The sequence below is a fragment of the Alloalcanivorax mobilis genome, assembly GCF_002864685.1.
GTDB lineage: Bacteria > Pseudomonadota > Gammaproteobacteria > Pseudomonadales > Alcanivoracaceae > Alloalcanivorax > Alloalcanivorax mobilis.
On sequence record NZ_NMQZ01000030.1, the window covers coordinates 1 to 57,671 of the forward strand.

Here is a 57,671-nt window from a genome sequence, read left to right on the forward strand (position 1 = left end):
GCGAGGACCAGCCTGGCAGAACCCTTTCACGGTCGAGGACCGCTCCCACCTCAGCGCCGCGCCAAGCGCGCAAGCGCGCGCCCCCCGTTTCATGCTAGCCTCAAACGCCGAGCGCGCAATCGGACACGACGCCATGCAAACCATCGCCTTTTACAACCTGAAAGGAGGGGTGGGCAAAACCGCCACGGCCGTCAATATGGCCTGGCACGCGGCCCGCTGGAAATATCGCACCCTGCTGTGGGATCTGGACCCACAGGGCGCGGCAAGCTTTTACCTGGGCGCCGACGACAGCCCCGGCTACAAAGCCGGCAGTCTGCTCAAGGGGCGCCAAACCCTGGCCAGCCTCAAGCAACAGACGCGCTGGCCCAACCTGGAAGTGATCCCCGCCGATCTGAGCATGCGCAATGCGGACATCAAACTGGCCGAGGACGGCGGCGGCAAAGCGCGGCTTAAGGAGCTGGTGGCGCCGTTCGGCGAGAGCTACCCGCTGGTGATGCTGGATTGCCCGCCCACGCTCAGCCCGGTGGCGGAAAGCATTTTCGCCGCCGCCGACTGGCTGATCGTGCCGGTGATCCCCACCCACCTTTCCCTGCGCGCCTTCGAGCAAGTGCTGGAATGGCTCGACGGCAAGAAATTCAAGCACCTCAAGGTGGTGCCCTTCTTCAATATGGTGGACCGCCGCCGGGACCTGCACGTGGAAATGCTGGTCAAGCGCCCAGCGGCCATGAAAAACGGCCTGAAAACCTGGATTCCCTACTCCACCCACGTCGAACAAATGGGCGACCACCGCGCCCCGGTCGGCGAGTTCGCCCCCTACACCCCCGCCGCCCAGGCCTACCGGGCGATGTGGTTTGAGTTGGCGGAGCGGTTGAAGCTTTGATAGAACAAAAGGCGAGTTGAAAGTTAAAGGTTAAAAGTTAAAACGCGGGTGGGGCCAAGCGAGCCGGCCAGGCCGTGCCCGCGTTCTATGGGCTACAAGCTGCAAGCCTTAAACCAGGCCGGCCGCAGGCCGCGGCAGGGTCCCTCCGCCACGACCTTTCAACTTTTCACTTTTAACTTTGAACTGACCCTTTCCTGGCTTATAGCTTGCAGCTTGCCGCCCTCAAACCTCCAGCGGATTCGCCCGCCGTACCAACCCATCCACATCCACGCCGCGCGGCAGGCTGCCGTAGTTGCGGGCGTGGCCGCTGTCCAGGCGGGCGGTGATGAAGGCGTCGCTGACGGCGCTGTTGCCGGCTTTCACCAGTTGCGCGGCCTGCATGGTGAGCGCCATGCGATCCACCAGATCGCGGGCCCGGTAGGGCATGGCGTCGGAGTCCGCCAGTTCCTTTTTGAGCGCATTGATGGCTTTGTCGAGCACCGCGTTGCCGCCCTGGGCGCCGGCCAGCTCGGCGAACCAGGCGTCCAGCACTTTCGGGCTCTTGCCCATGGCGCGCAGCAGATCCAGCGCCTGGACATTGCCGGAGCCTTCCCAGATGGCGTTGATCGGCGCATCCCGGTACAGCCGCGCGAGGATAAAGTTTTCGGTGACGCCGTTGCCGCCCAGGCACTCCATGCTTTCGTAGGCGTGGTGCGGGGTGCGTTTGCAGATCCAGTATTTGCCGACGGCGGCGCCCAGGCGCGCGAACAGTTTTTCGTGTTCGTCGTCCTGATGGTCCAGGGCCCGGGCCATGCGCCAGGTCATCGCCACCGAGCCTTCCACTTCCAGTTGCAGGTCGGCGATCACGTTGCGCATCAGCGGCTGGTCCAGCAGGGTTTCGCCGAAGGCGGCGCGGTGCGCCACGTGGTGCACCGCCTGGGCCATCACCTGGCGCTGCCCGGACGACGAGCCGATCATGCAATCAAAGCGGGTCATCGCCACCATCTCGATGATCGCAGGCACGCCACGACCCTCTTCGCCCACCATCCAGCCGTGGGCGCCGCGCAGCTCCACCTCGGAAGAGGCGTTGGAGACATTGCCCACCTTGTTCTTCAGGCGTTGCACCTGCAGCGGGTTCTTGCTGCCGTCCTCGCGCCAGCGCGGCACCAGGAAGCAGCTCAGGCCGCCGGGAGTCTGCGCCAGCATCAGGAAGGCATCGCACATGGGCGCCGACATGAACCACTTGTGACCGACCAGCTCATAGAGCTCACCGGGGCCCTCGGCGCCCACCGGGTAGGCGCGCGTGGTGTTGGCGCGCACATCCGAGCCGCCCTGCTTTTCGGTCATGCCCATGCCGATGGTCAGAGCCGGCTTGTCGTTATGGCTGACGTTGCGCGAATCGTAATCGCGGGCGGTGACCTTGGGCAGCCAGCGCTCGGCGATGGCCGGGGTCAGTTTGAGGCTGGGCACGGCGGCGAAGGTCATGGTGATCGGGCAGCAGTGGCCGCCCTCCACCTGGGAGTGCAAAAAGTACTTGGCGGCCCGCGCCACCTGAGCGCCCGGGCCCGGGTCGGTCCAGGGCGAGGAGTGCAGCCCCTCGCGCAGGGCCATGTCCATCAGGTGGTGGTAGGCCGGGTGGTAGTTGACCCGATCCACACGGTGCCCATAGCGATCGTGGGATTCGAACTCGGGCTTATTGGCGTTGGCCTGGAAGCCCCACTCGATCACCTCCGGGCGGGTGGTTTCACGGCCATAACGGCTCAGCTCGTCGAGCGCCCAATCACCGCCTTCGCGGACCACCGCTTCCTTGAGCGCGGTGTCGCCGGTGAAGGCGTCGTAATTTTCCAGCGGCGTGGCCTGGTTGAACACCTCGTGGGTGCTGGCCAGGGGCTCCAGATTCAGGTCGTCGTGCTTGGCGTTCATGGTGCGCTCCTCCCCGAAGCGGGTGTGTGGTGGTCGCGTTTCTTACGGACGTACAGGGTTTTGCTCACCTCGGCCACGGTGTTACCGGCGCCATCACGCACCGTCACCGGCCAGGTGGGCAGGTACTTGTCGCCGCCAGCGGTGGCGGCTCTCACCTCGTTGAGCATCGCGTCGGTGAGTTCGAATTCGGCGAACACCCGGCCCTTGCCGGGGCTCACGAAATCAATGCGGGCGCTCTGGTCCCAGACGATGTAATCGCCGCCCAGGTTGTTGATCAGCATCAGCATATAAAAGGGGTCGGTCATGCTGTACAGGCTGCCGCCGAAGTGGGTGCCCACATAGTTGCGGTTGTACCAGTGCATGCCCATGGAGACCCGCACGTAGCGGAAATCCTTGCTGAGCGTGTCGACGCGCACGCCGGCGCCCAGGAAAGGGCCGTACAACAACAGACCACGGCGCAGACCGGCGGCGCCGGAAAACAGTTTCCTCAGTGGATTGCCCATCACAGCGTCTCCTTGAGCGTCGCCGGCGCGCCCACCGCGCGCAGGCCAAAAGCCACCAGATGATCGGCCAGCCGGGCATCCGCCAGCGGTGCCGCCAGCGGCCCCACCAGCGCCTCGGCCACCGCGCCCACCAGGGCGGCGGCGCCCAGAGCGGTGGACTGGGGCGGCAGCTCGCCCGCCGCCACGCCCTGTTCCAGCACCCGCTTATACAGATCCCCGTAAGCGGCGCGATAACGCAGCCGCTCGGCGTCCACTTCCGGCTCCACCGGCTCGGCGATCAGCGCCCAGGCCAGCCGCGGTGCCGCCAGCGCGCGCCGGGCGAACAGCCGCAGCGCCGCTTCCAGCCGCGCGGCGCTGCCGCCGGGGCCGCTCAGGGCATCGGCCACCGCCGCCACCTCACGTTCGGTGGCCCGCTGAAACACCGCCGCCGCCAGCGTCGCTTTGTTGTCGAAGTATCGGTACAGCGTGCCCACGCCCACTCCAGCGCGCGCCGCCACCGCCTGCATGGTCATGGCGGCGAAGCCACCTTCACGCACCAGGATTTCGGCGGTGGCCAGCAGGCTTTCACGCTGGGCGGCCTTGCGGGCTTTGATCTGCGCGGTTTCCCGGTATGCCATGGTATGAACTCTGGTTCCATTCTTTAAAGAATTGAACCATGGTTCCGATCTTCAGGCAACCGCCGCCGCGCCCGTCCGGCGTCGGGAGCGGACGAGCCGGCGTAACCGGCAACCGGCGTTCAGCCAGGCAGGGAGGTCGGCGATCCGGGTGGGTTGTCGGCGGCCAGCACCAGGGCGGCCATCGCCTCGCCGCCGGCATTGATGTGCGCGCGCATGGCGTCACCGGCGGCGGCCCCGTCGCCATCACAAATCGCACGCACGATCGCCGCGTGTTCATCGGCGGACACCGCCAGCCGGCCCGGTCGGTCAAAACCTCGCGCGCGATAGGCCGCCAGTTTGCGCCGTATGCGCCGCACCTGTTCCACCAGCACCGGATTGCCGCTGGCATCGTAGATCAGTTCGTGCAGTTCCGCATTGGCGGTTCGATAGCCCTTCGAGTCGTTGGCATCCGCCAGCCGGCCGGTCTTGCGGCACGCTTTTTTCATCGCTTCGCACTGCTCGACACTGGCACGCTGGGCGGCCAGCCGGGCCAGCGCCGCTTCCAATTCGCAGAGCGCCTCCAGGGTGGACACCAGCTCGGCGGCGCCGGCTTTATGAACGAAAATTCCGGCGCGCGGCACAATCCTCACCAGCCCCTGCCCGGCCAGCAGCAACAAGGCTTCGCGCACCGGCGTGCGCGACGCGTCGAAGGCCTGGGCCAGGGCCTTTTCATCGATGGCGCTGCCCGGCGGCCGGGCACCGGAAACAATTTCCCCTTCCACGGCGCGGCGGATGCGCTCTTGCAGGCTGGCGGCGCCCGGGCCGGGCTGGCGTGACAGAATCGAATCCATAATTTAGTATATTAAATCGCTTTTCTGATATATCAATTGTCGGGATCGTTCCTGAAAGCTTCTCCGTGCCACCCTGGAAAAGCAATCAAAAAACAACCATGCCGCCGGCTTAACGCCGCCTTCAAGAGGTGACCCCGCGTGTCCACCCTGCACCGTACCCTGATCCGTTTCGACCAGCATGGCGATCCTTCCGTGCTGAGCCTTCACCACGATGAGCTGGCCGCCCCCGGCGCCGGCGAGTTGCGCATCGTGCAGCACGCCATCGGCCTGAATTACGCCGACGTCTATCAGCGCCAGGGCGCCGCCGGGCCTCATCAGGACACCGCGTTTCCGGTGATTCCCGGCTCCCAGGGGGCTGGCCTGGTGGAAGCGGTGGGCGCCGGCGTGACCGACTTTAAAGTCGGCCAGGCGGTCACCTATTTGTATCCCGGCGCCTACGCCAGCGCCCGTCTGGTGCCGGCGCAGCGGGCCCTGCCGATTCCCGAAGGGCTGACCATGGAAACCGCCGCCGCTCTGTTGCTGCGCGGCATGACCGCGGAATACCTGCTGCATCGTTTGTACCCGGTGCAGCCCGGTGATCGGCTGCTGGTGCACGCCGCCGCCGGCGGCATGGGCCAGTTACTGGCGGCCTGGGGGCGGGCGCTGGGTGCCGAGGTGATCGGCACCGTCGGTTCGCCGGAGAAAGCGGAGATCGCCCGCCAGTGCGGCTGCCACCATGTGATCGACTACCGCCGCGAGGATTTCGTCGCCCGGGTCCAGCAGATCACCGCCGGCGAAGGAGTGCATGTAGTCTACGACGCGGTCGGCAAGGACGTTTTCGTGCCCTCGCTGGATTGCCTGCGCCCGCGCGGCATGGCGATCAATTACGGCACCGCCTCCGGCGACGTCCAGGGCTTTGATCTGCAACGCCTGCACGCGCGCTCGTTGACCGTGTGCCGACCGACGCTGCGCACCTTTGTCGATACGCCGGAAGCACTGCGGCGCTCGGCGGAAATGTTCGCCGCCGCGGTGCGACGCGGCGATGTGCCGGCGCGCATCGCCCGGCGTTATCCGCTGGCCCAGGCACGCCAGGCCCACGAAGATCTGGAAAGCCGCCGCACCACCGGCGCCGCGGTGCTGCTGCCCTGAGCGCGGACACCGCTGGGGGCGATCTGAAAATTTAACGCCCGCTAAAGCGCGGGGGGCGTTTTTCCAACCACGCCGCCTGTCCCTCGCGCAGATCCTCGGACTGAAACGCGCGTTGCACATCCTGTTGCAGCGCCTGTGCATCCAGCGTGCCCCGGGCGATGTGGTTGAGGTGATTTTTCATTCCCAACAGCGCCATCGGCGCCTGCCCGGCCAGGGTATCGCACAGTTGATCCGCGCGGCTTTCCAGGGCGTCACCGGCACACAGCTCGGTCAAAAAACCGATGCGCAGCAGCGCCTCCGCGCCCAGCCGGTCGGCGGTCAGGAACAGGCGCTTGGCGTTATCCAGACCCAGCCGGGTCACGTAGCGCTCCAGGCCGCCGCGATAAAAGTGCAGCCCCAACCGCACCGCCGGCATGAACATATCGGTGGCCTGCCCTCCCAACCGGAAATCACAGGCCAAGGCCAGGTCAGTGGCACCGCCGTAAACGCCGCCCTGCAACACCGCCACGGTCACCGGCCGCGCCTGCTCCAGGGCATTGGCGACCTGCTCGAAATCGACCCGGCGCGCGCCACCGATGGCGCCAATGTTGTAGCCGCTGCAAAAGTACTTGCCGGTCGCCCGCAAGCACAGCACCAGTATGGTCGGATCAGCGTTGACGGTATCCAGATGCGCCAGCAGGGTTTCCAGATCCTCGGGTTCCAGCCGGTTGGCCTGCTCCGGGCGGCGCAGGGTGATCGTCGCGACCGCGCTCTCCACACTCAACTCCGGTGTGCTCATCTCATTCCCCTTTGAATCGCGGCGTGCGTTTTTCCATAAAGGCGCGCCGGCCTTCGCGATAGTCGTTGCTGTCAAAACAGCGGTCCACCAGCGTGGCGATATCGGCGGCGCCGGCCTGGTCGGTGTAACGTTCAAACATTTTCAACGCGGCCTTGGCGGTGGCCACCGTCAGCGGCGCATTCTCGGCAACGCCTTCCACATACTCACGGGTGGTGGCCTCGATCGCGGTGGGCTCAACAATGCGATTGATCAAACCGATGCGCAGCGCCTCTTCGGCGTCCAACTGACGGGCGCTGAACAGCATGTCCTTGGCGCAGGACGGGCCGACCAGGCGCGCCAGCGCGGCCACGCCCGGATAATCATAGCCCAGCCCGAGGCGGGCGGCGGGAATGCCGAAGCGGGCGTCCGGGGTGGCGAAACGCAGATCCGCGGTGAGCGCGATGGCCAGCCCGCCGCCGATACAATAACCACGAATCATCGCCACCAGCGGCTTGTCCAGCGCCGCCAGCGCTTTGTGGCCCCGAGCAGCGATCTCGCCATAGCGTCTTTTCTGGTCGGCGTTGGCGCGCTGCTGTTCGAACTCGGAAATATCCGCGCCGGCCGCGAACGATTGCTCGCCGGCCCCCTGGATCACCACCGCGCGTACCGTCGAGTCGTTCTGAAACACGGCGCAGGCGTCCGCCAGCCCCTGCCACATTTCCAGCGATACGGCGTTACGTCTGGCCGGCTGATTGATGGTCAGCCAGCCGACGCCCTGGTCGATGCCGGCGATCATTTTTTCCGTGCCCAGAGGCACCGCTGTCATGGTCATACCACCACCTCTTGATTGATCAATTCCCGTACCGTTGATTCGTCGTAGCCCAGTTCACGCAACAAGTCGGCACTGTGCTCACCGGGATCGGGGCCGGCGTGATGAAACCGGGCCGGATGGGGAAACGCGGACAGGTTAATCGGCGAGCGCAACAGATCCAGCTCGCCGAGCACCGGATGGTGCGCCGGCCGGGTCATGCGCAGGTGCCGGGTTTGTACATCCTCGAAGGCTTCACCGATATTGTAGATCGGCCCACAGGGCACGCCGACCTTGTTCAATCGCGCCACCAACTCGTCACAGGTAAACCCGGCCGTGAACGCATTGACCTGCGCATCAAGTTGATAGCGGTGGCTGATCCGCGAACCGACACTGGCGTAATCCGGGTTGGCAAGCAGCGCCTCGGCACCGAGCACGGCGCACAGGTTTTGCCACATGCGCTCGGTGCTGGCGGCCAGGTTCACCTGGCCGTCGCGGGCCTGAAAGGTGCCCATCGGCACCAGGGTCGGGTGGCTGTTGCCCTGGGCGCTGGCCACTTCGTTATCAACGGTGTAGCGGGCGGCCTGGAAATCCAGCTTGGCGAGCATGCCCTCCAGCAACGAGGTGTGTACCCACTGGCCCTCGCCGGTACGCTCCCGGTGCAGCAGCGCCAGCAGGATACCCTGGCCGAGGAACATGCCCGCCGTGGTGTCGGAAATGGCGATGCCGGCCCGCGTCGGGCCACCGCCGCGTTCGCCGGTCACCGACATCAGGCCGCTCATGCCCTGCATGATCTGATCCACCCCGGGGCGGTCGCTGTAAGGGCCGTCCTGCCCGAAGCCGGAAATACTGGCGAGAATAATGCCCGGGTGAAGTGCCTTGAGCTGGCCGTAATCGAGACCCAGCCGCTGCTTCACATCGGCGCGAAAATTCTCCACCACCACATCGCAGCGCGTCACCAGACGCGCCAGCAGTTCGCGGCCACGTTCCGATTTCAGATCCACACACAAGCTGCGCTTATTGCGATGCATATTCTGTTCATCCGAGCCGCGCCGGCGGCCGGTCACCGACCCCCGATCACGCGGCGGCGGCGGCTCGATACGAATCACGTTGGCGCCCCAATCCGCCAGCAACCGCACCGCCGTTGGGCCGGCCCGCGCAATAGTGAAATCCAGCACGGTGCAATGGGAAAGAGGCAGGGAGGATGACGGTTCGGACATGGTGGCACTCTCAACTCTCGGATCAGACATGAAGGGATCAGTCGCTGCGGTACGTAACACTGGAACCGGGCACGAAACGCCGGTACCCGGCCATCAGGGCCAGGGTTGCCCCGGCCGGGTCGTTTTCCATCCGCGACCCGCCGCCGTCCGGGGCATCCAACACCATGGTTTGCCGCTCTCCGGCACTGAACGGCGTCCAGGCGGGTAACCCCGGGCCGTTGGGATCACCGCCGCGGGCAAAGCGCACCCAGGCGTCCATGATGCCAACACTGAATGCCCGCGCCTGCGGATCGCCGCCAGTGAATTCACCGGCCAGTTCGGTGTGGCCAAACACAAAGGGAATCTCGGCGGTGTGCGGGGCGCGCAGAAAACCGTTCATGGCCTGGCTGTGCCAGGCAAACCGGTACATATACACCGGCGCACCCTGGCTGGCAGCCCGTTCGGCCCCTTCCACGGCGGTCAGGCGGTACATGTGATCGGTGGCGATGTGCACCAGCAAATCGGCGGGCGCGGCACCGGGATGATGATGCGCGTACCCGCGCAGCAGTGTTTGCGCATCGGTCTCATCGATTTTCATGAAGCGCGCGACCCGGCGCAGAACCTGGGCCGGGGACAACCGTTCCCGTTGCGGGTCCAGGGCAAGAAAGAAACTGGCTTCGGTGGCGGTATAGCCCACCATCATCGGAATCCCGGCGGCGCTGTCCGGCGCTTGCGGATGAAACGGGTGAGCCCGCAGCGAGCGGCCATCGATCACCGGCCGGAACGCGTCGTCACCGCCATGCGCGGCGTTCACCGCGCGCATGCCGTCAAGCAGGGCCGGCGCCGGTACTCGCTGCAACGCCGCCCGCTCCGTTTCCCGGAGATCGAAATGGCTCAGCAACTCACGGGTATACGCCGCGCCGCTGCCCTGCTCCTGCACCCGGAACCCGGACGAAGGGCTCTGCACGATGGCCCGGTGCACCAATCCCCGTGCCGCCTCCATCGCCAGCAGAATGGCCACCTTGGCGCCGCCGCCGGATTGGCCAAACAGGGTCACGCAATCCGGATCGCCGCCGAACGCGGCAATGTTATCGCGCACCCAACGCAGCGCGGCGACCAGATCCAGCATGCCGGCGTTGCCGCTGTCGGCGAACTCGCCGTCGTCGTTATCCAGGGGCGGCAGGTAACCAAACACATTGAGACGATGATTTACCGTCACCACCACCACATCGCCGTGGGCGGAAAGCGGGCCGCCGTCCAACACCGGCACGTCGGCGGAGCCAAACGCGAAAGCGCCACCGTGTAACCACACCATCACCGGCCGCCGCCCTTCCAGGGAAGGGGTATAGACATTCAGAACCAGACAGTTCTCGGCGCTATCCTGACGCGAAAACAGCCAGTCAAACACCGGTGGGCGGGCCACATCGAATTGTGGCGCGCGCGGCCCGAACGCCCTCGCCTCACGCACGCCAGACCAGGGCACCACCGGTGCCGGCGGCAGGAAGCGACCAGCCCCACCGGTATCCGCCCCGTAGGGTAGCCCCCGGAACGCCAGACCAGAGGCTCCGCGCTCGCCACGCACACGACCATCACGGATTGTAGCGATCACACTCCCCTCCATCGCGATATGCTCCCATGGCCACCAAATCAGATATATCAATTAATATAATTAATATTTAATGCAGGTACAACTGACCCATCCGAAAGCGGTTAACGGCGACTCGCGGATGCCAGAGAGGGGGGTTTGTGGTGCTGTTAGAAGGGGCTCTGGCATCCTGCCGGGAGCTTCGCCCCCTTTCGCGGGCGGGGCCCGCCCGCACAAACCCGCTTCGTAGCGCCGCTCCGCGGCGGGCTCCCAAGGGAGGTCGGGCTACCGACCCACAGCGATCGCTAGTACAACACCAGGCCAAGAATGGCCATCGCCATCACCAGGGCAAGCAGCGGCACCCGCCCCGACCGCAACGCCGCGAACCCCAGCACCACCAGGGCCAGATCCCGGGGCCCAGCCACCGCCGACAGGAACACTGGCTGATACAGCGCCGCCAGCAGCAACCCCACCACTGCCGCGTTGATGCCGGCCACCGCCCCGGCCATGGCGGGCCGCGTCGCCAGGGTGCGCCAAGCGTCGCTGAAGGCCAGCACCAGCAGAAAGCCGGGCGAGAAGATCGCCAAAATAGCCACGCCAGCGCCCAGCCAAGGCGTGGCCGGAGCCAGCTGCGCGCCCAAATAGGCGGCCAGGGAGAACATCGGCCCGGGCACCGCCTGGGCGGTGGCGTAACCGGTCAGGAACGGGTCCTGCCCGATGGCACCACCGACAAAACCTTCCAGCAACGGCAGCACCACATGGCCACCGCCGAACACCAGCGCCCCGGCGCTGTAAAAGTCCCGGGCCAGCCCGCCCATCACGCCGCCGTCGACCAGCCACAACAGAATCCAGGTGGCGGCGAACAGGCCGACCGGCAGCCAGCCGACCCGGCCGCCGCCGGCGTCCGCCTCGGTCGGCGGCGCCGACGGTTTCAGCCAGCGCCGGCCGATCAGTGCCGCCACCACCATCGCCAGCAGTTGCACGCCGATGCCGGGGAACAGCCACAGAGCCAGTGCCGTCGCCAGGGCCAGCCCGCGGGTGAAGCGGCCACGGCAGAACTTGCCGCCCAGGGTGCACACCGCATCGGCCACCACCACCACCGCTAGCCATTTCAGCCCGGTGACCAGGCCGTTCAGCCAGGTGTCCGGCAGCCGGGTGGCGTACAGGGCCACCATCACCATGATCAGGAAGGACGGAAGAGTGAATCCCAGGAAGGCCGCCACGCCCCCGGCCAGCCCGCTCCGGTGCCGGCCGATGGCGAATCCGAGCTGGCTGGAGGCCGGCCCGGGCAGGAATTGGGTGAGCGCCAGCAGTCGGGCAAAAGCGGCCTCATCCAACCAGCCCATCCGCACCACGAAGCGTCGATGAAAATAGCCCACATGGGCGGCGGGGCCGCCGAAGCTGACGCAGCCCAGCCACAGGAATTCCCAGAACACCTTCCAAAATCCCATCGCGGTACTCTTAAACGCACGTGAGCCGGGTCTTAAAAACGGCGACAATGACGGAAAACGGTGTCAGCCGGATGTCAGTGTCGGCGGTGGGCGGGTATACTCGCCGCCATGCAACGCGACGCCCTTTCTGTTTTACAGCACGTCTTCGGTTATCACGACTTTCGTGGCGAGCAACGCGCCATTATCGACCGCCTGATCGACGGCGACGACGCCCTGGTGCTGATGCCCACCGGCGGCGGCAAATCCCTGTGCTATCAGATCCCATCGCTGGTACGCGAAGGCGTGGGCGTGGTGGTCAGCCCGTTGATCGCCCTGATGCAGGATCAGGTCAGCGCACTCAATGCGTTGGGGGTGCGTGCCGCCTTTCTCAATTCCACGCTCAGCGCCGAACAAAGCCAGGCGCTGCAGCAGCAGGTGCGCAGCGGCGAGCTGGATCTGCTCTATGTGGCGCCAGAGCGGCTGATTCAGCCGCGCACCCTGGAGCTGTTGCATCAGTCGCCGCTGGCGCTGTTCGCCATTGATGAGGCCCACTGCGTATCGCAATGGGGGCACGATTTCCGCAGTGATTATCTGCAGCTCTCGCTGCTGCACCGCGAATTCCCCGAGGTGCCGCGCATCGCGCTGACCGCCACCGCGGACCCGCGCACCCGCACGGAAATCGCCGAACGCCTGGACCTCACCGGCGCGCGCCACTATGTGTCCAGCTTCGATCGCCCCAACATCCAATACCGCATCGAACGCAAGGACGGCGCCCGCAAGCAACTGCTGCGGCTGCTGCGCACCGAACACCAGGGCGAGGCCGGCATCGTCTATTGTTTGTCACGCAACAAGGTGGAACAGACCGCCGAATGGCTGACCCGCGAGGGCATCCCGGCGCTGCCCTACCACGCCGGCCTACCCGCCGGGACCCGGCTTAAGCACCAACAACGCTTCCTGCGCGAAGACGGCCTTACCATTGTCGCCACGGTGGCGTTTGGCATGGGCATCGACAAGCCGGATGTGCGCTTTGTCGCGCACCTGGATCTGCCCAAGAGCATCGAGGCCTATTACCAGGAAACCGGCCGCGCCGGCCGCGACGGCGAGCCCGCCACCGCGTGGATGGCCTATGGCCTGGAAGACGCCATCCGCCATAAACAGATGCTTGCGCAATCGGAAGGCAACGAGCAATTCAAGCGCCATGAACAGCAGCGCCTGGAAGCCATGCTCGGCCTGTGCGAGGTCACCCACTGCCGCCGCCAGGCGTTGCTGCACTATTTTGGCGAAACCCTGGAACAGCCCTGCGGCAACTGCGACACCTGCCTCAACCCGCCGCAGACCTTCGACGCCACCCAGGCGGCGCAAAAGGCCCTGAGTTGTGTGTTCCGCACCGGCCAGCGCTATGGGGTCAGTCATCTGGTGGACGTGATCACCGGCAACCGCAGCGACAAAGTCGCCTCCGCCGGCCACGACCACGTCTCCACCTGGAACATCGGCGGCGAGTTTTCCGCCACCCAGTGGCGCGCCATCTACCGGCAACTGGTGGCGCGCGGCCTGCTCGCCGTGGACGCCGACGGCTACGGCGCCCTGAAACTCACCGAAACCTGCCGCCCCTACCTGCGCGGCGAAATCCCCCTGCATCTGCGCAAGGACGCCGCCAGCGCCACCGACCGCTCACGCCGCCGTGGCAGTGCCGCCGCCGGCAAAGCGGCGGAACTGGCCCAGGGCGACCGGGCCCTCTGGGAAGCGCTGCGCGCCTGCCGAAAACGGCTGGCCGAGGAAGAAGGCGTGCCGCCCTACGTGATTTTCCACGACGCCACCCTGATGGACATGATCAGCCTGCACCCGCGCAACCATCGCGAAATGGCCGCCGTCAGCGGCGTCGGCGACCGCAAACTGGCCGCCTACGGCGACGCTTTCCTGGCGGTGTTCGCCGAACACGGCGGCGAACAGACCGCCGAGCCCACCACCACCGACTCGGGCGAGCGCAACGAACTGATCGCCCTGGCCCGCGCCGGCATGGCCCCGGACGCCATCGCCCGCCAGCGCGGCATCGGCGAACCGGAGATCTACCGGGGGCTGGCGGAACTGGTGGTGGAACGGGAACTGACCCTGGAACAGGCTCTGGCCTTGCCGGAAGCGGAGCTGGCGATCATCCAGGATGCGCTGCTCTCGCAACCCAATCTCGCCGAAGACACCTTCAGCTACCGCCAGGTGCGCGAGTTTCTCAGCGACGATTATCCCACCGGCGTATTGCACTGCGTGCGCCAGGCGATTCTGGCCAGCGTGTCCTGATCGGCTCCCCCGCCAAGCGCGATGAAGCGAACATTTTTCAGAGGCTCCCTAGCCGGCCTCGGCACGAAACCGCAAAGCCAGACCTTTTAGAAACTGGCGCAGCAGCTGATCACCACAGGCGCGGTAATTGCTGCTGCTTTCTTTTCTGAATAGCGCGCTGAGCTCCGGCCTGGCCACCCTGGATTCCACCGATGCGAAAATGTCGATCAGATCGGCCTCATGCAGGTTAAAGGCCACCCGCAGTTTCTTTAACACGGTGTTGTTGGTCAGCGGCAAGGCGGTGGCGGGCGCGGGCCCCGGGGCCGGCCCTCGGCGGAGAACGATCAGATTATCCAGGAAGCCGGCCAACAGCTCATCGTTCATGGGCACGAAGAACGCATCGTCTTCGCCGGCCAGATAACCGCGCAAGGTCGCCAGATCCAGTTCCGGCGCCACGTCGCGCAGCAGCGCCAGCAGAGCGTTGTCACTCATATTCAGTGTATAGCGAACACTGCGCAGTACGTCGTTATTAAGCATGCATTTTTTCCGGTTAACGGCCTGATGTGAAAAGACGATCAGAATTTCTGCGTGGCGGCGAGATAACGCCATTGACCCGGGGGCAATTTACCCATGGACACCGCACCGATACGCAGGCGTTTCATGGACAACACTTCAAGGTCAATGCTCGCGCATAAACGCTCGACAACACCCGGCGGCGGCCCTTTCAGTACCATGCGAAGATGCCGCTCGCTTTGCAGGCTGGCTTTGCAGCCGGGTAAGGCCAGGCCATCGAGCGTTTGCGCGTGCTCAAGGGACTTCAATTTGTGGGCGTTGATTGCGCCAGCGACTTGCACCACATACTCCTGCTCCAGGCGCGCCCGGGCATCGGTCAGCTTACGCAGAATGCGCCAGTCCTGTGTAAACACCTGCAACCCCGTGGCCTTGTCCTGCAAGGGCAGCTCACTGCTCAAGCGGGCAAAGTGGCCTTTAAGATGCACCAGAGGGCTCGGGTCTTCCGGCCAACGGGTCTCCACGCGCAGTAGTGCCCGTTGTGGCTCGAGCGTGGCATTGTCCATCAGCGGCTGGTTGAGCAACAGCGTGACCGGCGGCAAGGGTTGCGCAACGGCATTGGCGCGCAACTCAACCCGCTGGCCGGTGATCGGGAACTGTGGCGCATCGACGACGGCGCCATCCACCAGCACCCAGCCGCCTTCAATATAGAGCTGTGCTTCACGGCGCGAACAGCCGGTAAGGTCGATGACGCGTTTGGAAAGCCGAACGGAATCGGTCATGGGAAAAGGCCAGCAGAGAAGAGCGCAGTATACCGCACTCGTGATCATTAAAGGATCGGACCGGCGGCTTTGAGAGAAACCGACCATACAGTAAACTGCCGGGTCGTTATGAATCGATATAGGCATTGGCCGTGAATGAGATGATCGAGGTTGCCCGAAACAGTGTCCAGACCTGGGAAATCGACCAGATGGGGCATATGAATGTTCAGTTCTATCTGGACCGGGCCATGGATGGGCTGGCCGCCCTGGGAATACACCTCGGCATCGGCCGTGAGTACGTACACCGCCACGGCCAGTATCTGGCCGCGCTTGAATCGCACATCCGCTTTCTGCGTGAGCGGCGCAGCGGATCGCCGTTTTTTCTGCGCGCCGGCGTTCTCGATGTTGGCGAGAAAACACTGAAGGTCTACCAGGAAATGGTGGAGACGACCTCCGGCGACGTGGCGGCCACCTTCACGGTGGATCTGGCGCTGCGCGAGACGGCGACACACACCACCGCCGTGTTGCCACCGGCGGTACGGGAGAAGGCACTGGCGCGGGTTATCGAGCAGCCCGAGCATGGGCGGCCAAGAGGGCTTGATATGGCGCCGCCGCGCCCGGCCTTGACGCTTGCCGAAGCCGAATCAATGGGCTTGATGCCGACCTTTCAGGGGCTGATTCGCCTGGATCAGTGCGACCGCGCCGGCCGGTTGAACCTGCGTCATTTCATGGGACTGGTTTCCAACGCGGTGCCCAACCTGCTGGTGCAGGCCGGAGCCGAAGATCGCGGCCGCACACCCAATATCGGTGGCGCCGCCCTGGAGTACCGGTTCGTCTATCGGCGTTATCCCCAGGTCGACGATGTCGTGGCGTTACGCAGTGGGCTCCGGCAGGTCGGTGACAAAACCTTTGTGTGGAGCCACTGGTTGTTTGATCTGGAAACCGGCGAAGCGTTGGCAAGCGCGGAAACCGTGGCGATCTCCCTGGATCTGGAAACCCGCAAAGTGATCTCGATTCCCCCCGCCCGACGCGCGCACCTGGAATCAATGGTCATAGAAGGGTTGATGGCGTAACCCGCCACGCGGCCGGACTTTTACATCCGCTCTTTTGCTCCCGACCATTGACTATGATGTAATACATTGTAGTCATCGCATTTGAGAGGTTGTTCATGGGCGTTACCACGGTCCGCCTCCAGGCGGAGATCGAGCGACATTTGGATGCTATCGCCAACCGGCTTCATCGCAGCAAAGGCTGGGTGATCAATCAGGCCCTGGCCGAATACATTGAAAAGGAACAGCGCGAGCAGGAACGCTGGCGGCAAACCCTGGATGCCATGGAATCCGCCACCCGGGGTAATGTGGTCGATGGCGAAAAAGTGCATGAGTGGCTGGAAAGCTGGGGGACCGAGAACGAGCAAGAGGCGCCCGGCGCGGGTAAAAAGGCGAAGGAATGAAACTGGTTTACACGGACGTAGCCATTGATGATTTAAAGCGTCTCCGAGAGTTCATTGAAGCCCACGACCCTACAGCAGCGGCCCGGGTGGCCGCTGGCCTTGTTGAGATAATCCGCCGGCTACCTGACTTTCCTAAGGTCGGAGCGCCAGTCCCGCTGGCGCCGGACCCGGATTCCATCCGCGACATGGTGTTCGGCAAATACGTGGTTCGCTATTCCGTTCACCCAAGCACCGTGATTGTTCTTCGGATATGGCATGGCCTGGAGGGTGAGCGCTAACTCTCCCGAAGGCAGGGCCTGGCCAATGGCGAGGCTGAACCCCAGTCGCCGGACGCTAAGATCAAAATCAAAACCGTCGCTGGCTGGAGCCGCTCCTACAAAAAGAACGATAACCGCTCTACAGGTCCGCTGTGGGAGTGGTCCTTGATCGCGAAATGTTTGGCCGGATCGCACGGTGCTTTTTGGCCTGAACCTGGTTATTTCGGCGTCCGGCGTCTGGCGTCTGGCCGATCAACCGCGCGATCCGGTCATCCGAATAATGTTATTGGGAAACTCACGGGTCTCCACTTCACGGCTGAACGCCTTGGCCACATCCGCAATCGAATCACTGACCCGGGCATACTGCTTCGAGAACGGTGGCCAGTAATCGCCCAGCCCGAGCGCGTCGTTGATCACCAGCACCTGGCCATCGCAGTCCGGGCCGGCACCAATGCCGATGGTGGGGATGCGCAGCGCGGCAGTGATCTCGCCAGCCAGATCGTAGGGCATGTGCTCCATTACCAGCATAAAGGCACCGGCGCCCTGAATGCCTTGCGCTTCCTCGCGAATGCGTTGCGCGTCCTCCGCTCTGCGGCCCACCTTGGCGAAACCCTTGGCGGTTTGCGGAAGCAAGCCGGTGTGTCCGACCACGTCGATGCCGTTGGCCACCAGGTGGGCGATCACCGCGTATTTATCGCCTTCCAGTTTGACGCTGTCGGCGCCTGCCGCCAGCAGCCGCCGGGCGCTGGCCAGGGCGGTGTCCGGGTCGCGGTCGGTGCGGTACGGCAGATCGCCAATAATATGCGTGTCCGGCGCGCCCCGGCGTACCGCGCCGATGTGATACTCCATGTGCTCCAGGGTCACCTGGCGGGTGCTGTCGAAGCCCATCTCGACCATGCCCACGGTGTCGCCCACCAGCAGCACCGGCACGCCGGCCTGTTGCAGGCCGCGCGCCACCGGGCAGGTGTAGGCGGTCAGCATGGTGATCGGTTGCGAGCCTTTCATCATGGTGAAATCGGAAACCTGTTTTTTCGTCATCGCCTCACTCTCCGAAATGAATCGCCGCCACGGATAACACGTTTATCGCGATCAGGGAATTGACTCTTGCGCCAGGAGATTTCATTAAACCGTCGCCGAACCATCATCTTCGCCGTTCATCATCCCAGCGCTTTTCTACTTTATTAGGGGATGACAATGAAACAATCCACACTCTGGGCCGTGGCGCTGGCCACTGCCCTGCTCTCCGGCTGTGGCGGCGATTCGTCCAGCGATCACGACAACGATAATGGCGGCGGCGGCGAACCGCCGGCCAGCGCCTCCCGAGTCAGCATCGGCCTGCTGCCCGACACCCAGGGCGGCGGCGACAACGTCGCCATGCACCCGATGAAAGCGGTGCTCGACAAAGAAAAGGAACTGGGCGTCAACATCGTGATCCCGGTCGGCGATCTCACTGATCACGGCACCACCGGCGAATTCCAGCAATGGACCTCGGTGGCGCAAAGCTACCGCGATGCCGGCATTGAATTTCTGCCGCTGATGGGCAACCACGAAGACAGCTACGCCTATTCGGTGGAATGGATCGAGAACATGAAGCACTACATCCCCAAGGATGCGGTGCACATGAGCGGCGCGCAGTACCTGAACTATTACGTGATTCGCGACAATGTGATGATCTTCCTGCTCAAGTACTACAACCTGCCGGTGGCGTTCGACTGGATCAAACAGGAGGTGGCCGCCCACGAAGGCGAGTTCGATCACCTGGTGATCGCCAGCCACGACGGCCTGATCGGCGCCAAGTACGGCGAAACCCGCGAGATGATCGTGGAAGGCGTGGCCGGCGACAACCATCTGATGAACCAGTGGGACGACATCCGCGCGTTCTTCGCCAAATACGATGTGATCTGGGTGCAGGGCCATGAGCACATGTATCAGCGCTCGGTGATCCAGGCGCCGATCTGGGTGGACCCGACCTCCTGGACCGAAGAGGACGGCAACTACCGCCTGCCGCAGTACACCCAGATCATGTCCGGCAACGCCTCCTATAAAGGCTACGAGTTCCGCTATGGCGAGCGCGAACTGGTGCAGCGCATCGTGGCGCAGAAGATGAACACTCTGGACAACGGCTCCACCGGCTACGATGTCAACGCTTCGGTACTCAGCTTCGACGGCGACCGGGTGGACTATCAATCCTGGTACACCGAGCACACCATCGGCGCCAACGAGGAGGGCGAAAAGGAACTGGCCGAGCCGCAATGGAAACTGTTGGACCGCTTTTCGCGCACCAAAAACCGCTGCGAACGGATCGTCTATCCGAACTCCATTCCGGAAGACACCCGCCCGGTGATGTACCTGGACAGCCAGTACATCAGCAACGATTGCCGCGCCCATGACGGCAGCGTGGCGCGCATGGTGGGCGGCACCAACGACACCTTCAACCGTGTCGAAAGCCGCACCCGTGACATGGAAGTCACGCCTGGCTTCAGCCGCGCCAGCACCGTCACCGAACTGGCGCGCCTGGCCTACCAGTTCCTGTTCCAGTACAACGAAGACTGGACACCGAACCTGAACGGCGAAAACCGCGTGGTGCCCAACGCCGACGACCAGAACGTGCTCGACATTCCGGAGACCACCATTGATCTGAAAGAAGACGTGGCGATGAGCTGGCAGGCCGCCGGCGGCGACACCGCCTCGGACATCCTGATCGTTAGCGGCACTCAGAATCAGACCGGCACCTACTCCAGCGCCTATGGCGCCACCAAGGACCTGGAAGCGGACACCGGCCTGCCCGGCAGCCAACCCGACGGCACCGCCAAACAGGCGCACCCGCTGCCGGCCAGCGCCAGCAAGAACTGGGATCTGGCCAGCGCCGTCTCCGACGCCTACGCGGTCACCTTCGACGCCCCACAAAGCCTGGACCCGGCCAGCGTGACCCTGGGCTGGCGCATCGATGACGGTTGGCAAGCGCTGGCCAACGGCGACTGCGTGGTGGCCGGGCCCTTTGACAACGCCTTCCTGACCAGCGCCCCGACCCGCCCGGCGGCCTGCGCCGACCAGCCTATGGTCGGTTTCGACGCCGATCACGGCCGCCGCTGGTGGGCGGTGCTGCAACAGGACGCGGAACTGGCGCTGATCCAACGCTGAACCGCTGCCGGTCGCGGCGGGCCGCCCCGCCGCGACCGGATTTTACTTTGGCGACAACGAAAACACTCGTACTCTCCGCCCCGATCCGGTAGGCTTCACCGCCCTCTGGGGTTCCCTTTTTTTCGGGGACCCGCCAAATCTGCCCTCCCCCGCTTCTGAAAGACACCTTTATGGATTTTGCTTCCCTCGGATTGATCGATCCCCTGTTGCGTGCCGTGGCCGAAAAAGGCTACAGCTCACCCTCGCCCATTCAGGCCAAGGCGATTGCGCCAGTGCTGGAAGGTCGCGATGTGATGGCCGCCGCCCAAACCGGCACCGGCAAGACCGCCGGCTTTACCCTGCCGCTGCTGCAGCGGCTCAACGGCGGCCAGCGCCGGCCCAAGCAGGTGCGCGCGCTGGTGCTCACCCCGACCCGCGAACTGGCCGCCCAGGTGGCGGAAAGCGTGGTCACCTACGGCCGCCATCTGGATCTGCGCTCAGCGGTGGTGTTCGGCGGCGTCGGCATCAACCCGCAAATCCAGGCCCTGCGTGGCGGCCTCGACGTACTGGTGGCCACCCCGGGGCGTCTGCTCGATCTGTTCGGCCAGCAGGCGGTGCGTTTCGACGATCTGGAAGTGCTGGTGCTGGATGAAGCCGATCGCATGCTCGACATGGGCTTTATTCACGACATCCGCCGCATTCTCAAAGTGCTGCCGGCGAAGCGGCAAACGCTGATGTTCTCCGCCACCTTCTCGGACGAGATTCGCGGGCTTGCCAAAGGGCTGGTCAACGACCCGGTGGAAGTGGACGTGAGCCCGCGCAACAGCACCGCCGAGCGCGTCACCCAGTGGGTCGTGCCGGTGGACAAAACCCGCAAGCCGGCCGTGCTGACCAAGCTCATCGAAGACGAGCAGTGGTACCAGGTGCTGGTGTTCAGCCGCACCAAACACGGCGCCAACCGGCTCGCCAAGCAACTGCAAAGCGCCGGCATCGAATCCGCCGCGATCCACGGCAACAAAAGCCAGGGCGCGCGCACCCGGGCGCTGTCGGACTTCAAAAGCGGCTCGGTGCGCGTGCTGGTCGCCACCGACATCGCCGCCCGCGGGCTGGACATCGATCAACTGCCCCAGGTGGTCAACTTCGACCTGCCCAACGTGGCCGAGGACTACGTGCACCGCATCGGCCGCACCGGCCGCGCCGGCGCCTCCGGCCAGGCGGTATCGCTGGTCAGCGCCGACGAGAGCAAACAACTGGCCGACATCGAACGGCTGATTCGCAAGCCCCTTGAGCGGCGCGTTCTGGCCGGCTTCGAACCCAGCGAAAAAGTGCCCGAGGGCCGCCCCTCCAGCGGCGCCGGCCCGCGCCGCGGCGGCGCGGGCCGCAGTGGCGGTGGCGGTGGCGGTGGCAACCGTGGCAACGGCGGCGGTCGTGGCAATGGTGGCCGCCCTGGCGGCAACCGCGCAGGCGGCGGCAGCCAGGGCGACAACAACCGCCCCGCCGGCAACCGTCGTTCGCGCCCGCGCCGCACCAGCGGGAACAGCTGAGGGGGCGCTTTCACGCAGCACGCTTGCACGCTGAAACCCTCAGGTGCGGGGCAGAAGCGCCTTGCCATTCGGCCAAAAGACGTCGCTGGCACGGCGGAACGCCGCCCGGCCTCTCCTACGCGGCCCTGTAGGAGGGGTTGGGTTTCTGTAGGAAAGGCTGGGCGGCACCCCGCCCAGCCAGCGACGGGTTTGATTTTGATTTTTGCGTCTGGCGTCTGGCGTCTGGCGTCTGGCGTCTGGCGTCTGGCGTCTGGCGCCCAGCCCTGAAACCCTCAGGTGCGGGGCAAAGACACCGTGCCATTCGACCAAAACATTTCGCGATCAAGGATCGCTCCCACGCGGCAAACCCGGGTTTTGACTTTAGCGTGTTGCGTGTTGCGTGTTGCGTGCTGCGTGCAAGCACGCCCCTACTCCCCGTAATCCCGATCCTTCGTTTCGCGGCTCAGCAACAGCGCGCCCAGCGTCAGCAAGGCGGCGGCGCTGAGGTAGTAGCCCACCGCTTGCAGGCCGTAGCGGGTGGCCAGCCAGGTGGCGATGTAGGGCGCCAGAGAGGCGCCGAAAATGCCGGCCAGATTGAAGGTCAGCGAGGCGCCGGTGTAGCGCACCGTGGTGGGAAAGTGCTCCGAAAGCACCGTACCCAGCGGCCCGTAGGTCATGCCCATCAGACCCAGCCCAAGCGCCAGAAACACCATTACCCCCAACAACGAACCGCCGCCGAACAAGGGCTGGAACAATAACCCGAACACGGCGATGGCGGCGCTCACCCAGATCAGCGTGCGGCGGCGCCCATGGCGGTCGGCGAACACCGCCGAGAACGGAATGGTGGCGGCGAAAAACAGCACCGCCACCAGTTGGATCACCAAAAACGTCTCGCGGGAGTAACCCAGCGCGGTGGTGCCCCAGGTGAGCGCGAACACCGTGGTCAGGTAAAACAGCACGAAGGTGGCGATGGCGATGACGGTGCCCAGCACCAGAGCCCGGGTGTGGTGGGTGAACACCCGCGCCATCGGCACCTTGACGCGCTCCTGGCTGTCCAGCGCGTGCTTGAACACCGGCGTCTCCTCGATTTTCAGCCGCACATAGAGCCCCATCAACACCAGCACCGCGCTGATCAGAAAGGGAATGCGCCAGCCCCAGGCGAAGAACTGCTCGTCGGTGACCAGCTCGGTGAGCACCAGAAACGAGGTGCCCGAGAGCAGAAAACCCAGCGGCGCGCCCAGTTGCGGAAACATGCCGTACCAGGCGCGCTTGCCCGGCGGCGCGTTCTCGGTGGCGAGCAGCACCGCCCCGCCCCATTCACCGCCCAGCCCCAGGCCCTGGCCGAAACGGCACAGCGCCAGCAACAGCGGCGCCGCCACGCCGATCTGCGCGTAGGTGGGCAGCAGGCCGATTGCCACCGTGGACAGCCCCATGGTCAGCAGCGCCGCCACCAGCGTCACCTTGCGGCCGACCCGGTCACCGAAATGGCCGAACAAGGCCGAGCCGAACGGCCGCGCGAAGAAGGCAATGGCGAACGTGGCCAGCGATTGCAGCACCGCGGTGGCGTCATCGCCGCCCGGGAAGAACAGCACCGGAAACACCAGCACCGCGGCGGTGGCATAAATATAAAAATCGAAGAACTCAATCGTCGTGCCGACCAGGCTGGCGAACAGAACGCGGGCGGGGGAATTGCCCGAGGCAGGGGCAGAGGCATTCGCGGACATCGTGGCTCCTATGGCGAGGGGCTTGCGGTCACTTGCAAGAAGTCGTCAGGCGGGCAAGAGTACTCCTACCGGCCCTGGCCGACCATGGTCTAGTGGCACTCCGGCGCCGGCAATGATTGGATAGAGAATGGGATAATCAGTGAAATAAAGCGTCACGCCCCCGACGGCGGACACAACAACAAAGGAGCGGGCAATGAATTACCGGACCGCCTTTCAACAGGCTCTGGACACCCCCGAAACCTTCTGGGCGGAGCAAGCCCGGGACCTGGCCTGGTTCCAACCGCCTTCGCGCATCCTCGACCACCTGGACGATGGCACCCACCGCTGGTTCGCCGACGGCACGCTCAACACCTGCTATCTGGCCCTGGATCATCAGATCGAACAGGGTCGCGGCGATCAGCCGGCATTGATCTACGATTCCCCGGTCACCGACACCCGCGCCGTTTTCACCTTCCACGAGTTGCTGGCCCGGGTCGAGGAACTGGCCGGCGCCTTGAGCCGCCTGGGCGTGGCCAAAGGCGACGGCGTGGTGATTTACCTGCCCATGGTGCCCGAAGCGGCCATCGCCATGCTTGCCTGCGCGCGGCTGGGCGCGGTGCATTCGGTGGTGTTCGGCGGCTTCGCCGCCCATGAACTGGCGATCCGCGTGGACGACGCCAAGCCCAAGGTGGTGCTCACCGCCTCCTGTGGCATCGAAGTGGACCGGGTGATCGACTACACACCGTTAGTGGACGGTGCGCTGAAGCGAGCCAACCACAAAGTCGATCACGTTCTGCTGCTGCAGCGTGAGCAAAAGCCGGCGGACCTGGACACGCTGGGTTTTCTCGACTGGCAAAGCACCGTGGCCGGCAGCGAACCGGCGCCGCCGGTGGCGGTGGCCGCCACCGACCCGCTGTACATCATGTACACCTCCGGCACCACCGGCAAACCCAAGGGCATTGTGCGCGACAACGGCGGCCACGCGGTGGCGATGCGCTACGTGTGCCGCGAAGCGCTCGGGCTGAAAGCCGGCGATGTCTGGTGGGCGAGCTCCGACGTGGGCTGGGTGGTGGGCCACTCCCTGATCGTTTACGGGCCGCTGCTGAGTGGCTGCACCACCGTGCTGTACGAAGGCAAACCGGTGAAAACCCCGGACGCCGGCGCCTTCTGGCGGGTGGTCGAGGATTACGGCGTCAACGCATTGTTCGCCGCGCCCACCGCGTTCCGCGCGATTCGCAAGGAAGACCCGGACGGTAAGCTGTTCGCCCGCTATGACACCGCCAGCCTGAAGTGCATTTTCGTGGCCGGCGAAAAACTGGATACCCCCACCTACACCTGGCTCAATCAGCTCACCGGGCGGCCGGTGTTCGACAACTGGTGGCAAACCGAAACCGGCTGGCCGGTGACCGCGCCCTGCACCGGCATGGGCGAGACCGAGGTGCGCATGGGCTCCACCAACCGCGCCGTGCCCGGCTATCAGGTGGTGGTGCTCAGCCCCGAGGGCGAGCCTCTGCCCGCCAACACCGAAGGCGACATCGCCCTGCGCCTGCCGCTGCCGCCGGGCTGCGCGCAAACCCTGTGGAACGACCATGAGCGTTATCTGAGCGCCTATCTGCAAACCCACCCGGGCTACTACCACAGTGGCGACGGTGGTTATCTGGATGAAGACGGCTTTGTCTACATCATGGGCCGCACCGACGACGTCATTAACGTCTCCGGGCACCGCCTCTCCACCGGCATCATGGAGGAACACATCGCCACCCACCCGGCGGTGGCGGAATCCGCCGTGGTCGGCATGCACGACGAGGTCTGCGGCGAGGTACCGGTGGGTCTGTTCGTGATCAAGGACGGCGCCTTCGACGACACCGACGACCCGGCGCCGGCCCTGGAAAAAGAGCTGGTGGCGTTGATCCGCGAGCAGGTCGGCGCGGTGGCGCGTTTCCGGCGGGCGCTGCTGGTCAAGCGGCTGCCCAAAACCCGCTCGGGCAAAACCCTGCGCGCCGCCCTGCGCAAAATGGTCAACGGCCAGGATTTCCCTCTGCCATCGACTATCGATGACCCCGCCATTCTCGACGAGATCGCCACCACTTTGGTGGCGGAAAACCTGATCACCCGCCCCGGGAGGCCCCAATGAGCCTGACTTTGAGCGTCGCCGAACTGGTCAACCGCGCCCAAGCGAAAATTGAATCGATCAGCGCCGACCAGGCGCGTGCTCTGATCGACGACGACAACGTTCGCTTCGTTGACCTGCGCGACGTGCGCGAACTGAAGCGCGAAGGCACCATCCCCGGCGCGCTGCACGCGCCCCGCGGCATGCTCGAATTCTGGGTCGACCCCGACTCCCCCTACCACAAACCCGACTTCGCCAGCGGCCAGCGCTTCATCCTGTTCTGCGCCCTCGGCCACCGCTCCGCCCTCGCCACCGCGCAACTCCAGGACATGGGCTTCGGCCCGGTGTGCGACATCGACGGCGGTTTCAAAGCCTGGCGGGAAGCGGGGGGTGAAACGCAAGAAAAGAGCGGTTGAGGATGATCGCTGGGGATTATAGTTGAAAGTTAAAAGTTAAAAGTTGAACGCGACAAAGGCTACCGATGATTCACCGCCCTGACCCGCGATCAAGACGCCGCGAACGCGGCGATAACCTCTCGGCAGGCACAACCTGGTCCGCGTTTTAACTTTTAACCTTTAACTTTCAACCTTCTAAGTCACCGTCCGCCGGCTTTCTTCGCGCACTTCGCCCAGCGCCTGCTCGCTGATAAAGCCCCGCTGGAAAGCGTGTTCGGCCATTGCCAGGCTGTCTTCGGCGAGCACCATTTCGCAATCGCTGGCGGCGACCTGTTCGGCCAGGGTTTGGATGTCGGTATCGCGGTCCGGCCGGCTGTGCACGTGACGAATGTAGATGGCGCGAATGCGTCCCGGGTGTTCGGCGACGATCCGCGCGTACACTTCCGGGTCCTGTTGGCCGGAATCGCCGATCAGAATAAACGGCAACTGATCGTAGAGCGCCAGCATGCGCCGGATCAGCATCGCCTTGTGATCCTTGGCGCGGCGCGGCAGCGGCCGTTGCAGGGTGGCCCCCCATTCGCGCAGGAACAGGATCGGGCCATAGGGGATGCGTTGCAGATGGAAAAACTCCCCGAGCATTTCGTAAATGCTCCAGGGGCCCCGGGAGACGTAAAGAAGCGGCCGCCGGGCCTGGCCATCACCGCCATGAAACAGCCCTCGATAGAGCGCGGACACGCCGGGAAAGGCGGTGCGATGGCGGGCCTTTTGCACGAACAGGCGATACATCATTTTCAGTTTACTGGCCACGCCGGTGTAAATGACGGTGTCGTCGATGTCACTGATGACGCCCAGGTCCACCTCTTCAGCGGGAATAAAGATCTGCGCCGACGCCCACGGCAACGAGTGTGACGCCGGCGGCGGCTGGCCCCGAGGGTGCCCGGCGGGCAGCAGGGTCAGCTCGGCGCGCTGCCAGAACGCGCCCGCCGGCAGTTGGCTTTCGATGTCCAGGTGCACGCTGAAATAGCCGTCCGAATCGGTGACCACTTCGGTTTCGACCCGCCCTACCCGCACCCACACGCGCTGGTCCCGCACGCCCCAGCGCACCGTGCGGCGCACGATATTGACCAGATCGTCCACCGGCCCGGGCAGCTTCAAGCCGAGGCCCGGCTGCAGAAACACCCGTCCCATCAAAAAGCATTCCGAGCGTGAGCCGTAACCCCGATAGGTATGAATAACCCGGCCGCCACCCCGGCCACCGCGCCGCGCCGGCGCGGCCAGAAAACGAAGCAACTTCCGCAAACCGCGATACAAGGCTCGCGGGGTTGGCAGCATCATCGGGACTCCATAAGCCAAGTTGAAAGTTACAGGTTAAAAGTTAAAACGCGGTTCGAGTCAGTGCCTGCTAATGGGCCTTCAGCCGCGCCGCCACCGAAGCGTAATGACCGCGGGCACGGCGATCAATTCAGCCCCACCTATGCCTCGTTCAACTTTTAACTTTTAACTTTTTTCTTCTAACCTTTAACTTTTCCGCCCGCGAGCTGCTAAACAATCGGTGGCTCGCCGGCGGTGCTGGGGCCGCGTTCAATGTCGGAAGTAAACACTTCCAGATTTTGCTCCACCTCGCCCACTTCTTCGAAACGGGCGATGTGATACAGCGCTTCCCCTTCGTTGACCAACGGCAGGTTGTTGCGGCCCACCAGGATGCCGGCGCAGGGAGACTCAATGGCCACGTCCTCGCCGCCGAACGGGCTGGAGATGCGGCCGATCAACTGGCCCCTGCGCACTCGGGCGCCCAGCGCCACGGTGGGCAGGAACACGCCGTCGCGTTCGGCGCGCACCCAGCTTGAGGAACGCGCGATGTGCGGCTCCAGGGGGCTGCGGGTCTTGCGCGGCCCGGTCATGTTCAGGTGGTGCATGATGTTCAGCACCCCCTTCACACCGGCGCGAATGCACGCCTCCTCGAAACGCAGCGCCTCACCCGCCTCATAGGTAATCACCGGAATGCCCTGGGCCTCGGCCACCTCGCGCAGGGTGCCCTCACCCAACACCGAATTGATCACCACCGGCACGCCAAAGGCGTTGGCCATCTCGGCGGTGGCCGGGTTGGAAAGATCAGCACGGATTTGCGGCAAATTAGCGCGGTGAATGGCGCCGGTGTGCAGATCCACCGCGTGGGTGGCGCGATCCAGCACCTGGGTCTTGAACTGCCAGGCCATGCGCGCGCCCAGGCTGCCGGTCTCGGAACCGGGGAAGCAGCGATTGAGATCACGTCGGTCGGGCAAATAACGGGTCTTATGAATAAAGCCGAACACGTTCACCACCGGCACCGCCAGCAAGGTGCCATTGAGACGCTTCAGTGACGAGTGACGCAGCAGCCGGCGAATGATTTCCACGCCATTGAGTTCGTCGCCGTGAATGGCGGCACTGACCATCAGCACTGGCCCAGGATGGCGGCCGTGGATCACATGAATCGGCACGTTCAATGGCGTCTGGGTATAGAGCTGCGCCAACGGCAACTCCACCTTGACCCGGGTGCCCGGCTGCACGACGGTACCGTTAATCCGAAAAGGCGCCGCTTTTTCGTTGTGTCCGCTGTTTCGCTTACTGTTCGCCATCGACTGCCCACGACTCATGTTTTCGCTGTTTTTCGTTTTTCGCTATCAACTGTCAACTGCTAACCGCCTACCCCTTGGCCCCTTTGGTCTGGGTGCGGTGCGGCCGGGCGTGTGTCTCGATGAATTTCACCACCATGCCGGCCACGTCCTTGCTGGTGGCCTGCTCGATGCCTTCCAGACCCGGCGAGGAATTCACCTCCATCACCAGCGGCCCGTGGTTGGAGCGCAGAATATCCACACCGGCCACGTTCAGCCCCATGATGCGCGCCGCGCGCACCGCGGTGGCCCGTTCTTCGGGGGTAATGCGGATCAGGCTGGCGGTGCCACCACGGTGCAGGTTGGAGCGGAACTCGCCGGGCAGAGCCTGACGCTTCATGGCGGCGATCACCTTGCCGCCCACCACGAAACAGCGAATGTCCGCGCCGCCCGCTTCCTTGATGTATTCCTGCACCATCACCGAGACGTTCAGGCCCATAAAGGCCTCGATCACCGATTCCGCCGCCTTGCGGGTTTCCGCCAGCACCACGCCAATGCCCTGGGTGCCTTCCAGCATTTTGATCACCAGCGGCGCGCCACGCACCATGTTGATCAGATCGGGAATGTCGTCCGGCGAGTGGGCAAAACCGGTCACCGGCAGGCCGACGCCCTTGCGCGAGAGCAATTGCAGCGAGCGCAGTTTGTCCCGCGAGCGCGAAATCGCCACCGATTCATTGACCGGGAACACCCCCATCATCTCGAACTGGCGCAATACCGCGGTGCCGTACTGGGTAATCGAGGCGCCGATCCGGGGAATCACCGCGTCGAAGCCTTCCAGCACTTCGCCTTTGAAGTGGATCTCGGGCTTGTGCGACACCATGCTCATGTAACAGCGCAGGGTGTCGATCACGTGCATCTCATGGCCAGCGGCCTCGCCGGCCTCCATCAGACGACGGGTGGAGTAGAGGCGCTTATTGCGGGAAAGAATGGCTATTTTCATGGTTGACGCTCATCTCCTCCGAGGAGAAAGGATGCCTTGGGATGCACCACGATACGATCCATGGCGGTTCGCCCCAGCAGCATGCGGAATTTCATCGTGTCACGGTCGGTCAGGGTAATTTCGATCTGCCAGCGGCCCTCGCCCATCACGATCGGCGTCCTGATCACCGGACGCCGCTCCCGGTGGCCGCCGGAATCGGACACCACCCGGTACTCCAGCACCGGCGCCTCGCATTCACGGATTTCGTCGCTGTCCTGGTAAGGATGAATCTGGAAGCGCACCCAATCGCGGCCGTCCCGCTCGAACGGCTCAACACGGAAAGCGTGCAACGCCGAGGTTCGCGCGCCGGTATCCACCTTGACCTTGATGGCCCTGATCTCAAGCTCCGGCAAGCAAGCCCACTCCCGCCAGCCGACGGTCATTGTCTTCATCGAGGATTCCTGTCTCGCCTTAGGTCAGCGAAAAACCACTTTCAAGCAGACTACACAGCCCCAGTGACAGGAACCAGACGCTTCAACGGGATTTTATAAAGGGGAACGCTGGACGCTGGACGCTAGACGCCGGACGCTGAAAAAAACGCGAACATCGAGCGTTGCGGCTCCGCAAGTGCGTTTTGCGCAGCCGCAAGGCCAGCAGGCCCGGGTTTTGATCTTAGCGTCCGGCGTCCGGCGTCCGGCGTCTAGCGTCCAGCGCCCCTCAAACCAACTTCCGCCCGGTCTTGGCGGCGATGCGCAGGCGCAGGGCGTTGAGCTTGATAAAGCCCTCGGCGTCTTTCTGGTTGTAGGCGCCGGCGTCGTCTTCGAAGGTGGCGATGGAGGCGTCGAACAGGCTGTCGTTGTCGGAGCGGCGGCCCACCACGGTGGCATTGCCTTTATACAGCTTCATGCGCACTTCGCCGTTGACGTGCTCCTGGGTGGCGTCGATCAGCTTTTGCAGCGCCAGGCGCTCCGGGCTCCACCAATAGCCGTTGTAGACCAGTTCGGCGTATTTGGGCATCACCGAGTCTTTCAGGTGGGCGGATTCGCGATCCAGGGTCAGCGACTCAATGGCGCGGTGGGCCGGCAACATAATGGTGCCGCCGGGGGTTTCGTAGCAGCCCCGGGACTTCATGCCCACGTAGCGGTTCTCGACGATGTCGAGACGGCCAATGCCGTTGTCGCCACCCAGCTTGTTGAGTTTCGCCAGCACCTCGGCGGGGCTCAGGCGCTCACCGTCGATCGACACGATATCGCCTTTTTCATAGCCCAGGGTCACGTAGGTCGGCTGGTCCGGGGCGGCTTCCGGGCTCACGCTCCAGCGCCACATGTCCTCTTCGGCTTCCCACCAGGGGTCTTCCAGGTTGCCGCCCTCGTAGGAGATGTGCAGCAGGTTGGCGTCCATGGAGTACGGGGATTTTTTCTTCTTGCCGGCAAAGTCCACGGGGATCTCATGGTCTTCACAGAATTGCATCAGCTTCTCGCGGGAGTTCAGCTCCCATTCGCGCCAGGGCGCGATCACCTGAATGCCCGGGGCCAGCGCATAGGCACCCAGTTCGAAACGCACCTGGTCGTTGCCTTTGCCGGTGGCGCCATGGGAAATGGCGTCGGCGCCGGTTTCGGCGGCGATCTCCACCAAACGCTTGGCGATCAGCGGCCGGGCAATCGAGGTGCCGAGCAGGTATTCCCCTTCGTAGAGGGTGTTGGCGCGGAACATGGGGTACACGTAATCACGCACGAATTCCTCGCGCAGATCCTCGATGTAGATTTCCTTGACGCCCATCGCCTCGGCCTTGGCGCGGGCCGGTTCGACCTCCTCGCCCTGGCCGATATCGGCGGTGAATGTCACCACCTCGCAGTTGTAGGTTTCCTGCAGCCACTTGACGATCACCGAGGTATCCAGGCCACCGGAATAGGCCAATACCACCTTATTGATACCCGACATGAAACACTCCACGACTGAAAAACACCGGCCCCGCCCCCAAACGCACGGGGGGCGGCGAACTGGCGATGAATTGAAGACCGCGTATTCTACCCGCGCCGGTCCGCCGGCGTCACCTCCGCCGGCCCATGCCAATGCAAGCGCCGGCCAACGGAATAGGAATTGGCCGGCGCTTGCATTAGCATGGGCCGGCCTTTGACTGGAGACTTCATGAGCGACAAGCATCCCTCCCTCGCCCTGCGCTTCCGGGGTTTCCTGCCGGTCGTGGTGGATGTGGAGACCGGCGGCTTCGACGCGCGCAACGACGCGCTGCTGGAAATCGCCGCGGTTCTCATCGACATGGACGCCAACGGCCGCCTGCGCCCCTCGACCCGGGTGCACTTTCACGTCGACCCGTTCCCCGGCGCCAACCTGGAGCAGGCGGCGCTGGATTTCACCGGCATCGATCCGCACAACCCGCTGCGCGGCGCGGTCAGCGAGGAAACCGCCTTGCGCGGCGTGTTCGAGCCGGTGCGCAAGGCGGTCAAGGCACATGGCTGCAACCGCGCCGTGCTGGTCGGCCACAACAGCTTCTTCGACCAGGGCTTTCTCAACGCCGCCGCCGAGCGCGTCGAGGTCAAGCGCAACCCGTTTCACCCATTCTCAAGCTTCGACACCGCCACCCTGGCCGGGCTGGTGTACGGCCAGACCGTGCTGGCCAAGGCCTGCGAGGCCGCCGCCATTCCGTTCAACCAGCGCGATGCCCACTCGGCGCTGTACGACGCCACCCGCACCGCCGAGCTGTTCTGCTCAATGGTCAACCGCTTCCGCGATCTGGGCGGCTGGCCGCCGCCACCGGCCAGCACCATGCCACCCACCCTGGCCAACGCACTGGACTAAACGTCCGCCTCAGAGCGTGGCCGCCTCGGCCACCAAACCGGCCACCGCGCTCTCCCAATGGCCGTCAACGCGCTCGCCGGGCAACGGCGTTTCCGCCAGCAGATCGGCGATCAGTGCCGGGTCACCAGCGTCCGGCAATAACGGGTCGCGAGGCATCAGCTTGTGCTGCATCACCTGCTTGGCCAGCGCCAGGCGGCGAGAATCGTCGCCGATGCGCGCCGCTTCCCACGCCATCAATACCGCCGAGGTGCAATGGTACAAGGCACTGGCCAGGCGCCGCGCCTCCGCCTCCAGGCCCTCGCCGTCGTCAGCGATGCGGCTGGCGGCCCGGGTCACCTTGCCGAGCACCGCGCGAAACACCGCCTGGTCCCGCTCACCCAGCTTCGCCTGGCCGATGCAGTCGTCCAGGTAGTCGTGCAACACCGGCAAGGTCTGTTCCCGGCGCATGGAACGGAACACGTCCAGGGCAACGATGTTGCTGGTGCCTTCCCAGATTGAACCGAGATGGGCATCGCGCAGCACCCGCGCGTCGGACCATTCCTCGATGTAGCCGCAACCGCCGCGCACCTCCATGCCATCGCCGGTGACCTTGCGGGCATCGCGGGTGGTGCGGAATTTGATCAGCGGCGTGAGAATGCGCAGCAGTTTTGCCGCCTGGCGATCGCCGTGGTCGGCGCGGCGCAGGCAATCGGCGGTGTGCAACACCATGCTGCGGCCCTGTTCCGCGCTCACCATCATCTTGATCAGGGTGCGCTGCAGCAGCGGCAGATCGATCAGAGTGCGGCCGAAGGCCACCCGGTTGCGGGCGATGAACAACGCCTCGTTGAGCGCCCGGCGCATCAGCCCGGCGGAGCGCACGCCGTTGGACAACCGCGACATATTGATCATATCGGTCATCTGCTTGAAGCCGTTGCCGGGCTCGCCCACCACGTAGGCCTCGGCGCCTTCCAGGATGATCTCGCCGCTGGCCATGGATTTGGTGCCCATCTTGTCCTTGAGGCGCACGATCCGGTACTGGTTGAGGTTGCCGTCCGGCAGGCGGCGCGGCAGCAGGAACAGGGTCAAACCGCGGGTGCCGCTGTCGCCGCCTTGCGGGCGCGCCAGCACCATCGCCAGATCGGCGTCCGCGTTGGAGCAGAACCATTTGTCCCCGTACAGCCGCCAGACACCCTCTTCCAGCCGCGCTTCGGTGGTGATCACCCCAACGTCGGAGCCGGCGTCCTGCTCGGTCATGAACATGGCGCCCTGGAACAGGCGATTCTCGTCCTGGGAGGTGAGCGCATCGATGTAGCGGTCGATCAGCGCCCGGTCACCGAATTTGCTGAGAGTGCGGGTCAGCGCATCGGTCATGCTGAGCGGGCAACACAGGCCGAATTCCGCCTGCACGAACAGATAGGTGAGCCCGTATTTGACCACCGGCGGCAGTGTTTCCGGCCAATCGAACACGCCAGCGCGATGGGACATCGCCGCCAGCCCATAACGGCAAAAGGCGAACTGCTCCAAGCGCCGGTACGAAGGATGTTTGTCCACGCTCATCGCCGGGCTGCCGTCGCGATGGCGCGGCTTTAAGGTGGGCGGGTTGCGGTCCGCCTCGCGGGCCAGCTGATCCAGCTCATCGCCGACCAGCGCGCCCAGTTCCTCGAACACCGGCGTCACGTGATCGCGCAGTGGCGCCGGCAGATACACCTTCAGCAACGACGCGAAATCCGGATCACCGTGATAGACATTGTTGCCACGGCTGTCCGGAATATTGCGGTAAACCGGCTGTGCCATACTGAAAACCCCGCGTTATGAATAGTGTTTTCAAAATCCTATAGCGGATTTTTTCCTCTGGCCAATCGTGTTTCTGGATGCTTTGGTACAGTAGGCTTCAAGCCTCAAGCCTCAAGCCTCAAGCGTCTGGCGTCTGGCGTCTGGCGTCTGGCGTCTGGCGTCCACCAGACTCCCCCATCCGTGAACAACCATAAAAAAAGGCGCCCGAAAGCGCCTTTTTTCTCGAACCGGGAAGCGATCAGAGCTTGCCGTGGTTCTCGGACAGGTAGGAGGCCACGCCTTCCGGGCTGTCTTTCATGCCCTGGTCGCCTTTCTGCCAGCCGGCCGGGCACACTTCGCCGTGCTCTTCGTGGAACTGGATAGCATCCACCAGACGCACCAGCTCATCGATGTTACGGCCCAGCGGCAGGTCGTTAACGATCTGGCTGCGCACCACGCCGTTGTTGTCGATCAGGAAAGCACCACGGAACGCCATGCCGCCTTCGGATTCCACATCATAGGCCTGGGAGATCTGGTGGTTCAGATCCGCCGCCATGGTGTAGGTGACCGGGCCAATGCCGCCATCGTTGATGGCGGTGTTGCGCCATGCGTTGTGGGTAAAGTGGCTGTCGATGGACACGCTGATCACTTCCACGCCGCGCTCTTTGAATGCGTCCATACGGTGATCCAGGGCGATCAGCTCGGAGGGGCACACAAAGGTGAAATCCAGCGGGTAGAAGAAGACCAGACCGTACTTGCCTTTGATCGCTTCGGACAGGGTGAATTCATCCACGATGGACCCGTCGCCGAGCACCGCGGGCACTGTAAAGTCGGGTGCGGGTTTACCTACCAGTACGCCCATGTCGTTACTCTCCATTTAATCCATGAAATCGGTTTAGAAGACATTTTCGCCGTTCGGCGGGCAACGCTTCAGCGTCGCCGTCGCGCGATCAATGTTGGCGAAAATGACATTGGATTCAACAGGCCCGCCCATTGGCCCCGATTGGCAAAAACAATCGAAGCCCGGGCGATCATACCCTGTCGTTGTCAGGCATCGCTTTCGGTAGCGGCGCTTTCCACCAGCTCTTTGAGCTGGCCGGAGCGGAACATCTCCATAATGATGTCGCAACCGCCCACCAGCTCACCGCTGACCCACAATTGCGGGTAGGTCGGCCAATTGGCGTATTCCTTCAACGCCTGGCGGATTTCCGGCGCTTCGAGAATGTTCACATAGGCAAACGGCTTGCCCACGTTGGTCATCGCTTCCACCACCTGGGCGGAAAATCCGCATTGGGGAAACTGCGGCGTGCCTTTGATGTACACCAGCACCGGGTTGTTCGCGATCTGGTCCTTAATGACCTGAATCACATCCATAGCAACCACCTGGGTCAGGAAAATGAATGGGGGCGGCAGTTTAACACTTCCGCCGCCGTTACAGCAGTGCAGGCAAGAGTGGGGCCCGGGCAGCGGCTTTACAAGGGGGTGTCCTGATCGCCGGGCGCGCCGTAGCCGCCACCGCCGGGCGAGGCGATCAGCAGGCGGTCGCCGGCGCCCGCCCGGGCGCTGATCTTGGGCCCCAGCAGGGTACCATTGAGGCGGTTCTCTCCGGCGGCGCCGGGCTCACCGCCGGCCAGCCCCCAAGGGCGATGGGCGCGCCGCTCGGTGAGCAGGGTAAAGCGCGCCGGCGCCAGAAACTCCAGCTCCCGCTCGATGCCATCGCCACCGCGATGGCGCCCCGCCCCGCCGCTGCCCCGGCGCAACGCGTAGCGCAACACGCGCAGTGGATAGTGCTCTTCCAGGCTTTCAATCGGCGTGTTCAGGGTGTTGGTCATATGGCTGTGCACCGCCGAGAGACCCGGTCCGCCAGCGTGGGCGCCGGTGCCGCCGGCCATGGTCTCGTAATAGTCCCAGCGCCGCTCGCCGTCATCGCCCATCGCCAGGTTGTTCATGGTGCCCTGGCTGGCGGCGGGAATGCCCCCGGGCAACGCCTGCGCCAAGGCGCCCAGCACTACGTCCACGATCCGTGAGCTGGTTTCCACGTTGCCGGCGGCCACCGCCCCCGGCCGGCGGGCATTGACCAGGCTGCCCGGCGGCGCGGCCAGCGTGATCGGCCGGAACAGGCCCGCGCAGGACGGCGCGTCGTCCGGCAGCAAACAACGGAAGCAGTAATACACCGCCGCCGCCGCCACCGACAGCGGGCAATTAATGTTGCCCGCCACCTGGGCGGCACTGGCGGAAAAATCCAGGTGCGCCCGGTCACCGGTGATCTCCAGGGTCACCGCGATGACGATGTCCCGCTGGCCCTGGCCATCGTCGTCCATTACGTCGGTGAAGCGATAGCGGCCATCGGCGAGGTCCGCCAGGCGTTGTCGCATGCGCCGCTCACCGTACTCGTTGAGGGCATCCAGGGCGTCGTTCAGCGCCGCCAGGCCGCGCTCTTCGATCAGCGCCGCCAGCCGCCGGGCGCCGGCCTCGCAGGCGCTCGCCTGGGCGGCGAAATCGGCGAACCGGGGCACGTCCAACGGCAAGGCGGTGCCCTCCTCCTCAAGCCCGGCCAGGCGCCGGCACAACGCCACCCGCCACTGGCCTTCGCGTTTCAACCACTGCGGGGCGATCACCAGCCCCTCTTCATCCAGGGTGCGCGACACCGGCATGGACCCCGGGCTGTGGGCGCCGATGTTGGCGTGATGGGCCCGGGTCACGGTGAACGCCGCCAGCCGCGCGCCGCAAAACACCGGCGCCACCACCGTCACATCCGGCAGGTGGGTGCCGCCCAGATAGGGATCATTGACCACCAGCAAATCACCGGCGCGCCACTCGCGGCCTTCCACCAGGTCCGCCATCGCGTACGCCATCGAGCCCAGATGCACGGGAATGTGCGCCGCCTGGGCGCACAGGCCGCCGCCGGCGTCGAAAATGGCGCAGGAAAAATCCAGCCGGTCCTTGATGTTGGGCGACAAGGCGCTGGCGCGCAGCAGCGCGCCCATCTCATCGCAGATGCCGGACAACCGATTGGCGAAGATGCTTAATTGAACGGGATTCATGGTGGCAATTTAGCAGGGAACAGGATCAGGGGAACAGGGCGCATTGAATGCCGCCCCCATAAGAAGCCAACCATCTCAAGCCAGAAACGCGGTTCCCACGCCTCGCCGGCGGCGGCAATTTGCCTCGCCAGAGCACCGCAACTGTCGTAAGGTTTTCACCGCCCCACAGCCACCCCGGCCAGGCCCGCGGGCGCGTTCGAACACGCCCGCCATTAACGGCCGCCCCGCTCAAAATCAGACTTCAGGATGCCCCAGCAATGCTGAAAAAAAACGCGCCCGAAAAGCACGGCTTCGACGCCAAGCGGCTAAACCGCCTGGATGCCTTTTTAAAGGAACGGTATCTGGATTCCGGCAAGCTGCCCAATGCCCAGATTCTGGTCAGCCGCAACGGCGAGATCGTCCATTTCAGCAGCCAGGGGCCGGCGCGCGAAGGCTCGAGCACGCCCATCGATGAGGGCTCGATCTTCCGCATCGCCAGCATGACCAAGCCGGTCACCTCGGTGGCGTTCATGATGCTGGTGGAAGAGGGCAAGGTGGCCGTCGACACCCCGGTTCATCATGTGCTGCCGGAATTCAAGGACATCGGCGTTTATAGCGGTGGCGGCGCCGGGGTACCCTTCGTGACCCGCCCCACCTCGGAACCGATGCGCATGCTCGACCTGCTGCGTCACACCTCGGGGCTGACCTACGGCTTCCAGAACCGCGGCAACGTGGACGCCGCCTATCGCGCCGGCCGCATCGAGGATTGGCACGGCGGCTACGATCTGGACGGCTTCGTCGGCGAGCTCGGCAAGCTGCCCCTGGAATTCTCCCCTGGAGAGGCGTGGAACTATTCGGTTTCCACCGATGTGCTCGGGGCGGTGGTCCAGCGCGTCTCCGGCATGCCGCTGGATCGCTATTTCGAAGAGAAGATCTTCGCGCCCCTGAAGATGCACGACACCGGCTTCACGGTGCCGGAAAGCAAAGCCGACCGGCTCACCGACTGCTACCGCTGGGCCGGCCCCGCCGAAGGGCGCGTGATGCTCGACCGTGCCGAGGACAGCGCCTGGCGGCGCCCGCCCAAATTGCTGTCCGGCGGTGGCGGCCTGGTGTCCACCGCCCTGGACTACCACCGCTTCTGCCTGATGTGCGCCAATGGCGGCGAACTGGACGGCGCCCGCCTGCTCGGCCGCAAAACACTGGAACTGATGACCCTGAACCACCTGCCCGGCCAGTCGGACCTGGCCAGCCTGTCGCAATCCCTGTTCAGCGAAACGCAGAACGCGGGCATTGGCTTCGGCTTGGGGTTCGCGGTCACCCGGGACGTGGCCAAGGCCATGATTCCCGGCTCGGCGGGCGAATATTACTGGGGCGGCATGTTCTCGACCGCGTTCTTCATCGACCCGGTGGAAAAACTGCACGCGGTGTTCATGACGCAAACCAGCCCGTCGTGGCTGCATCCGATCCGCCGTGAACTCAAAACCCTGATCTATTCATCGCTGGTCTGACCGGCGCCCTCACCGCGCCCCCTGGCCCGGGCCGCATTGCGCCGCCACCGCCGGGCCAGTATTATTCGGGGTCCACTCGGCAGCTCCGGCTGCCGTTTTTTGTTTCTGCCAATGTTGGAAGACATGAGCGATCAGTTCCTGATCCCCACCTACGCCCGTCAACCGGTCAGCTTCGAGCGTGGCGAAGGTGTGTGGTTGTACGATCCGGCGGGCAAACGCTACCTGGACGCGGTGTCCGGGGTCGGCGTTTGCAATCTAGGCCATGCCCACCCGGCGGTGGTGCGCGCGCTCGGCGAACAGGCCGCGCGAGTCATGCACACCTCCAACCTGTATCGCATCCCCGGCCAGGAAAAACTGGCGGCCCGGCTGTGCGAAGTGAGCGGCATGGAGAAGGCGTTCTTCGGCAACTCCGGTGCCGAAGCCAACGAGGCGGCGATCAAGCTGGCGCGTCTGCATGGCCGCCGCCGGGGCGTGGAAAAGCCAGTCACCCTGGTGATGAGCGGCAGCTTTCACGGCCGCACCATGGCGACCCTCTCGGCCACCGCCAACCGCAAGGTTCAGGAAGGGTACGCGCCCCTGCTGGAGGGCTTCCGGCAGCTTCCCTATAACGACCTGCCGGCGGTGGAACAGGCGGTCAGCGATGACGTGGTCGCGATTCTGGTGGAACCGGTGCAGGGCGAAGGCGGCGTGATCGTGCCGGACGCCGGCTATCTGGCCGGTTTGCGCGCGCTCTGCGACCGCCACGGCTGGCTGCTGATGCTCGACGAAGTGCAAAGCGGCAATGGCCGCACCGGCAGCTACTTCGCGTGTCTCGCCGAGGGCGTGCGCCCGGACGTGCTGACCACCGCCAAGGGCCTGGGCAACGGCTTTCCCATCGGCGCCTGCCTGGTCAGCGGCCCGGCCGCCGACCTGTTCGGCCCGGGCAGCCACGGCAGCACCTACGGCGGCAATCCGCTCGGCGCGGCCGCCGCCCTGGCGGTGATGGACACGCTCACCGGCGGCGTCATCGACGCGGTCGACGCGCGCGGCGAGGCCCTGCGTGCCGCCCTGCAACAAAAGCTCTCCGACATTGATCTGGTGCGCGGCGTGCGCGGCCGTGGCCTGATGATTGGCATCCAACTGGACCGTGACTGCGGCGAACTGGTTGGCCGCGCCCGCGAAGCGGGCCTGCTGATCAACGTCACCGCCGGCTCGGTGGTGCGCCTGCTGCCACCGCTGATTATCAGCGACGATGAAATCCGTTTCCTCGCCGACACCCTTTCGGCGGTGATCCGCGAGTACGCCCGCGACCAGGAGGCCGCATGAGCCACACCAGCACCCGCCATTTTCTGACCTTGCTCGACCTGTCCCCGAAGGAGCTTGGTTATTTGATTCAGCGCGCGGTGGAATTGAAAACCATGCAGCACACCGGCCAGTTCCATGAGCCGCTGCGTGGCCAGACGCTGGGCATGATTTTCGAAAAGTCCTCCACCCGCACCCGGGTCTCGTTCGAAGTGGCGATGACCCAGTTTGGTGGCGCTAGCATTTTTCTCTCCACCCGCGACACCCAGTTGGGTCGCGGCGAGCCGGTGGAAGACTCCGCCCGGGTGCTCTCGCGCATGGTCGACGCGGTGATGATCCGCACCTTCGACCACGCCGTGGTCGAAGCCTTCGCCCAGTACTCCCGGGTGCCGGTGATCAACGCCCTCACCGATCAGTTCCACCCCTGCCAGCTGCTCGCCGACATGCAGACCTTCGTCGAGCATCGTGGCAGCATCCAGGGCCGCAAAGTGGCCTGGGTAGGCGACGGCAACAACATGTGCGCCAGCTACATCAACGCTGCCCGCCAGTTTGATTTCGAGCTGCTGATCGCCTGCCCGGACGGCTTCGAGCCGCCCGCCGATCTGGTCGCCGGCGACAGCGACCGGGTCACCCTGGTGCGCGACCCCCGCGCCGCCGTGGAAGGCGCCCACCTGGTGGTCACCGACGTCTGGGCCTCGATGGGGCAAGAGGAAGAGCAAGCGGAGAGAATTCGCAAGTTCACCGACTATCAGGTCAACCCGGCCCTGATGGACCTGGCCGACCCCGAGGCCCTGTTCATGCACTGCCTGCCCGCGCACCGCGGCGAGGAAGTCAGCACCGAAATGATGGACGACCCCAGATCGGTGGTCTGGGACGAAGCCGAAAACCGCCTGCACGCCCAGAAAGCGCTGCTCGAGTTTTTGCTCGCCGGGCAGCATTGAAGCCGGGGGAACGGATGCCGTGCCTGCAGGAAGGCTGAACTCCGTAGGCAGCGGCTGCAAGCTCCAAGCTTCAAGCTCCAAACTTCAGCCCGGGTTTAAGCTTGTAGCTTGCAGCTTGTCGCCCTTGTCAACGAAGCACGGCGTCCCCGCGCTGCACGGCCTAACCTGTTCCCTTCAACCTGTTGCCTGTTCCTGCGCCAGACAAACCCGATTACGCCCACCGGATTTGGCCAGGTACAACGCCCGGTCGGCGCGGGCGATCAGTTGGTCGATGGTTTCGGCGCGCCGGTATTCGGCGACGCCGATGGAGAGGCTGACCGAAGGCGGGCCGTTGTCGGCGGCGAAACCGTGGGCCGCCCAGCTCTCGCGAAGCCGCTCGGCGACCCGTTGAGCGCCCTCGAGATGGCTTTGCGGCAGCACCAGAATGAATTCCTCGCCGCCCAGCCGCGCCAGATAATCCCCCTCACGCAGGCCGCCCAAGGTGTGCGCGGCGAACTGTCTCAGCACCCGGTCGCCGCAATCATGCCCGTAGGCGTCGTTGATGCGCTTGAAGTAATCCAGGTCCACGTAACAGACCGAAAACGGATAATCGCGGCTGTCCGCCAGCGCTTTCTGTCGGTCCAGCACTTCCATGATATGGCGGCGGTTAAACAGGCTGGTCAGATCATCGCGGATCGCCAGGCTGCGCACCTGCTCCAGGGCGTCGGCGAGGGCGTGGTTTTTCACCGCCAGGCTGCGGCGCAGGCCGTTCACGCCGCTGCCGGTCACCACGAAACTGAACCCCACCAGCGTGAACACCAGCCACTGCAACACCTCCAGGGTCACGTTGAGACGCACCCCATGATTGGCAATGGCCAGCGCCAATATCAGCGCGTAACCGCCGCTGGCGAACACCGCCACCACGATCAACGCGCGAATACCCAGCCGGAACGACACCAGCAGCATCAATGGATAAAACAGCATCATCGCGCCAATCCGGCCGCCTTCCATCGGGTAAGCGGTCGCCAACAGCACCGCCACCAGCCCCAGCGACATTGGCTTGGACAAACTCGGCTCACGCCAGCGCAACGTCACGCCAAGCTCGATCAGCACCGTGTAGAGAGCGGCCAGCACCACCAGCCCTGCCAGCAAAGACCGATAATACAGCGTTGATGCATTCAACAAGCCCAGCTCTTGGAAAATCACCAACAAGCTTGCCTGCAACAGCGACAGCGCCAGCACCGCGCGGGCGTGCCGGCGCAGCAGCCGGTGTTCACTGACCGCCAGCCGGCGCGCTTGTTGCCATTCGTCGGCGATCACGGCGGCGCCGCCACGATGCGATCCCGCCCCGCCGCCTTGGCTTCGTAGAGCAATCGGTCGGCGCGCACCAGCACCGCGTCCGGGCCCTCGTCGGCGCCCACCACGGTGAGCCCGGCCGACGCGGTCACCTCCAGCGCCGGCGCGGCCATAAAGCGCTGCGCGCGCAATGCGTCCATCAGGCCCGCCACGGTGGCGCGGGCCTCCGACAGATCGTTGACCGGCATAATCAGCAGAAACTCCTCGCCGCCCAGCCGCGCGGCCACATCCCGTTCGCTCAGATAACGGCGCGTCAGTTCAGCAAAGCGCACCAGAACCCGGTCGCCGAACAGATGGCCATGGCGGTCGTTGATGCGTTTGAAATGGTCCAGATCAACGAACGCCACCCCCAGGGTGAACGCGCCCCGGCGCGCCTGGCCACAGGTTTTGGCCAGCAGTTCCATGGCGTGGCGGCGGCCATAGAGCCCGGTGAGCTCATCACGTACCGCCAGGTTACGAATCCTCTCCAACAACTCGGTGAGCTGCTCATTGCGCTCGCCAAGCCGCAGGCGAATGGCGCCGATCTCCCCGGCCAGAACCACCATGGCGCCGGTGACCACCGCGAACAACAGCCATTGCGACCACTCCAGGCGCGCATCGAACAGACCGGTGTGAGTGGCATGCAGACCGGCCAGCACCAGCGCGTAACCGCCTACCGCCACGGTGCCCATGCGGATCACCTGAATCTGGCGAATGCGGAACACGCCCTGTTGAAGAATGGCGAAGAAGAAGCCCATCACGCACAGCCGGCCCTGCTCCAAAAACACCGTGGAGGCCAGCAACGCCAGCGTGGACCAGAGCATCAGCGGCTCCGTCATGGCCGGATCACGCAGGCGCCGATTGCCGCCCAATCGGACAAACAGCAAGAAAGCCGCGTGGCCACACCAGATCAACGCGAACAGCGGGTAAAAAACATCCTTGTCGCCGCGAAAGAAACCCCACTGCAGGACCAGCCAGCACACCAAAGTGTGGGCGGTCCCGCCGGCCAGCAAAGCAAACGCCAGCCGACTCAGACGCCGCGCCTGACGGCGATCCAGCGTCAGCGAAAGCCATCCTTGCATAAGGTTACTCTCAGGGCCGGTTCAAAATCGCGCTCACGTCCCCCACGCGAACGTCGATGCCGACCGCCCTTTGGTAATGTTATGGCTATTGCGCTGCAAAGCGGCGACGGCGGACGACCGGTCGTCGCTGAGATAATAATCAAAAATGTGCTTCAATTCACACTTTTGCCTGAATCGGCACGCCCAGCCCCCCGCTGCAAGCTGCAAACTGACTGTGCTGGAAGAAGCGCCGTGCCGTGGGCAAGGTGCTAGTTGAAAGTTAAAAGTGAAAAGTGAAAACGCGGGCGGGGCCCACAAGACGGCAAGGCCGTGCCCGCGCTTCAGGGAGTTCAAACCCGCGTTGATCTTCCAAGGCCGTAGGCCGTGGGAAGGCGTTTCGGCTACGACCTTTTAACTTTTAGCCTTTAACTTTCAACGGGCTCTTGACCGGCACGGCCCCTCCGCCACGATGCCCTGGCTTGCAGCTTGCAGCTTGAAGCTTCAATCCGAACAAACCCGCTTCACCGCCGCCCGCCAGCCCTGATAACGGCGCTCGCGCTCGCTTTCCTGCAACGCCGGTTCGAAAGCCCGTTCACACAACCACTGGCCGGCGATGTCGTCCAGGCTCTGGTACAGGCCACAGCCGAGCCCGGCCAGATACGCCGCGCCCAGGGCGGTGGTTTCGGTGACGCCGGGGCGGTCCACGCGCACGCCCAGCACATCCGCCAGGGTCTGGCTGAGCCAGTTGTTGACCACCATGCCGCCGTCCACCCGCAACGTGGTCGGCCGTTGCTGGCAGTCCGCCGCCATCGCTTCCAGCAGATCACGGGATTGGTAACACACCGCTTCCAAACCGGCGGTGACCACCTCGGCGATGCCGGTGTCGCGGGTCAGCCCGAGCAGCGCACCGCGCGCGTTCGGGTCCCACCAGGGCGCGCCCAGCCCGGTGAAGGCGGGCACCAGATACACGCCCCCGGCGGAACCCACGCGCCGCGCCAGGGCCTCGGTTTCGCTGGCGTGGGAAATCAGATTGAGGCCATCGCGCAACCATTGAATGGCGGCGCCAGCGACGAAAATCGAACCCTCCAGCGCGTAGGTGGTGACGCCGTTCAGGCGATAGGCCACGGTGGTCAGCAGCCGATTCTCGGACACCACCGCCTCGCCGGTATTGATGATCATGAAACACCCGGTGCCGTAGGTGCTTTTCACCATCCCTGGCTGGAAACAGGCCTGGCCCACCAGCGCCGCCTGCTGATCGCCGGCGATGCCACACACCGGCACCGCCGCGCCCAGCAGCTCCGGCGCGCTGGCGCCGAAGCGCCCGGCGCTGTCGCGCACCTCCGGCAACAGCGATTCAGGAATGTCGAACAGCGTCAGCAGCTCCGCGTCCCATTGCTGGCTGTGGATATTGAACAACAGCGTGCGCGAGGCGTTGGTGGCGTCGGTGGCGTGCACCCGGCCCTGGGTAAGCTTCCACAGCAGCCAGCAATCGATGGTGCCGAACGCCAGTTCACCAGCGTCGGCGCGGGCCCGCGCGCCGTCCACGTGATCCAGCAGCCAGGCCAGTTTGGTGGCGGAAAAATAAGGGTCCAGCAGCAGGCCGGTGCGCTCGCGCACGCGCTCCTCGTGGCCGTCCTCTTTCAGGCGCCGGCACAGTTCGGCGGTGCGACGGTCTTGCCAGACAATCGCCCGGGCCAGTGGTTCACCGGTGCGGCGGTCCCACAGCACCGTGGTTTCGCGCTGATTGGTAATGCCGATCGCCGCCAGTTGGTCGGCCTCCACATGGGCGTTGCGCAGCGCCTGGCGGCACACCGCCAGGGTGTCGTTCCAGATCTCCGAGGCATCGTGTTCCACCCAGCCATCGGCGGGAAAATGCTGACGGAATTCCTTCTGGGCCTGGCCCTGAGCCACCCCCGCCTGGTCGAACACAATGGCGCGGGAACTGGTGGTGCCCTGGTCGATGGCAAGAATGTAGGACGGCATAAGAAACACCAAATACAGTTGAGAGTTGACAATGGACAGTTGACAGCGGGCCCTCGAAGCAGTGGACAGAACGGCTTTCAAGCCGGCCCTCTTTTTGCTGTCAACTGTCCACTATCAACTGTCAACTTTATATTTTCTTTCCCGCCCCAACACATGCGACTGGCGTTGTTCGCGGGGCAGAATGACACGAAACCGCGCGCCGCCCCAATCGCTCTGTTCGACGCGGATTTCGCCGCCGTGCCAATCGACAATACGCTTGACGATGGACAAGCCCAAACCGTATCCGCCGCTGGCGCGGTGCCGGCTTTTATCGAGGCGCGCGAAGGGTTTGAATACCCGCTCGCGATGGTGCTCGGCGATGCCCGGGCCGTCGTCGTCCACGTCCAGCACCAACCGCCCCTGGTCTTCACTGATCGTCATGCGCACCCGGCCCTTGGCGTAGCGCAACGCATTGGTGACCAGGTTCTGAAGCACTCGGTGCAGGTAACGCGGGTCTCCCTCCAGAGTAGCGCCACGGTCGCCGCGCGCATCGATCACGATGTCGCCGCGGATCGTCTCCAGCTCGCCAATCAGCTGTTCGCACACTTCGTACAGATAAACGTCCTGGAAATCGATATTCGGCGTGCCCTCTTCCAGGCGCGCATAGGTCAGGATCTCGTCGATCAGATGGTCGAGCTGCTCGATGTCGCGATCCAGATCATTGAGTTTGCCGCGCCGTTCGTCGGCGGATTCGCAGTCGGCGAGCATTTCCAGGCCAAAGCGCAGGCGCGCCACCGGCGTGCGTAATTCATGGGACACCGCCCGGGTCATTTCACGCTGGGCTTCGATCAACCGGCGGATGTGCGCGGTCATGCCATTGAACGCGGCGCCCACCTGGCCAATCGGGTCACTGCCCGGGATGTCCGCGTGGGCGCTGAGATCACCGCTGCCAAGCCGGTTCACGGCATGGTCAAGACGGCGCAAACGCCGTTGCAGAGGGCGCACCTGCATATAGGTGGCCAGCGCCACCAGCACCAACGCGGCGACGCCGGCAATGGCCAGTAATTGCCAGGGAAACTGATCGAACAGGTGCAACGGCCCCATCACCAGCACCCGGCCGCTGTCGCCCATCGGCACGTACAGCAACACACTGGCGTCGCGGCGGGTGCTGTCGGTGAGGGTAAACACCATCTCCTGACGCTCCAGCCGCTGGCGCTGATCCAGATCGAGCATCAGTTGCCCGGCGCCGACCAGATCCAGAGGAAAACCGAACTCCTGCTTAAGCCGCTCGAGTGCGCGCTCCTGCTGCGCCGCCGGTCGGCGCGACAAATACTCCAGCACCAGCGCTCCGGTGGCGCGCGCCTGCTGTTCCGAGAGCCGCGTCACCCGGGTGCTCAGATACAGCGGTTGGCCCTGCACGGCATAGAGCACCTGGGTGGCGCCGCTGTCATTGGCCGGGCGCATCACCACCCGCCCCTCGTCCAGGTGCAGTTTTTCCCGGTAAGAGAGTTTCAGTGCGTCTTTATCGAGCAGTTCCACGGCGGCGCCCATCATGCGGCTGAGCAGCCGGGTCCAGGCGTCCCGGTCGGCGGCACTGGCGCGGTCCTGGTAGCCTTCCGCCAACAGATAGAAAGTGCCGCGGGCCATGCGCTCGCGGTAAAGCTGGGAACGGTAGTCGTTGACCAGTTCAACGCCGGCATAGGTGAGCGCGCCGATCACCAGCAAGGCCACCAGAATGCCGCCGTAAATGCGGATGAAGATGCTGTTCACGTGACCTCTCCGGCCGGCGCCGTCCGGGCCTGAGCGGCGGCCGCCATCAGACGGAGCTGATCTCCTTGACGAACAGATAGCCCTTGGAGCGCACCGTCTTGATACGCTTGGGGTTGTCCGGATCATCACCGACTTTGGGGCGAATGCGCGAAATGCGCACGTCGATGGAGCGATCCTGGCCGTCGTATTGAATGCCGCGCAGCTTCTCGAAGATGGTTTCCCGGGAAAGCACCGTGCCGGCGTTGGAGGCCAGCAACCAGAGCAGATCGTATTCAGCGCTGGTCAGATCCACCGACTCGCCGCGCAGGGAGACCTCGCGGGCGGAATTGTCGATCACCAACACGCCGAATTCCAAACGCGCCGGCGAGCTGTCACGCTCGCTGTCGGTCTCGACCCGGCGCAGCAAGGCGCGAATGCGCGCCAGCAGCACCCGTGGCTTGACCGGCTTGGCGACGTAATCGTCGGCGCCCATTTCCAGCCCCAGCACCTGATCCATGTCGTCGGTGCGGGCAGTGAGCATGAGAATCGGATTCTTGAAGGTGCCACGCACCTCGCGGCATACGGTCAGGCCATCGGCCCCCGGCAGCATCAGATCCAATACCACCAGATCGGGCTGCTCGGCGCGGATCCGGCGAATCGCCTCTTCGCCGTCCCCGACCACGGTGACCACAAGGCCGTTGGATTCAAGATATTCACAGGTGAGATCGGCCAGACGTTCGTCGTCTTCGACGATCATGATAGTCGGCGGGTTATCCTGCACGGTTGTCATCCCGTCGTTGTCCTTATCGATGCGTTTTTGTACGGGCCGGCATGCCCCCGCGAAAAATGCGCTTTGCGCCACCGGCGTGCCCAGGCCCCTTCCAACCCCGAAAGATGGGCGGCCCGTGCGTCCTTTTATACGCATACCGGTGCGCTTGGGCAACAGGAATGCAGCTCTTACACAGCACTATATATGGGGGCCGGGGGTCAGCGCCATGGCGCCGCCAGCGCAGGCCGCTTTCCTGCACAACCCACCCACAAATTATCCACAGGATTTCCCCAGTCGACGGGCTTGCAAAAGCACCAGGGCACCTATAACTTGTAGCAATGTCGGGCAGCGACCCCTACATGTTGGGTTTTTGTAAAATTTTCCGCATCATCGGGCACATTCTCTTCCGCCCCCTGGAAAACGCCGCCGATTCAACCATTTACGGTTTCCGACGACGAACCCGGCCGCCGCCCCCGATAAGGCAAACCACAATATATGGTGTTTTTACCTGGAACAGACACTGTTCCGGGTATCGCGCCTTCCGCCACCGGCCGCACCCGCCGGATGCCCACGGAAAGCGGGCACGTCGGATCGATCGAGTGAATCGGACAGGTCGAATGGATCGAATGGATCAAATCAAAAGCACTGCTCAAGAATTGCACAGCGCAGTCAGCACAGACTCAGTCAGCACAAACAACGGAGAGGGCATCATGCATACGGATACCAGTCGCGAACAGGCGCGCCCCGGTGGCCGCGATACCGGCGTGAGCGCGGAACAGGACGTCACCAGCACGGCTCCCGGCCAATTGCGCGTGATCAAGCGCAACGGCAAGGTGCTCGCCTACGATGACGACAAGATCACCGTGGCGATCACCAAGGCCTTTCTGGCCGTGGAAGGCGGCACCGCCGCCGCCAGTTCGCGCATTCACGAAACCGTGGAGCGTCTGACCGAACAGGTCAGCGCCACCTTTAAGCGCCGTATGCCCTCCGGCGGCACCATTCACATCGAAGAGATCCAGGACCAGGTGGAACTGGCTCTGATGCGCAATGGCGAGCACAAGGTGGCCCGCGATTACGTGCTCTACCGCGAGCAGCAGGCGCGCAAACGCGCCGAACGCAGCGATGGCCTGCGCGAGCCCAAGCACAAGGTGGACATGAGCGTGACCATGGAAGACGGCAGCCGCGCGCCGCTGGACATGGCCCGCCTGGAACACCTGATCCACGAAGCCTGCCGCGGGCTGGAGCAGGTGCACCCGGACAAAATCATCGCCGAGACCGTCAAGAATCTGTACGACGGCGTCTCCATCAAGGACGTCAACACCTCCATGGTGATGACCGCCCGCACCATGATCGAGATGGAGCCCAACTACTCCCAGGTCACCGCCCGGCTGCTGATGGACAAGATCCGCGCCGAGGCATTGCAATACCTGGGCGTGGCGGAGCGCGCCAACCAGCAGGAAATGGAAAGCCTCTACGGCGAAGCGCTGGCCGCCTATGTGCACAAGGGCATCGAGTTCGAGCTGTTGAGCCCGGAACTGGCCGAGTACGACCTGGCGAAGCTGGGCGCCGCGATCCAGGGCGAGCGCGATCTGCAGTTCTCTTACCTGGGCCTGCAGACCCTCTACGACCGTTACTTCATTCACCACAACGACACTCGCATCGAACTGCCGCAGTGCTTCTTCATGCGCGTGGCGATGGGGCTGGCGATCCGTGAAGACCAACATGAAGGGAAGCGTGAAGAGCGCGCCATCGAGTTCTACAATCTGCTCTCCAGCTTCGATTACATGAGCTCCACGCCGACCCTGTTCAACGCCGGCACCCTGCGTCCGCAGCTCTCAAGCTGCTACCTGACCACGGTGCCCGATGATCTGTCCGGCATTTACAGCGCCATCCACGACAACGCCATGCTCAGCAAATTCGCCGGCGGCCTGGGCAACGACTGGACCCCGGTGCGCGCGCTGGGCGCCTACATCAAAGGCACCAACGGCAAATCCCAGGGCGTGGTGCCGTTTTTGAAAGTGGTCAACGACACCGCCGTGGCGGTCAACCAGGGCGGCAAGCGCAAGGGCGCGGTCTGTGCCTACCTGGAAACCTGGCACATGGACATCGAAGAGTTCATCGAGCTGCGCAAGAACACCGGCGACGACCGCCGCCGCACCCACGACATGAACTCCGCCAACTGGATTCCGGACCTGTTCATGAAGCGCGTGGTCAACGAACAGGACTGGACCCTGTTCAGCCCCAACGACACCCCGGACCTGCATGACCTGTACGGCGAGGCGTTCGAAAAGCGCTATGAAGAATACGAGGCGATGACCCGCGACGGCCGCATGAAGCTGTATAAGCGCCTGCCGGCCATCAACCTGTGGCGCAAAATGCTCTCCATGCTGTTCGAAACCGGCCACCCCTGGTTCACCTTCAAGGACCCGTGCAACCTGCGCAGCCCGCAGCAGCACGTCGGCGTGGTGCATTCGTCCAACCTGTGCACCGAGATCACCCTGAACACCAACCGCGAGGAAATCGCGGTGTGCAACCTGGGTTCGGTGAACCTGGCCCAGCACGTGGACGGCAATGGTCTGGACCGGGAAAAACTCGCCCGCACGGTGAAAACCGCGGTGCGCATGCTCGACAACGTGATCGACATCAACTACTACAGCGTGCCCCAGGCGGAGCGTTCCAACATGAAGCACCGGCCGGTGGGCCTGGGCATCATGGGCTTCCAGGACGCGCTCTACCGCCAGGGCCTGAGCTACGCCTCCCGTGACGCGGTCGACTTCGCCGACCAGTCCATGGAAGCGGTCAGCTATTACGCGATCCAGGCTTCCGCCAAACTGGCCGAGGAACGCGGCGCCTACCAGACCTTCGACGGTTCACTGTGGAGCCAGGGCATTCTGCCGATCGACTCCATCGATATCCTGGTCAAACAGCGCGGCGAGGAATACTGCCAGGTGGACCGCAGCCAGACCCTGGATTGGGAGAGCGTGCGCGCCATGGCCAAAAAAGGCATGCGCAACTCCAACGTGATGGCGATCGCGCCGACCGCCACCATCGCCAACATCACCGGGGTGTCGCAATCCATCGAGCCCACCTACCAGAACCTGTACGTGAAATCGAACCTGTCCGGCGAGTTCACCGTGGTCAATCCCTACCTGGTCAACGCCTTGAAAGAGCGCGGCCTGTGGGACAACGTGATGGTCAACGACCTCAAGTACTACGACGGTTCGGTGCTGCCCATCGAGCGGGTGCCGGCGGATCTCAAAGAGCAGTTCCGCACCGCCTTCGAGGTGGAACCACGCTGGATGGTGGAAGCCGCCAGCCGCCGCCAGAAGTGGATCGATCAGGCGCAGTCGCTGAACCTCTACATCGCCGACGCCAACGGCAAGAAGCTGGACGTGACCTACAAGATGGCCTGGCTGCTGGGTCTGAAAACGACCTACTACCTGCGCGCCATCAGCGCCACGCAAACGGAGAAATCCACCGTCAACGACACCAAGCTCAACCGGGTTTCGTCTGGCGGTGGTGACGCCTCCTTCAGCGGCGGCGAAACCGCCGCCCCGGAAGCGGAGTTCGGCCAGGCCGCGGACGTACCCCAGGCCTGCTCCCTCGACGACCCGGATTGCGAGGCGTGCCAATAAAGACGCCGGACGCTTGACGCCAGACGCGAGACGCCAAACCCGCTTTTAAAGCGTCCGGCGTCAGGCGTCCAGCGTCAGGCCACTTGAGGAATGCACCACCGGTGACGCCAAGGCGCCACCCTGAAAGAATGGAGAAGACACATGCTGAGCTGGGACGATTTTCATGCGCAAGAGACGCCCATCCACAAGCAGCCCGGCGGCGCGCAACCAACGCCACCGCAATCTGAGCCGCTATCTGAGAAAGCGGCACCTGCACCTCAAGCACCGGCAGCGGGAAGTGCAGCGGATGATCAATCTGGACGAGGACAATCACCCGGACGATCCAACGCCGCCGTGACCGACGCCGTGGTGCGCGCCCAGCAGGCGGTCGCGGAGATGGACATCAGCGAAGGGGTGGCGGAGCTGGAAGGCACCGCCGGCCGCGTCGAGGTGGACGACAAGCGCATGATCAACTGCCGCGCCGACCTCAACCAACTGGTGCCCTTCAAATACGACTGGGCCTGGCAGAAATACCTGGACGGCTGCGCCAACCACTGGATGCCCCAGGAAGTAAACATGAACGCCGATCTGGCGTTGTGGAAAAAAGAAGACGGCCTCACCGACGACGAACGCCGCATCGTCAAGCGCAACCTGGGCTTCTTCTCCACCGCCGACTCCCTGGTCGCCAACAACCTGGTGCTGGCCATCTACCGGCTGATCACCAATCCAGAGTGCCGCCAGTACATTCTGCGTCAGTCCTTCGAAGAGGCGATCCACACCCACGCCTACCAGTACTGCATCGAATCCCTGGGCATGGACGAAGGCGAGATCTTCAACATGTACCAGGAGATCCCCTCGGTGGCCAAGAAAGCCCAGTGGGGCATTGAGTACACCCGCGAGATTTCCGACCCGGCTTTCACCACCGGCACCCCGGAAACCGACAAAGCGCTGTTGCAGAACCTGATCGCGTTCTACTGCGTGCTGGAAGGGATTTTCTTCTACTGTGGCTTCACCCAGATTCTCTCCATGGGCCGCCGCAACAAAATGACCGGCGTCGCCGAGCAGTTCCAGTACATCCTGCGCGACGAATCCATGCACGTGAACTTCGGCGTCGACGTGATCAACCAGATCAAACTGGAAAACCCGCAACTGTGGGACCAGCAAATGCGCGACAAAGCCACCCAGATGATCCTGGAAGGCACCGAGCTGGAAATCCAATACGCCCGCGACACCATGCCGCGCGGCGTGCTCGGCATGAACGCCGCGATGATGGAAGAATACCTGCAGTTCATCGCCAACCGCCGCCTCACCCAGCTCGGCCTGCCCGAGCAATTCAAGGGCGTCACCAACCCCTTCCCCTGGATGAGCGAGATCATGGATCTGCGCAAAGAGAAAAACTTCTTTGAAACCCGGGTCACCGAATACCAGGTCGGCGGCGCGCTGAGCTGGGATTAAAGCACCAGGCTACAAGCGACAAGCTGCAAGCGGGACCACCTCTCTGGAAGTGCTTCACTTGCGGCTTGCGACTTGCGGCCCCCCTTGGGGGTTTGTCCTCACCGCTATCCTTTGGCACCATACCGGCATCACCCCCGGAGGCCTTGATGAGCGACCACAACGACGATTTCCGCGACGACTACCGAGAGGAAGCGCGCGAGCTGCTCTCCACCATTGAACAGGTGGAAGAGACGCTGTCGGTGATGACCACGGTGGTCAGCCAGCTCAAGGAACAGGTGGCCACCCACCTGGACGACGAAGACGACGAGCTGCGCACCGTGGAAATGAGCGCCGAGGAATTCCTGGAGCAGTGCGAGAACCTGGAAGGGACCTGGCACTGAGAAAGCGCTGGCGCGCGCTTCAAGCTTCAAGCTTCAAGCTTAAGTCAAAACCCGCCTCTGACAGCTTTGCGGCTACGCATAAGCCAGTTTGCGTGAGTCCCAGGATGAAAAGGCCGGCACGCTTGAAGCTTGAAACCTGAAGCTTGAAGCGCGCTGCGCGCCAGCGCCAGCGCCCCCACAGGCATTCCCAATGCCACGCATCAGTATTCACCATACCGCCCCGCCCCGCCGGCGCGTTATAGTATCCGCCAACGTCACTACCCCCCATGCGCACAGAGCATCGTCATGGCGCGACCACCGGCGCCGGAAGGAGAAGGTTGAATGAAAGCTTCGGATTTATTCGTTCGCGCCCTGGAAGCCGAAGGCGTTGAGTATGTGTTCGCCATTCCCGGCGAAGAGAACCTGGACCTGCTGGAATCCCTGCGTGGCTCCAAGCAGATCAAGCTGGTGGTGACCCGCCACGAACAGGGCGCCGGGTTCATGGCCGCCACCTACGGCCGGCTCACCGGCCGCGCCAGCGTGTGTCTCTCCACGCTCGGCCCCGGCGCCACCAACCTGGTGACGCCCGCCGCCTACGCCCAGCTCGGCGCCATGCCGATGGTGGTAATCACCGGCCAGAAGCCGATCAAATCCAGCAAGCAGGGCCAGTTCCAGATCATCGATGTGGTCGACATGATGCGGCCGATCACCAAGTTCACCAAGACCGTGGTCAGCGGCGACACCATTCCGGCGCGCATCCGCGAAGCGTTTCGCCGCGCCCAGGAAGAGCGGCCCGGCGCCACCCACCTGGAGCTGCCCGAGGACATCGCCCGCGAGCATTCCTCCATGCCGGTGCTTGAGCCCAGCCTGACCCGCCGTCCGATCGCCGAAGACAAAGCCATCTGCCGCGCCGTGGAAGCCATCCAGGGCGCGCGCAAGCCGCTGTTGCTGGTGGGCGCCGGCGCCAACCGCAAGCTGACCAGCAAAATGTTGCGCCAGTTCATTGAGAAACTGGGCATCCCGGTGATCACCACCCAGATGGGCAAGGGCGTGGTCGATGAAACCGGCCCGCACTTTCTCGGCAACACCGCGCTCTCCGATGGCGACTTCGTGCACCGTGCCATCAGCGCCGCCGATCTGATCATTAACGTCGGCCACGACGTGGTGGAAAAGCCGCCGTTCTTCATGCGTCCCGGCGGCGCCGAAGTGGTGCACATTAACTTCAGCTCCGCCGAGGTCGACCCGGTCTACTTTCCGCAAATTGAAGTAGTCGGCGACATCGCCAACAGCCTGTGGCAACTCAAGGAGCGGCTCGAACCCCAGGAGCACTGGAGCTTCGCCGACTTCCACCGGGTGCGCGACGCCCTGCAGGCGCACATCAGCGAAGGCATCCGCGATGACCGCTTCCCGATTCTGCCGCAACGGCTGGTGCACGAAGTGCGCAAGGTAATGCCCGACGACAGCACCATCGCGCTGGACAACGGCATGTACAAAATCTGGTTCGCGCGCAACTACCCGGCCACCCACCCCAACACCGTGCTGCTGGACAACGCCCTGGCCAGCATGGGCGCCGGCCTGCCCTCGGCGATGGCGGCGAAAATGGTGCACCCGGACCGCCGCGTGATGGCGGTGTGCGGCGACGGCGGCTTCATGATGAACTCCCAGGAGCTGGAAACCGCGGTGCGCATGCGCCTGGATCTGGTGGTGCTGATTCTGCGCGACGACGGCTACGGCATGATCAAGTGGAAGCAGGCGCAAATGGAGTTCCACGACTTTGGCCTGGATTTCCACAACCCGGACTTCGTCGCCTACGCCAAAGCCTACGGCGCCCAGGGCCACCGGGTGGAAAGCACCGACGGCCTCGGCCCCCTGATCGAGGAATGCTTCGCCGCCGGCGGCGTGCACGTGATCGACCTGCCAGTGGATTACTCTGACAACGATCGCGTTCTCAACCAGGAAATCCGCGAGCTCAGTAGTAAGGTCTGAGGCGGGTGTTCAGTGTTCAGTGTTCGCGGGTACCGCCTTTCGGCGGTACCCGCGCCCGCCGCAACTCACCCGATACCGTGGCCTCCGCGAACGCGCACTGAACACTGAAAACTGAAAACCCCTACCTCCTCATCCTTTCCCAATCCGCCCCCGGATATGGCGCCACGAACGATTCCACCGCGCCCCGTTTGTCCAGGGTCACGAACACCCGCCGGCCGTCCTCGCCACCGAAGGTGAGATTGGTGGGATAGCGCCCTTTCAGGGGCACGCTGCGCAGCCATTTGCCCCGCGGCGACACCACCGCCAGCTCCCCGGCGCCGTAGCGCGCCACGTAAAGATTGCCGCGCACGTCGGCGCGCAGGCCATCCAGGCCGTGCCCTTTGAATTCAATCAGCACCCGGCCACCGCTGAGGCCGGCATCGGCGCCCACATCAAACACCCGTATGCGGCGTTGGCGGGTCTCCGCCACATAGAGCCGGCGGCCATCCGGGCTCAGGGCAATGCCATTGGCGGTGCCCAAACCGTCGGCCACCACCCGCGTCCGGCCGTCCGCGCTCACGTACCAGACGCGGCCGCTGCCGCTGCGCCAGTCGGGGTCGCTGGCGTACACGCCGCCGTCGGCGGCCAGGGTGAGATCGTTGGGCTGGTGCATGCGCGGTTCATGCACCCAGACACTCACCGATTGGTCCGCCGGGTCGATGCGCAGAATATTGTGGCCACGGTGGTCGGCGGCGTACAACCGGCCATCCCGGCCAAAGCGCAAACCGCTGGCCACGCTGCCCGCCGGCAGCGTCAGGAACAGGCGCGCCTTGCCCTGGCCAGAGACCCGGCCGATGGTGCCCGGCCGGGCAAAGTTGACCACGTAAAGCGCACCGTCCGGGCCCACCGCCGGCCCTTCGATGCCCCTCGGAAAGACCCCCTCACCGACCCAGTCGCGGCTCGCCGGTGGCGCCGCCTGGCCGGCGCCGGCCGCCAGCATCAACACCACCACGCACCCGCGTTCAACCCTGCCCATGCCTTTGCTCCCATCGTCGGCGCAACACCGTGGTCATTCTCCACATCGATAATGCCAGGGTCCGCGCCGCCTGGCCTGTTTATCCAAGCCCGCGCCACCGGCCTTTCCTCTTGGCCCGGGGCTGTATTACATTCAACTGCCCTTGACCCTGTGTTTTCAGGGGCACCACCGCGCGCCCCACGGAGGCCACCATGTGGCGAGATCATTACCACCGCCTGACACGCTATAACCGTTGGCAGAACGAGCACATCTACCGGCTCTGCGAACAACTCGACGACAGCCAGCGCAAGGCCATGCGCGGCCTGTTTTTCCATTCCATCCACGGCACTCTCAATCATCTGCTGCTCACCGACCGGCTCTGGCTGGGCCGCTTTACCGGCCAGCCGTTCGAGGTCGACGGGCTCGATCAGGAGCTGTACCAGGATTTCGGCACTCTGCGGAACCAGCGGGCGCTGACCGACGCGCACCTGGCCGACTACGCCGCCACCCTGGACGACACCCGGCTCGCCGAGGCCACCCTCGGTTATACCTCCGCCTCCACCGGCCGGGCCCGTGAGTTCCCGCTGACGCTGTGCCTCACCCATCTGTTCAATCATCAGACCCACCACCGCGGCCAGATCACCACCGCGCTGTGCCAGCTTGGTCTGGACGTCGGCGTCACCGATCTGATTTTCATGCCCGAGCACGCCTGAACGCCCCGAGCGCGCTACCCTCAAGTCAGCCAACGGAGATCGAAAAACTCATGCACGACACGCTGACGCTGGTGGTGGTACTGCTTGGCCTGGCCGTGGCCGCGGTGGTGGTGTTCCGCCGCCTGTATCTGCCGCCGATTCTTGCCTACCTGTGCGCCGGCGTGCTGGCCGGCCCTGGCGGCTTCGGCTGGGTGGCGGACATCACGCCGGTTCAGCATCTCGCCGAGTTCGGCATTGTGTTCCTGATGTTTTCCCTGGGGCTGGAATTCTCCATGCCGCGACTGCTGGCGCTGCGCCGGGTGGTGTTTGGCGCCGGGCCGTTGCAGGTGCTGTGCACCGCGCTGCCGGTGTTCCTGGTGATGCGCCTGCTCGGTTTCGACACCGCCATCGCGCTGATCGGCGCCGGCGCGCTGGCGCTCTCTTCCACCGCCATCGTGATCCGCGATTTGATCAGCCGTGGCGCGGTCAATACCAGCTACGGCCGCGCCGCCACCGGCGTGCTGCTGTTTCAGGATCTCGCCGCGGTGGTGATGCTGGTGTTGCTGCCGGTGTTCGCCGACCCCGCCGGCGGCTCGCCGTTGCCGATGGCGGCTCTGACCCTGTTCAAGGCGCTGCTGCTGTTCGCCGGCATCTACGTGATCGGCAAGTGGGTGCTGCCCCGCGCCCTGGACGAAACCGGCCGCGCCCGCTCCGACGAGGTGTTCGTGATGACCGCCCTGCTGTTGGCGCTGGTGGCCGCCTGGGTGACTCATCTGCTGGGCCTGTCCATGGCTCTGGGCGCCTTTCTGGCGGGCATGATGCTCGGCGAGAGCCACTTCCGCCACCAGATCGAGGCGGACATCCGGCCGTTTCGCGATCTGCTGCTGGGGCTGTTTTTCATGGGCGTGGGCATGCTGGTGTCGCCAGCGCTGCTGCTCAGCCAGTGGCATTGGATTCTGCTCGCCGCCGCCTCGCTGATGCTGCTGAAAAGCACCTTGCTGGCCGGCCTGTTGAAACTGCTCGGCGAACGGGCGGAAACCGCCCTGCGCACCGGCCTGATGCTCGCCCAGGGCGGCGAGTTC

At 64.3% G+C, this 57,671-nt stretch carries 48 protein-coding genes (1 of these 48 running past the window's edge); 20 read left to right on the forward strand and 28 right to left on the reverse strand.

Features of this window, described 5'->3' with window-relative positions:
• The first annotated feature begins 133 nt into the window (after positions 1-133).
• On the forward strand, positions 134-880 hold the full coding sequence (locus CGS25_RS13835; protein WP_089032724.1) for a ParA family protein: 747 nt from the start codon (positions 134-136) through the stop codon (positions 878-880).
• A gap of 222 nt (positions 881-1,102) precedes the next feature.
• On the opposite strand, the gene CGS25_RS13840 is transcribed toward CGS25_RS13835, so the two are convergent.
• The 4 genes from CGS25_RS13840 to CGS25_RS13855 all read right to left on the reverse strand — a co-directional run bounded on the left by CGS25_RS13840 (position 1,103) and on the right by CGS25_RS13855 (position 4,732).
• Complete coding sequence (locus CGS25_RS13840) at positions 1,103-2,782, reverse strand: acyl-CoA dehydrogenase family protein (protein ID WP_101675830.1); 1,680 nt, start codon at positions 2,780-2,782, stop codon at positions 1,103-1,105.
• A complete protein-coding gene (locus CGS25_RS13845; protein ID WP_101675831.1) occupies positions 2,779-3,285 on the reverse strand; it encodes a DUF4442 domain-containing protein in 507 nt (168 codons plus the stop codon). Before CGS25_RS13845 ends, CGS25_RS13840 begins: the two co-directional genes overlap by 4 nt.
• Positions 3,285-3,902 carry a TetR/AcrR family transcriptional regulator gene (locus CGS25_RS13850; protein WP_101675832.1) on the reverse strand — a complete coding sequence of 206 codons (618 nt, stop codon included), beginning with the start codon at positions 3,900-3,902 and terminating at the stop codon, positions 3,285-3,287. Before CGS25_RS13850 ends, CGS25_RS13845 begins: the two co-directional genes overlap by 1 nt.
• 119 nt (positions 3,903-4,021) lie before the next feature.
• Positions 4,022-4,732 (reverse strand): GntR family transcriptional regulator, encoded by a 711-nt coding sequence (locus CGS25_RS13855; RefSeq protein WP_101675833.1) that lies wholly within the window; start codon positions 4,730-4,732, stop codon positions 4,022-4,024.
• Positions 4,733-4,870: 138 nt separating this feature from the next.
• Between CGS25_RS13855 and CGS25_RS13860 the strand changes: the two genes are divergently transcribed.
• On the forward strand, positions 4,871-5,860 hold the full coding sequence (locus CGS25_RS13860; protein ID WP_198588803.1) for a quinone oxidoreductase family protein: 990 nt from the start codon (positions 4,871-4,873) through the stop codon (positions 5,858-5,860).
• Positions 5,861-5,891: 31 nt separating this feature from the next.
• Here CGS25_RS13860 and CGS25_RS13865 read toward each other — a convergent pair whose 3' ends face one another.
• The 5 genes from CGS25_RS13865 to chrA all read right to left on the reverse strand — a co-directional run bounded on the left by CGS25_RS13865 (position 5,892) and on the right by chrA (position 11,660).
• Positions 5,892-6,638, reverse strand: coding sequence for an enoyl-CoA hydratase/isomerase family protein (locus tag CGS25_RS13865; protein ID WP_101675834.1), 747 nt, complete (start codon positions 6,636-6,638; stop codon positions 5,892-5,894).
• 1 nt (position 6,639) lies between these two features.
• Positions 6,640-7,449, reverse strand: coding sequence for an enoyl-CoA hydratase (locus CGS25_RS13870; protein WP_198588804.1), 810 nt, complete (start codon positions 7,447-7,449; stop codon positions 6,640-6,642).
• Positions 7,446-8,645 (reverse strand): CaiB/BaiF CoA transferase family protein, encoded by a 1,200-nt coding sequence (locus CGS25_RS13875; protein ID WP_101675835.1) that lies wholly within the window; start codon positions 8,643-8,645, stop codon positions 7,446-7,448. The genes CGS25_RS13870 and CGS25_RS13875 overlap by 4 nt, the downstream gene beginning before the upstream one ends.
• A 37-nt stretch (positions 8,646-8,682) precedes the next feature.
• On the reverse strand, positions 8,683-10,233 hold the full coding sequence (locus CGS25_RS13880; protein WP_157933835.1) for a carboxylesterase/lipase family protein: 1,551 nt from the start codon (positions 10,231-10,233) through the stop codon (positions 8,683-8,685).
• A 281-nt stretch (positions 10,234-10,514) separates the two neighbouring features.
• A complete protein-coding gene (gene chrA, locus CGS25_RS13885) occupies positions 10,515-11,660 on the reverse strand; it encodes a chromate efflux transporter (protein WP_089032732.1) in 1,146 nt (381 codons plus the stop codon).
• A gap of 108 nt (positions 11,661-11,768) precedes the next feature.
• On the opposite strand from chrA, the gene recQ reads away from it, so the two are divergent.
• Positions 11,769-13,931, forward strand: a complete 2,163-nt coding sequence (recQ, locus tag CGS25_RS13890) for a DNA helicase RecQ (protein ID WP_101675837.1) — start codon at positions 11,769-11,771, stop codon at positions 13,929-13,931.
• Positions 13,932-13,979: 48 nt separating this feature from the next.
• Here recQ and CGS25_RS13895 read toward each other — a convergent pair whose 3' ends face one another.
• Together CGS25_RS13895 and CGS25_RS13900 are read right to left on the reverse strand one after the other, a co-directional pair.
• Entirely contained in the window at positions 13,980-14,447 is a 468-nt protein-coding gene (locus CGS25_RS13895; RefSeq protein WP_101675838.1) for a YehS family protein, read from the reverse strand.
• A gap of 38 nt (positions 14,448-14,485) precedes the next feature.
• The gene (locus CGS25_RS13900; RefSeq protein ID WP_101675839.1) at positions 14,486-15,202 is read right to left on the reverse strand and encodes an RNA pseudouridine synthase; all 717 of its coding nucleotides are present in this window, start codon (positions 15,200-15,202) and stop codon (positions 14,486-14,488) included.
• A gap of 140 nt (positions 15,203-15,342) precedes the next feature.
• Here CGS25_RS13900 and CGS25_RS13905 point away from each other — a divergent pair, with 140 nt between their 5' ends.
• The 3 genes from CGS25_RS13905 to CGS25_RS13915 all read left to right on the forward strand — a co-directional run bounded on the left by CGS25_RS13905 (position 15,343) and on the right by CGS25_RS13915 (position 16,912).
• Complete coding sequence (locus tag CGS25_RS13905; protein ID WP_101675840.1) at positions 15,343-16,254, forward strand: acyl-CoA thioesterase; 912 nt, start codon at positions 15,343-15,345, stop codon at positions 16,252-16,254.
• A 95-nt stretch (positions 16,255-16,349) separates the two neighbouring features.
• Entirely contained in the window at positions 16,350-16,634 is a 285-nt protein-coding gene (locus CGS25_RS13910) for a CopG family ribbon-helix-helix protein (RefSeq protein WP_101675841.1), read from the forward strand.
• Positions 16,631-16,912 (forward strand): type II toxin-antitoxin system RelE/ParE family toxin, encoded by a 282-nt coding sequence (locus CGS25_RS13915; RefSeq protein ID WP_101675842.1) that lies wholly within the window; start codon positions 16,631-16,633, stop codon positions 16,910-16,912. Before CGS25_RS13910 ends, CGS25_RS13915 begins: the two co-directional genes overlap by 4 nt.
• A 231-nt stretch (positions 16,913-17,143) precedes the next feature.
• Here the strand turns inward: CGS25_RS13915 and panB are convergent, their stop codons facing one another.
• Entirely contained in the window at positions 17,144-17,929 is a 786-nt protein-coding gene (gene panB, locus CGS25_RS13920; protein WP_101675843.1) for a 3-methyl-2-oxobutanoate hydroxymethyltransferase, read from the reverse strand.
• Between the two features lie 156 nt (positions 17,930-18,085).
• Between panB and CGS25_RS13925 the strand changes: the two genes are divergently transcribed.
• Together CGS25_RS13925 and CGS25_RS13930 are read left to right on the forward strand one after the other, a co-directional pair.
• Entirely contained in the window at positions 18,086-20,032 is a 1,947-nt protein-coding gene (locus CGS25_RS13925; RefSeq protein ID WP_198588805.1) for a metallophosphoesterase family protein, read from the forward strand.
• A 170-nt stretch (positions 20,033-20,202) separates the two neighbouring features.
• Entirely contained in the window at positions 20,203-21,555 is a 1,353-nt protein-coding gene (locus CGS25_RS13930; RefSeq protein WP_101675845.1) for a DEAD/DEAH box helicase, read from the forward strand.
• Between the two features lie 407 nt (positions 21,556-21,962).
• Here the strand turns inward: CGS25_RS13930 and CGS25_RS13935 are convergent, their stop codons facing one another.
• Positions 21,963-23,258: an MFS transporter gene (locus tag CGS25_RS13935; protein WP_089032740.1), complete on the reverse strand. Its 1,296-nt coding sequence runs from the start codon at positions 23,256-23,258 to the stop codon at positions 21,963-21,965.
• 193 nt (positions 23,259-23,451) lie between these two features.
• Between CGS25_RS13935 and CGS25_RS13940 the strand changes: the two genes are divergently transcribed.
• Together CGS25_RS13940 and CGS25_RS13945 are read left to right on the forward strand one after the other, a co-directional pair.
• Positions 23,452-25,371 (forward strand): AMP-binding protein, encoded by a 1,920-nt coding sequence (locus tag CGS25_RS13940; RefSeq protein ID WP_089032741.1) that lies wholly within the window; start codon positions 23,452-23,454, stop codon positions 25,369-25,371.
• Positions 25,368-25,763: a rhodanese-like domain-containing protein gene (locus CGS25_RS13945; RefSeq protein WP_101675846.1), complete on the forward strand. Its 396-nt coding sequence runs from the start codon at positions 25,368-25,370 to the stop codon at positions 25,761-25,763. The genes CGS25_RS13940 and CGS25_RS13945 overlap by 4 nt, the downstream gene beginning before the upstream one ends.
• Before the next feature lie 174 nt (positions 25,764-25,937).
• Here CGS25_RS13945 and CGS25_RS13950 read toward each other — a convergent pair whose 3' ends face one another.
• From CGS25_RS13950 to CGS25_RS13970, 5 genes are all read right to left on the reverse strand, one after another.
• Positions 25,938-27,077 carry an App1 family protein gene (locus tag CGS25_RS13950; protein ID WP_089032743.1) on the reverse strand — a complete coding sequence of 380 codons (1,140 nt, stop codon included), beginning with the start codon at positions 27,075-27,077 and terminating at the stop codon, positions 25,938-25,940.
• Between the two features lie 206 nt (positions 27,078-27,283).
• Complete coding sequence (locus CGS25_RS13955; RefSeq protein ID WP_089032744.1) at positions 27,284-28,357, reverse strand: succinylglutamate desuccinylase/aspartoacylase family protein; 1,074 nt, start codon at positions 28,355-28,357, stop codon at positions 27,284-27,286.
• Positions 28,358-28,424: 67 nt separating this feature from the next.
• Positions 28,425-29,333 (reverse strand): 30S ribosomal protein S6--L-glutamate ligase, encoded by a 909-nt coding sequence (rimK, locus tag CGS25_RS13960; protein WP_089032745.1) that lies wholly within the window; start codon positions 29,331-29,333, stop codon positions 28,425-28,427.
• Complete coding sequence (locus tag CGS25_RS13965) at positions 29,330-29,764, reverse strand: ATP-dependent zinc protease family protein (RefSeq protein ID WP_089032746.1); 435 nt, start codon at positions 29,762-29,764, stop codon at positions 29,330-29,332. The genes rimK and CGS25_RS13965 overlap by 4 nt, the downstream gene beginning before the upstream one ends.
• Before the next feature lie 265 nt (positions 29,765-30,029).
• Positions 30,030-31,253, reverse strand: a complete 1,224-nt coding sequence (locus tag CGS25_RS13970) for an argininosuccinate synthase (protein WP_101675847.1) — start codon at positions 31,251-31,253, stop codon at positions 30,030-30,032.
• A gap of 207 nt (positions 31,254-31,460) precedes the next feature.
• Between CGS25_RS13970 and rnt the strand changes: the two genes are divergently transcribed.
• Positions 31,461-32,129 carry a ribonuclease T gene (gene rnt, locus CGS25_RS13975; protein ID WP_101675848.1) on the forward strand — a complete coding sequence of 223 codons (669 nt, stop codon included), beginning with the start codon at positions 31,461-31,463 and terminating at the stop codon, positions 32,127-32,129.
• 9 nt (positions 32,130-32,138) lie between these two features.
• Here rnt and CGS25_RS13980 read toward each other — a convergent pair whose 3' ends face one another.
• From CGS25_RS13980 to CGS25_RS13995, 4 genes are all read right to left on the reverse strand, one after another.
• Entirely contained in the window at positions 32,139-33,902 is a 1,764-nt protein-coding gene (locus CGS25_RS13980; RefSeq protein WP_089032749.1) for an acyl-CoA dehydrogenase family protein, read from the reverse strand.
• A 238-nt stretch (positions 33,903-34,140) separates the two neighbouring features.
• The gene (locus tag CGS25_RS13985) at positions 34,141-34,743 is read right to left on the reverse strand and encodes a peroxiredoxin (RefSeq protein ID WP_089032750.1); all 603 of its coding nucleotides are present in this window, start codon (positions 34,741-34,743) and stop codon (positions 34,141-34,143) included.
• A 185-nt stretch (positions 34,744-34,928) separates the two neighbouring features.
• Positions 34,929-35,255 carry a Grx4 family monothiol glutaredoxin gene (gene grxD, locus CGS25_RS13990; protein ID WP_089032751.1) on the reverse strand — a complete coding sequence of 109 codons (327 nt, stop codon included), beginning with the start codon at positions 35,253-35,255 and terminating at the stop codon, positions 34,929-34,931.
• 98 nt (positions 35,256-35,353) lie between these two features.
• Positions 35,354-36,925, reverse strand: coding sequence for a hydantoinase B/oxoprolinase family protein (locus tag CGS25_RS13995; protein ID WP_089032752.1), 1,572 nt, complete (start codon positions 36,923-36,925; stop codon positions 35,354-35,356).
• A 257-nt stretch (positions 36,926-37,182) separates the two neighbouring features.
• Between CGS25_RS13995 and CGS25_RS14000 the strand changes: the two genes are divergently transcribed.
• The 3 genes from CGS25_RS14000 to argF all read left to right on the forward strand — a co-directional run bounded on the left by CGS25_RS14000 (position 37,183) and on the right by argF (position 40,634).
• Complete coding sequence (locus CGS25_RS14000) at positions 37,183-38,412, forward strand: serine hydrolase domain-containing protein (RefSeq protein ID WP_089032753.1); 1,230 nt, start codon at positions 37,183-37,185, stop codon at positions 38,410-38,412.
• A 123-nt stretch (positions 38,413-38,535) separates the two neighbouring features.
• Positions 38,536-39,717, forward strand: a complete 1,182-nt coding sequence (locus tag CGS25_RS14005; protein ID WP_089034544.1) for an aspartate aminotransferase family protein — start codon at positions 38,536-38,538, stop codon at positions 39,715-39,717.
• Positions 39,714-40,634 (forward strand): ornithine carbamoyltransferase, encoded by a 921-nt coding sequence (gene argF / locus CGS25_RS14010; RefSeq protein WP_089032754.1) that lies wholly within the window; start codon positions 39,714-39,716, stop codon positions 40,632-40,634. The genes CGS25_RS14005 and argF overlap by 4 nt, the downstream gene beginning before the upstream one ends.
• A gap of 174 nt (positions 40,635-40,808) precedes the next feature.
• Here argF and CGS25_RS14015 read toward each other — a convergent pair whose 3' ends face one another.
• The 5 genes from CGS25_RS14015 to CGS25_RS14035 form a co-directional block, all read right to left on the reverse strand.
• Positions 40,809-41,933, reverse strand: a complete 1,125-nt coding sequence (locus tag CGS25_RS14015) for a GGDEF domain-containing protein (RefSeq protein WP_232802416.1) — start codon at positions 41,931-41,933, stop codon at positions 40,809-40,811.
• Complete coding sequence (locus CGS25_RS14020) at positions 41,930-43,030, reverse strand: GGDEF domain-containing protein (protein ID WP_089032755.1); 1,101 nt, start codon at positions 43,028-43,030, stop codon at positions 41,930-41,932. Before CGS25_RS14020 ends, CGS25_RS14015 begins: the two co-directional genes overlap by 4 nt.
• Positions 43,031-43,510: 480 nt before the next feature.
• Positions 43,511-44,992 carry a glycerol kinase GlpK gene (gene glpK, locus CGS25_RS14025; protein WP_089032757.1) on the reverse strand — a complete coding sequence of 494 codons (1,482 nt, stop codon included), beginning with the start codon at positions 44,990-44,992 and terminating at the stop codon, positions 43,511-43,513.
• Between the two features lie 114 nt (positions 44,993-45,106).
• Positions 45,107-46,741, reverse strand: a complete 1,635-nt coding sequence (locus CGS25_RS14030) for an ATP-binding protein (RefSeq protein WP_089032758.1) — start codon at positions 46,739-46,741, stop codon at positions 45,107-45,109.
• Positions 46,742-46,787: 46 nt separating this feature from the next.
• Complete coding sequence (locus CGS25_RS14035) at positions 46,788-47,510, reverse strand: response regulator (protein WP_089032759.1); 723 nt, start codon at positions 47,508-47,510, stop codon at positions 46,788-46,790.
• A 689-nt stretch (positions 47,511-48,199) separates the two neighbouring features.
• Between CGS25_RS14035 and CGS25_RS14040 the strand changes: the two genes are divergently transcribed.
• From CGS25_RS14040 to CGS25_RS14055, 4 genes are all read left to right on the forward strand, one after another.
• A complete protein-coding gene (locus CGS25_RS14040; RefSeq protein WP_089032760.1) occupies positions 48,200-51,124 on the forward strand; it encodes a ribonucleoside-diphosphate reductase subunit alpha in 2,925 nt (974 codons plus the stop codon).
• A 141-nt stretch (positions 51,125-51,265) separates the two neighbouring features.
• Positions 51,266-52,558, forward strand: coding sequence for a ribonucleotide-diphosphate reductase subunit beta (locus CGS25_RS14045; RefSeq protein ID WP_089032761.1), 1,293 nt, complete (start codon positions 51,266-51,268; stop codon positions 52,556-52,558).
• Positions 52,559-52,704: 146 nt separating this feature from the next.
• Positions 52,705-52,938, forward strand: a complete 234-nt coding sequence (locus CGS25_RS14050) for a hypothetical protein (protein ID WP_089032762.1) — start codon at positions 52,705-52,707, stop codon at positions 52,936-52,938.
• A 321-nt stretch (positions 52,939-53,259) separates the two neighbouring features.
• Positions 53,260-54,903 (forward strand): acetolactate synthase large subunit, encoded by a 1,644-nt coding sequence (locus tag CGS25_RS14055; RefSeq protein WP_089032763.1) that lies wholly within the window; start codon positions 53,260-53,262, stop codon positions 54,901-54,903.
• Between the two features lie 121 nt (positions 54,904-55,024).
• On the opposite strand, the gene CGS25_RS14060 is transcribed toward CGS25_RS14055, so the two are convergent.
• On the reverse strand, positions 55,025-55,918 hold the full coding sequence (locus CGS25_RS14060; protein WP_101675849.1) for an SMP-30/gluconolactonase/LRE family protein: 894 nt from the start codon (positions 55,916-55,918) through the stop codon (positions 55,025-55,027).
• 191 nt (positions 55,919-56,109) lie between these two features.
• Between CGS25_RS14060 and CGS25_RS14065 the strand changes: the two genes are divergently transcribed.
• Positions 56,110-56,610 carry a DinB family protein gene (locus CGS25_RS14065; protein ID WP_101675850.1) on the forward strand — a complete coding sequence of 167 codons (501 nt, stop codon included), beginning with the start codon at positions 56,110-56,112 and terminating at the stop codon, positions 56,608-56,610.
• Between the two features lie 50 nt (positions 56,611-56,660).
• A protein-coding gene (locus CGS25_RS14070) for a monovalent cation:proton antiporter family protein (protein ID WP_101675851.1) crosses the window boundary here: on the forward strand, positions 56,661-57,671 show its 5' portion. 948 nt of this gene lie beyond the right edge of the window; only the first 1,011 of its 1,959 coding nucleotides appear in the window; the start codon lies at positions 56,661-56,663; its stop codon lies off the right edge, out of view.

Coding starts and splice junctions, on each gene's coding strand:
- CGS25_RS13835 (WP_089032724.1), top strand. CDS start 134: ATGCAAACCATCGCCTTTTACAACCTGAAAGGAGGGGTGGGCAAAACC.
- CGS25_RS13840 (WP_101675830.1), bottom strand. CDS start 2,782: ATGAACGCCAAGCACGACGACCTGAATCTGGAGCCCCTGGCCAGCACC.
- CGS25_RS13845 (WP_101675831.1), bottom strand. CDS start 3,285: ATGGGCAATCCACTGAGGAAACTGTTTTCCGGCGCCGCCGGTCTGCGC.
- CGS25_RS13850 (WP_101675832.1), bottom strand. CDS start 3,902: ATGGCATACCGGGAAACCGCGCAGATCAAAGCCCGCAAGGCCGCCCAG.
- CGS25_RS13855 (WP_101675833.1), bottom strand. CDS start 4,732: ATGGATTCGATTCTGTCACGCCAGCCCGGCCCGGGCGCCGCCAGCCTG.
- CGS25_RS13865 (WP_101675834.1), bottom strand. CDS start 6,638: ATGAGCACACCGGAGTTGAGTGTGGAGAGCGCGGTCGCGACGATCACC.
- CGS25_RS13870 (WP_198588804.1), bottom strand. CDS start 7,449: ATGACCATGACAGCGGTGCCTCTGGGCACGGAAAAAATGATCGCCGGC.
- CGS25_RS13875 (WP_101675835.1), bottom strand. CDS start 8,645: ATGTCCGAACCGTCATCCTCCCTGCCTCTTTCCCATTGCACCGTGCTG.
- chrA (WP_089032732.1), bottom strand. CDS start 11,660: ATGGGATTTTGGAAGGTGTTCTGGGAATTCCTGTGGCTGGGCTGCGTC.
- recQ (WP_101675837.1), top strand. CDS start 11,769: ATGCAACGCGACGCCCTTTCTGTTTTACAGCACGTCTTCGGTTATCAC.
- CGS25_RS13895 (WP_101675838.1), bottom strand. CDS start 14,447: ATGCTTAATAACGACGTACTGCGCAGTGTTCGCTATACACTGAATATG.
- CGS25_RS13900 (WP_101675839.1), bottom strand. CDS start 15,202: ATGACCGATTCCGTTCGGCTTTCCAAACGCGTCATCGACCTTACCGGC.
- CGS25_RS13905 (WP_101675840.1), top strand. CDS start 15,343: ATGATCGAGGTTGCCCGAAACAGTGTCCAGACCTGGGAAATCGACCAG.
- CGS25_RS13910 (WP_101675841.1), top strand. CDS start 16,350: ATGGGCGTTACCACGGTCCGCCTCCAGGCGGAGATCGAGCGACATTTG.
- CGS25_RS13915 (WP_101675842.1), top strand. CDS start 16,631: ATGAAACTGGTTTACACGGACGTAGCCATTGATGATTTAAAGCGTCTC.
- panB (WP_101675843.1), bottom strand. CDS start 17,929: ATGACGAAAAAACAGGTTTCCGATTTCACCATGATGAAAGGCTCGCAA.
- CGS25_RS13925 (WP_198588805.1), top strand. CDS start 18,086: ATGAAACAATCCACACTCTGGGCCGTGGCGCTGGCCACTGCCCTGCTC.
- CGS25_RS13930 (WP_101675845.1), top strand. CDS start 20,203: ATGGATTTTGCTTCCCTCGGATTGATCGATCCCCTGTTGCGTGCCGTG.
- CGS25_RS13935 (WP_089032740.1), bottom strand. CDS start 23,258: ATGTCCGCGAATGCCTCTGCCCCTGCCTCGGGCAATTCCCCCGCCCGC.
- CGS25_RS13940 (WP_089032741.1), top strand. CDS start 23,452: ATGAATTACCGGACCGCCTTTCAACAGGCTCTGGACACCCCCGAAACC.
- CGS25_RS13945 (WP_101675846.1), top strand. CDS start 25,368: ATGAGCCTGACTTTGAGCGTCGCCGAACTGGTCAACCGCGCCCAAGCG.
- CGS25_RS13950 (WP_089032743.1), bottom strand. CDS start 27,077: ATGATGCTGCCAACCCCGCGAGCCTTGTATCGCGGTTTGCGGAAGTTG.
- CGS25_RS13955 (WP_089032744.1), bottom strand. CDS start 28,357: ATGGCGAACAGTAAGCGAAACAGCGGACACAACGAAAAAGCGGCGCCT.
- rimK (WP_089032745.1), bottom strand. CDS start 29,333: ATGAAAATAGCCATTCTTTCCCGCAATAAGCGCCTCTACTCCACCCGT.
- CGS25_RS13965 (WP_089032746.1), bottom strand. CDS start 29,764: ATGAAGACAATGACCGTCGGCTGGCGGGAGTGGGCTTGCTTGCCGGAG.
- CGS25_RS13970 (WP_101675847.1), bottom strand. CDS start 31,253: ATGTCGGGTATCAATAAGGTGGTATTGGCCTATTCCGGTGGCCTGGAT.
- rnt (WP_101675848.1), top strand. CDS start 31,461: ATGAGCGACAAGCATCCCTCCCTCGCCCTGCGCTTCCGGGGTTTCCTG.
- CGS25_RS13980 (WP_089032749.1), bottom strand. CDS start 33,902: ATGGCACAGCCGGTTTACCGCAATATTCCGGACAGCCGTGGCAACAAT.
- CGS25_RS13985 (WP_089032750.1), bottom strand. CDS start 34,743: ATGGGCGTACTGGTAGGTAAACCCGCACCCGACTTTACAGTGCCCGCG.
- grxD (WP_089032751.1), bottom strand. CDS start 35,255: ATGGATGTGATTCAGGTCATTAAGGACCAGATCGCGAACAACCCGGTG.
- CGS25_RS13995 (WP_089032752.1), bottom strand. CDS start 36,925: ATGAATCCCGTTCAATTAAGCATCTTCGCCAATCGGTTGTCCGGCATC.
- CGS25_RS14000 (WP_089032753.1), top strand. CDS start 37,183: ATGCTGAAAAAAAACGCGCCCGAAAAGCACGGCTTCGACGCCAAGCGG.
- CGS25_RS14005 (WP_089034544.1), top strand. CDS start 38,536: ATGAGCGATCAGTTCCTGATCCCCACCTACGCCCGTCAACCGGTCAGC.
- argF (WP_089032754.1), top strand. CDS start 39,714: ATGAGCCACACCAGCACCCGCCATTTTCTGACCTTGCTCGACCTGTCC.
- CGS25_RS14020 (WP_089032755.1), bottom strand. CDS start 43,030: ATGCAAGGATGGCTTTCGCTGACGCTGGATCGCCGTCAGGCGCGGCGT.
- glpK (WP_089032757.1), bottom strand. CDS start 44,992: ATGCCGTCCTACATTCTTGCCATCGACCAGGGCACCACCAGTTCCCGC.
- CGS25_RS14035 (WP_089032759.1), bottom strand. CDS start 47,510: ATGACAACCGTGCAGGATAACCCGCCGACTATCATGATCGTCGAAGAC.
- CGS25_RS14040 (WP_089032760.1), top strand. CDS start 48,200: ATGCATACGGATACCAGTCGCGAACAGGCGCGCCCCGGTGGCCGCGAT.
- CGS25_RS14045 (WP_089032761.1), top strand. CDS start 51,266: ATGCTGAGCTGGGACGATTTTCATGCGCAAGAGACGCCCATCCACAAG.
- CGS25_RS14050 (WP_089032762.1), top strand. CDS start 52,705: ATGAGCGACCACAACGACGATTTCCGCGACGACTACCGAGAGGAAGCG.
- CGS25_RS14055 (WP_089032763.1), top strand. CDS start 53,260: ATGAAAGCTTCGGATTTATTCGTTCGCGCCCTGGAAGCCGAAGGCGTT.
- CGS25_RS14060 (WP_101675849.1), bottom strand. CDS start 55,918: ATGGGCAGGGTTGAACGCGGGTGCGTGGTGGTGTTGATGCTGGCGGCC.
- CGS25_RS14065 (WP_101675850.1), top strand. CDS start 56,110: ATGTGGCGAGATCATTACCACCGCCTGACACGCTATAACCGTTGGCAG.